The sequence below is a fragment of the Nocardiopsis halophila DSM 44494 genome (assembly GCF_000341245.1).
In the GTDB taxonomy this organism is placed as follows: domain Bacteria; phylum Actinomycetota; class Actinomycetes; order Streptosporangiales; family Streptosporangiaceae; genus Nocardiopsis_A; species Nocardiopsis_A halophila.
The window spans coordinates 1-57,671 of record NZ_ANAD01000192.1 but is presented as its reverse complement, the minus strand read 5'-3'; the positions used below and the strand labels follow the sequence as shown (position 1 = coordinate 57,671).

Here is a 57,671-nt window from a genome sequence, read left to right as displayed (position 1 = left end):
GTCCTCTCCGGCCTCGAACCCCTCCGCCGCCCGGCCCAGGTGCACCGGGATGCCCTCCGCCTCCTGGCGGAGCGCCGCGAACAGGTCGGCGCGGCCGATGCACACGCACGGAACGCCGATCCGGTCGACGATCTCCGGGAAGGGGAACTCCCGGACCAGCCGGCCGCGCCTGTCCTTGACCAGGTACCGGTCGAGGGTGCGACCGCGCTTCTCCAGCCCCAGGTCGATGCCGAGGGAGTCGAGTGCGGACAGCGCGTTGCTCATCACCGACAACCCGAACCCGGAGGCCCGGATCTCGGGCGCGCGCTCGTGGACCTCCACCTCCAGACCGACCCGGCGCAGCGCGATCGCGGCGGTGAGCCCGCCGATCCCGGCCCCGACGACGATCGCCTTCGGTGTCCGCATGTTCACCGCACCTCCCGCTCCGCGCCGGCTCCGCCGCCGAACGCCTCGTCCGCTTGATCCGCCTCGGCCGCCTCGGCCGCGCCGACGGCCGCCGCGGCCACGGCGGCCACGTACGGCTCCTCCATGATCGTCAGGTGGTCGCCCTCGGCCTCGACCACCGTGAGCCGCCCCGAGGTCCGCTGCCGCCAGCCGTTGGCGGGGTCCTCGTGCATGCTCCGGATCGCGGTGTGCATGGACAGCAGCACCTCCGGAAGCGGCTCGACCGCGTGGACCAGCACCATGTCCTGGTCGACCTCCTCGGGCCAGTAGTCGAAGGCCGAGCGCCAGTTCGCTTCGTAGAGGCGGAACAGCCGGCGCACGATGGCGTCGGTGCTGCCCGGCGGCAGCACCCCCTCGGCGACGGCGAGCGCGGTGATGTACTCGAACTTCTCGTCCAGCGTGGTCAGCTCGGCGGGGATGACCGCCTCCGGAGACTCGCCGCCGCGCTGGAGCCACAGCAGCTCCCAGAAGAACCACGCGATGAGCGCCTCGTCGTCGGTGCGCTCGCGGCGCTCCGGGTTGAGCGCTGTGGTGTCGAGGACCACCAGGGAGGCGATCTCCTCCCCCGCCGCGCGGAGCTGGCGGGCCATCTCGAAGGCAACGAAGCCTCCGAAGGACCAGCCGCCGATGTGGTACGGCCCGTGCGGCTGCACGCGGCGGACCGCCTCGATGTAGCCGGCCGCGATGGCCTCCATGCCCCGCACCGGCTCGGTCCCGGCGTCGGTCCCGAAGGCCTGCAGGGCGTACATCGGCCGGTCCGGCGGCAGGCGCTTGGCGAAGGGCACGTAGCACAGCACGTTCCCGCCCATGGGGTGGACGTAGAACAGCGGCGCCCGGTCACCACCGGTGCGGATGGGCACCAGCGGGTCGAAGCGCTCGGCCGCGCCGCCGCCGTGACCCGTGCCTTCGGCCTCGCTCACCCGCGCGGCCAGGTCGGCCACCGTGGGCGAGGCGATCAGCTCCGACAGCGGGATGACGGTCCCGAAGCGCTGCTCGACCAGCACCACCAGGCGCATCGCGGTGATCGAGGTCGCGCCCAGCTCGAAGAGGTCGTCGTGCACGCCGATCGCGGCCGTGTTGAGCAGTTCGCCGGCCATCTCCGCCAGCGCCCGTTCCCGTTCGTCCCGCGGTGCGGTCGCCTCCCCGCCGCCCGCCTTCGGGCCGTGCACCGGCAGGCGCGCCAGGGCGCCGTCGTCGCGCTTGCCGCTGGGGGTGGTCGGCATCGACGGAAGCCACGCGTAGTGGGTGGGGAGCAGGTGCTCCGGCAGCGCCGAGCGCAGTCTGCGCCGGAGCGTGTCGAGGTCGGCGGCGTCGCCGTCTCCGACCAGGTAGGCGGCGAGGAAGGAATCGCCGTTGCCGCGGTGGCGCGGCACCACGGCGACCTCGGCGGCCCGGACCCCGGCGGCCGCCGCGGCCTCGACGAGCGCCAGCTCGGCNCCCGCGGATCTTCCCCTGCCGGTCGGAGCGGCCCAGGCAGACCACCTCCCCGCCGGGCAGGACCATTCCGATGTCGCCGGTCCGGTACAGGCGCCCGCCCCGGCCGTCGTCGATGAACCGCTCGGCGGTCAGGTCCGGACGCCCGGCGTAGCCGGAGGCCAGGCACGCACCGCCGAGGTGGATCTCGCCCTTGCCGCCGACGGGGGCCTCGCGCCCGTCCGGGAGCAGCACCACCGCCCGCGTACCGGCCACGGCCCGTCCGATCGGGGGCAGCGCGGGGAAGCGCGCCGGGTCGCCGGACATGGCGTAGGAGGTGACGACATGGCTCTCTGTCGGGCCGTACTGGTTCTCCAGCACGGCGCCGTCGAGCGAGGCGCACAACCGCCGGATCTCCTCGGTGACCCGAAGCTGCTCTCCGGAGGAGACGACCGCCTTGAGCGCCCTGGGCACGATCCCCAGGGCGTCGGCGGCCTCGGCCAGCCGCTGCAGCGCGATGTAGGGCATGTAGATCCGCTCCACGCCGGTGCGGACCATTAGGCGGAGCAGGGCGGGCATGTCCCGCCGGAGCTCCTCGTCCACCACGACCAGGGTGCCGCCGCCGCAGAGCGTGGAGTACAGCTCCTGGAAGGAGACATCGAAGCTGAGCGGGGCGTACTGCAGGGTGCGCCTGCCCGCCGCCCCGGTCGCGGTGCCGTTCTGCCAGGCGATCAGGTTGGCCAGGGACCTGTGCGGCATGGACACCCCCTTGGGGGCGCCGGTCGAGCCCGAGGTGAACAGCAGGTAGGCCTCGTCGCCGGGGGCGACGGCCGGCAGCGGTCCGGTGCGCTCCGCTGCGCCGGGGGCGGCGCTGCCGTCGAGCAGCGACTCGGCGGGCAGCAGTCGGCTGGCGTCCTCCACGAGGTGCTCGTGCTCCCTGGAGGCCACGATCCGCACCGGGTCCGCGGCCTCGACCATCGCCCGCAGCCGCTCCTGCGGGTAGGAGGTGTCGAGCGGAACCACCGAGCACCCGGCCCGGGCGGCGCCGACCGTCACGGCCACCGTGGCGGGGGAGCGGTCCATGGCGATGCCGATCCGGTCCCCCTGCCGCGCGCCCACCGCCAGCAGCATCCGAGCGATCCCGGCGGTGCGCCGGTCCAGCTCGGCGTAGCTCCACTCGGTGCCGTCGGCGACCACGGCGGCGGCCTCGGGGGCGGACCGGGCCCGCTCGGCGAACACCGTCACGACGTCCGTGTGGCCGGCGACGGGGCGGGTGGGGGTCCCGGGCGCCAGGAAGGACGGGTCGGCGGGGGCGTCCGGTGCGGCGGTGATGCGGTCGAGCAGCGCCAGGAAGGTGCCGGCGAACAGGTCCGCCTGGCCCGGGGTGTACATCTCGCCGGAGAAGTCCATGCGCAGCGTGGTGCGGCCGTCCACGGGGTCGCCCATGGCGTTGACCAGGAGCGCGAAGTTGGTCTCCTCCCAGGCGGTGAACCCGCGGTCCTGCACGTCCGGGAGCCGGAAGACCGGGGCGAGCTGGCGGAACCGGATGTAGTTGAACGCGGTGTCCACCAGGGTGCGCCCGCCCAGGTCCTCCTGGATGACCGCGAGCGGGACGCGCCGGTGCGGATGGTCTTCGCGCTCCTGCCGCATCAGGTTGCGCGCGGCCTCCAGCCAGGTGCCCCCGGCGAAGGAGAACCGGACCGGGACGGTGTTGAGGAACAGGCCGCAGATCCGTTCGCCGTCCTCGACATCGGGGCGGCCGTGGGTGACCAGCCCGGTGGTGAGGTCGTTCTGGCCGGAGAACGTCCGCAGTGTGAGCGCGTGCGCGGCGAACAGCACGGATTTGGCGGGCACTCCGCGGTCCTCGGACAGCGCGCGCAGCCCGCGTTCGATCCCGTCGGGCAGCGGCACATGGCGCACGATGGTCCCGCCGCCGGCGGCGCCGTCACCCGGCTCGTGCGAACGGAAGCCCTCGATCTCCGGGGGAGCGGCGCCGTCCAGCTTCGTCCGCCAGTAGTCGCGGCTCTCCTGCTCGGCGATCGCGGCACGCTCGTCGGCCGTGTACAGGGCCGGGGACGGGAGGGGGCCGTCCTCCACCGGGCCGATCGGCATGCCCGACGTGTGGCAGTAGTCCTGGAGCAGCTCGCTCATGAGGTTCGCGACGCTGCCCCCGTCCAGCAGGGCGTGGTGGAAGCTGAAGACGATCTCCACCGTCTCTGGGAGGACGAACACCTCGAACCGGTAGAGCGGCGCCCGGTCGAAGCGGTAGGCGTGCACGCAGCGTTCGCGCATGTGCGCCGTGATCCGCTCTTCGGCCGCGTCGGCGGGGGCGCTCCGGAGGTCGTTCACCCCCAGGGCGCCCTCCGGGGCGGAGCGGTCCACGATCTGCAGCGGCTCGGAGAATCCGCCGAGGTCGAAAGAGGAGCGCAGCGCGGGATGCCGGGCGGCCAACCGTGCGAATGCTTCGCGGAAGGGCCCCTCCTCCCAAGGCAGCGCGAGGCTGTAGCGGAAAACGTCCTTGTAGACGGCCGAGTCCTTCCGCTCCCGGCTGTGGAAGAGCAATCCGAGCTGGAGGCGCCCGAGCGGGAAGGCGTCCGCCTTGCCCTCCAGGCGCGCCCGGTCCACCTGGGAGACGAGGGCGAACGGCTCCGCCCCGGCCCCGCGTCGGACGGTGCGGCTTCCGCTCTCGGCGTCCACGGTCTCGGCCAGCGCCGCGACGGTGGGGGAGCGGACGAAGTCGGACAGCGTGAATCCGACCCCGGCCCGCTCCGCTCGGGCACGCACGCGCAGCAGCGAGATGGAGTCCCCGCCCATGGCGAAGTAGTCGTCGTGCACGCCGATCTGGTCGGTGCCCAGGACGTCGCGGACGGCCTCCAGCAGGGCGGTCTCGGTGGGGGTGCGCGGCTCGCGGCCGGTGGATCCGGCAGCGGGCGGATCGGGCAGGCGGGATCGGTCCAGCTTGCCGTTGGGCGTGAGGGGCAGGGCGTCCATGCGCACGAAGCGCGACGGGACCATGTACTCGGGCAGCTCCGCGCCGAGGGTTCCGCGCAGCTCGGCCGCGGGGATCTCCTCCGCGGAGGTGTAGTACCCGACCAGGACCGTGCCGCCGGCCTCTCCGGCCCGGTCGATGACCGCGGCCTCGCGTACGCGGTCCACGGCCACCAGCGCGTTCTGCACTTCGCCGAGTTCTACGCGGTTGCCGCGGATCTTGACCTGGCTGTCGATCCGGCCCAGGTACTCGATGGAGCCGTCGGCGAGCAGCCGTGCCAGGTCACCGGTCCGGTACAGGCGGCCGCCGGGGGCGAAAGGGTCGTCGATGAACCGCTCGGCGGTGAGCTCCGGCCGGTTCAGGTACCCCAGGGCCACCTGGACGCCACCGATGCACAGCTCGCCAGGGGCGCCGACAGGCTGGGGGCCGCCGTGCGGCCCGAGGATGTACACGGAGGTGTTCTGCACCGGACGGCCGATGGGCACGCGCCGCACCGGGCCCCCCGATGCGGGAGGGCAGTCGTAGCGGGTGACGTCGACGGCGGCCTCGGTGGGCCCGTAGAGATTGACCAGCAGCGGTGCGGTGCCGCCCTCCTGCTCGGCGGCGAAGATCCGGTTGAAGGTGTTGACCCGCTCGGGGGGCAGGGCTTCGCCACTGCAGAAGACCTGGCGCATCCCGGCCGCGGCGTCGCGCTCCTGCCGGTCCCCCTCCAACAGGTCGAGGAAGGGGCCGAGCATCGAAGGGACGAAGTGCAGCGCGGTCACCCCGTTCTGCCGGACCGCGCGGGCGATCTCCCTCGGGTCCTTCTCGGCGCCGGGGGGCAGCAGCACCGCACGGGCCCCTTCGGCGCCCCACCAGAAGAGCTCCCATACCGATACATCGAACGAGACGGGGGTCTTCTGCAGGAGCGTGTCCCCGGGGCCGATCGGGTAGTGGCGCTGCATCCAGGCCAGCCGGTTGACCACGGAGTGGTGCTGGACGACGACCCCCTTGGGGCGGCCGGTGGAGCCCGACGTGTAGATGACGTAGGCGGGGTCGGCCGATCCGGCGAGCGGCGGGAGCGGGGACTCTGGACCGCGGAACAGGTCGGTGACGGCGTGCGCCGGGACGCCGTCCGGGATCGCGTCGGCGGGGGCACCCGGGCCGAGCAGGGCGGCGGCCGCACCGCAGTCCTGGAGCAGCATGGCGATCCTGGCCGGAGGGGAGGCGGGGTCGACGGGCACGTACGCGCCGCCGGCCTTGAGGATCCCCAGAAGGGCGGGCAGCAGTTCCGGGCCCCGCTCGGCGAGAACCGCCACGCGCGTGCCCGGCCCCACCCCTTCGCCGCGGAGCGCTCGGGCCACCTGGTTGGACCTTCGGTCGAGCTCGGAGTAGTCCATGGACCACCGCCCGGCCGCGTCGGCCACGGCAGGGTGCCCGGGGGTGCGGGCGGCCTGCTCGGCGAACAGTCCGTGCAGCGTCTTCTCCCCGGGGTAGCGCGCGGGCTCGCCCTGGTGACGCCGCACGACCTCCTCGTACTCTTCGTCGGTCAGCATGGAAAGCGCCGAGAGCGGAAGCTCGGCCATGTCGAGGCCCTTGCGCAGGAGCTCGGTCACGTGGCCGGCCACGGCCTCGGCGGTCAGGTGGCCGTCGAAGACGTCGCGGGCGTAGTCCAGGTCGATCCGCAGATCGTCCTCGTCCTCGAAGGCGTGCACCATGACGGAGATCGCCTTGTCGTCGTGCACCGGGGCCATGATCCGGGTCGCTCTGGCGACCCCGGGGATCTCCCTGGGGCGTGGGAAGCGCATGTAGGACAGCGTCACGTCGAACAGGCCGCCGGCCGTCCGGCCGGGGGCGGCGCGCAGGATCTCGCCCAGCGGCAGCGCCTGGTGCGCGCGCATCGTACGGACCCGCTCGCGGGTGTCGCGGGCCAGTTCCAGCAGGGGAGCCCCCGGGTCGACCGGGATGCGCAGCGGGAGGTTGTTGGCGAACTGGCCGATGACCCCGCGCTCGGCCTCCCCCGTGCGGTTGAGGAAGGGCACGCCCAGGATGACCTCCGGCGCGCGGTGGAGGCGCCCCAGGACCACGGCGAAGGCCGACGCCAGGTAGGCGAACGGAGAGGCGCCGGCCTCCAGGATCCGCCGGACCGTCTTGCCGTCGACGGTGAAGGAGGAGCGGCCCCTTTCCGGGGGACCGGCCGTGGAGCGCGTGAACAGCGCCGGAACGGCGTCCCGCAGATTCTCACGGTGGAACTTGAGATCGTCGTCGTTCTTCTCGGCCGCGCCGGCCGGCGTGAACGGTGCGCGCTCCGCGGGGGTGAAGGGCTCCCCGGCCGCCTGCGCCCGGTATTCATCGAGGATCTCCGAGGACAGGGAATTGAGCGCCCAGGCGTCGCAGACGATGTGGTGGACCTTGATGAACAGGTGCGCGGCGCCCGGGCCTTCGGAGAGCACCGCGGCGGAGGCGAGGGGGCCCTCCGTGACCGAGAGGGGTGCGTAGAGCTCGAGGTCGCACCACGCCCGCGCGGCCGCCGCCGGGTCCGGCTCGGCGGACAGGTCGACGGTACGGACCTCTCCGGGGGGCGTGGAGCCGGCGGTATCGGCGCCGACCAGGAGGCCTCCCGACGCATCCGGAGAGAAGCGCATGCGCAGGGCGCCGTGGCGCTGCAAGGCGCGGTGCACGCACGCGCGCAGTGCGGGCAGGTCGATCGCGCCCTCCAGGCGCTCGTGGATCGCCACATTGAACTGGGGGCCGCCCCCGGATCGGGACTCGGCCGCCCAAATGTCCCGCTGATAATCGCTGACCGGCATGAACGGTTCGGACTGCGTGTACACCGGATCCTCTCCCGTACACAAGAAACGTCATTCAGGAATTCGGGCTGGAGGTCGACCGCGGGCGCATTCGCCTGATTCGGTCGAAAGTCTGATTTCTTCGGAATCAGACTATTGTTCGCCATTGCTCCGGGGCCACTACCCAACCGGGTAGCTCGGAACGGCTGCCCGGTAGCCGAAAGGCGGGTGAACTGCGTCGGCCGGGAATTCGGTGACGAGGTGGATCCGCTGGGTGACCGGGGGGCGGGTACCCCTTCCCGGGCCGTCGGTCCGCGGTGGGCGGCCCACCAGGGGTGGTGCGCGGGGGTGGTGGTCCATGTCACAGGGCGGGGGGTTGTAGGGGAGTGGCGCGGGTGCCCATACTCTTGGGACGGACGTCCCAGTTTCTTGGCCCAGCGCGAGCACGAGGAGCCGACCGTGCCCAACCCCTATGCCCAGATATTCGCCGCCCCGGGAGCCAAGGGCTTCACCATCGCGGGCCTCCTCGGGCGCATGCCCGTGGCGATGACCAACATCGGCATCATCACGATGCTGTCGATCACCGAGGGCAACTACGCCCTCGCCGGTGCCGTCGCCGCGACGTTCACGCTGTCCATGGCCGTGATCACTCCGCAGGTCTCCCGGCTGACCGACCGCTTCGGCCAGCGCAGGATCCTGCCCCTGGCCGCCGGAGTGAGCGTGGCCAGCCTGTGCCTGATGCTGCTGTGCGTGCAGCTCGGGCTCCCGGCGTGGACCTACTTCGCCTTCGCCGTGCCTGCGGGCTGCATGCCGAGCATGTCCGCGATGGCCCGTGCGCGGTGGACCGAGCTCTACCGGAACTCACCCCGTCTCCACACGGCCTACTCGTTCGAGTCGGTCGCCGACGAGCTCACCTTCATCACCGGCCCGGCCCTGTCGGTCGTGCTGAGCACCATGGCCTTCGCCCAGGCCGGACCGCTGGCCTCCGCGGCCTTCCTGACGGTCGGAGTCCTGCTGTTCGTGGCCCAGCGCTCGACCGAGCCGCCCGTCCGCGGTGCCGACGCGACCACGCGGGGCGCGGGCGCGATCCGCAGCCTCCCGCTGGTCGTGCTGGCCCTGACACTGCTGGCCGGCGGCATCATCGTGGGCGCCGTCGACGTCGTCGCGGTCGCCTTCGCCGAGTCCCTCGGGGTGCCCAGCGCCACCGGCATCGTGCTGTCGGCCTACGCCCTGGGATCGGCGATCTCCGGACTGGCCTTCGGGGCCCTGAACCTGCCCTGGAGGCCTCAGCGCGCGCTCCTCGCCGCCGTCGCCGGGACCGGCCTGACCACTCTGCCCTTCCTGCTGGTGGGCGACATCTGGACGCTCTCGGCCGCCGTCTTCTTCGCCGGGGTCTTCTTCGCGCCCATGATGATCCTGGTCATGACGCTCATTGAGAAGGTGGTGCCCGCCGCGGTGCTGACCGAGGGCATGACATGGGCGCTGACCGGGCTGACCATCGGCACCGCGGCCGGTACCTTCTCCGCGGGCCTGGCGGTGGAGCAGGCCGGGACCACCGGGGGATTCCTCGTCACGGTCGCGGCCGGCGCGCTCATCGTCGCCATCGTCGTCGTGTCCCTGCCGATGCTCGGACGGGCGGTGCGGCGCTCCGACGCTGTGCGCGAGAAGGCGCGGCCTGAGGAGGGCGACCGCGCGCAGAGCCCCATCGGGTAGAACGGACCGAAAGCGCGGGGCCGCCGTCAGCGGTCCCGCCCGGCCCAGAGGAGGAGACGCTGAGCGAGGTCGAGCCCACCGCTGACGGGCGCAGGATCAAGGGACGGCGGCGCCGGCGGGCGCTGATCGAGGCCACTCTGCGGGTGATCGAGCGCGACGGGGTCGCCGGTGTGAGCCACCGGACGGTCTCGCGGGAGGCCGGCCTGCCCACATCCGCGACCACGTACTACTTCAGCGGGTTGGGCGACATCCTCACCGCAGCGCTCACCAGCGTGATGGAGGAGGACTCGGAACGGATGCGCCGCCTCTCGTCGGGTGGGGACCGCCGCCGCGACCTGGCCCTCCTGCTGTCCGAGGTGGCCGCCGACTCCGGGCGGCTGCTCGCCGAGTACGAGCTCTTCCTCCTCGCCGCGCGTCGACCGCACCTGCGCGAGGCCACCGACGGGNCGGTGCGGGCGTTCGCCCGCGTCTACACCGACGACCCCGTCCGTGAGACCGTCGTGGCCAGCGTCATCGACGGCCTCCTCCTGCACACCCTCCTCACCGACGTCAAACCGAGCGCCGACGAGATCGAGGCGGTGCTCGCCGACATCCTCCCCGCACCCCGGTAACGGATCCGGGCCACCCTCCCGCGAGCGGGCGGGCGCCCTGCCCCCGCGCCCGCCCCGTGCCGCGACGGAGCGGCCCGACGTCCTCTCACCTGATGATTGGGACAGGAGAAGCCTGGTGAATGCAGTGGCCGTTCGTGAGCGGGATCCGCTTTCCGTGACCGGGCGCCGGTTACGTGGGCGGGGCTCCGAGCTGAGCCAGGTGCTCGGGGCGCTCAGGAACGCCGAGGACAGAGTCGGCAGCGCCATCCATGTCGTGGGCCAAGCAGGGGCGGGGAAGACCCGGTTCCTGCAGGAATGCATGGAGATGGCCGCGGGCCTGGGGTGCGAGGTCAATGGCGCGGCGCTGTACACGGCGCCCTCTGGGGGGACCTGCGCCCGCGCGCGGGCGCACGCCGGCCCGACCCTTCTCGTGGTCGACGACATCGACCGGCTGAGCGGACTGGAGCTGAACAACCTGTCCATGGTCCGGGGCCGGACATGGGGCCCCGGCTACGTGTGGCTCATGTCGCGGCGTACCGGTCCCGAGGCACGGCGGTTGGAGGCGCGGCTGTCACTGCCCCAAGAGAAGCTCGTGCGCATACCGCTGGGCGGTCTCGGAGCGACCGAGGCCGCCCAGCTCGCCGTCGACATCGTCGAGGCGCCGCTCTCCCCGCCCTTAGCCGATCTGGTCGACCGTACCGGGGGACATCCCGGGCTCGTGGTGGAGCTGGTGACCGGGCTGTTGGAGGAGGGGATGGTGCGCATCTGCGACACGGGTGCGGTCCCCGTGGGGCGGGAGCTGCCCGAGCGGCTGCACTCCTGGATGGACTCCGTGCTGGCGGAGTGCACGTCGGAATGCCGCCAGTTCGTCCGCGTCCTGGCCACGTGCGGAGGCGACGGCGTCCCGGTCGAGCGGGCCGGGGCGCTCCTCGGCGCGGAGAGGCCCGCCGCCTTGCTCCCGCTGGTCGACGAGGCGCGCGCGAACGGGATCCTCACCCGTGGGCCGGAGCCGGCCTTTCAGAGCGCGATCACCCGTCGGCTCATCGCCGAATCGGTCCCCCTGGGGTTCCGCCGTGCGCTTCGCGAAGAGGCGGATGCCGCGCCGGCGGCGGACCGCTCCTCCGCCGGGCACCGCGGACGGAGGCTGACCGACAAGGAGCGGGAGATCGTCGGCCTCATCGCCGAAGGGCTGACCAGTCGCCAGGTCGCCCGGCGCATGCTCATCTCGCCGAACACCGTCGATTACCACGTGAAGAAGCTCTTCCGCGCGTACCGGGTCAGCTGCCGCGCCGAGCTGGTGCACGCCGTGCTGGGGCGGGGCGGCGCGGAGGAGCCCGGCCGGGAGGGACGGCGTCACGCCGACCCCTGAGACCCCTCCGCCATCCTCCGACGGATCCCCACCACGGTGAAACGGGAGGCCAGGAAGGCCCCGGTGCCGTCGGGGAGCGGCGCGGCCCTGTTCCCGCCCGCACCGTGCACATCGGAGAAGACCGACGACTGGGTCATGAACCATGGGCCGGCGAGGTTCACGGAGAGATTGACGCCGCAGTCCAGGGCGAAGCGCTCGGCCCGCCGCACGATGTCCTCCCGGGTGGTGTGCACGCCGGCGGTGAGCGCCCCCGTGGCCTCGGAGCCCTCCCGCATCGCGGCGAATGCCGCGTCGGCCGACGGCACGGGCACTGCGAAGGAGACGGGCCCGGGCACCTCGGTGCGCAGACGCGCCTCGCCGACGTCCGCCCGGACGACCACCGGCGGACGGACCCGGGCGGCCGGGTGGTCGGGGTGGGCGAGCTCCGCCCCCCGGTAGGCGACCTCGCCCATGCGGCCCTCCGCGGCCCGACGCCAGGCGTCGAGAGTGGGGCGGTCGCCGATGGCGCCGAGCAGGTCGGCCGCGGCCCGCCGGTCGGACAGGAGGAGGTCCAGCTCCGCCCCCAGGTCGGCGAGGAAGCGGTCGAACCCCTTGATCCCCTCGTCGGTAGCGATGCCCGAGACGGGGACGAAGAGGTTCTGCGGAGTGGTGCACAGGCGTCCGCTGTTGAGAGCAAGTGTGGCGGCGAGGTTGACCAGGAGGGCGCGGTAGTCCGCGACGGAGTCGATGAACAGGCCGTTGACCGCGCCCTTCCCGGCGAACACCCTCGCGTGCGGGAAGCTTTTCTCCAGGCGTTCGCCGAAGGCGGTGGAACCGGTGTAGTCGATGATGCGCACCTCGGGCCGGGCGGCGAGCGCCTCCGCGGCGGGGGCCCCCGGCCGCTCGGCGGCCAGGCAGACCGTGTCCGGCGGGAACCCGGCCTCGTGCAGCACCTCGCGCGCCGTCTGCACGGTCAGCGCGAGCGGCAGTACTGCACGCGGGTGCGGCTTCACCAGAACGGCGTTGCCCGCCGCGAGCGAGGCGAACAGCCCCGGATACGCGCTCCACGTGGGGACCACGCTGCCTCCGATGACCAGCCCGACGCCGAGCGGGCGCGGGACGAACACCTTCTCGTGCGTCTCGGACCCGGCCGGGACCGGCTTGCGCCAGAGCACGGAGGAGGGCATGCGCCGCTGCTCCCCGAGCACGCCGACCACCGCCTCCAGGCCGCGGTCCTGGGCGTGGGCGGCGCCTGCGTGGAAGGCCATGAGCGGCCCGTGTCCGCTGGTGTGCATCGAGGCGGCGGCGATCTCGTGCGACCGTGAGTTCAGCCGCGTCAGGATCTCGGCGCAGACCGAGGCCCGGGCGAGGGGAGAGGCCTCCGCCCACGGCCCCATGGCCCGGGCCATGGCGGGCAGGAGGAGGTCGGGGTCCGGGGCCGGATAGGAGATGCCCAGGTCGAACCCGTAAGGGGAGCGTTCTCCGCCCTCATCCGGTGCGGGACCGGTGGTGCCGGGGCCTCCGGGCTGGCTGAGGCGGAACGAGGTTCCCAGTCGGGCGCGGAACGCGCGTTCGCCCGCTTCGGCGGCGTCGGGCCCATAGGCGGAGGAGTCCTCCTCAAAGGCCGCCCAGTACCCCCGGGTCGCCATGGCCCCTGCGGCCTCGGTGAGGAGGCGGCGGTGCCGCGCGATGCAGGCGTCGGCGAAGGCGCCGTCCGGCCCGTGTCGGCCTCCGGGCACGGGGGCCCCGTCCGTATGCGCGGCTCGGGTGTCGGGCACGGGGGCCTCCGGGGATCTCGGGAGGGCGATCGGTGTCCTCATCCTAGGAAGGCGGCAGTGGCGACGGCCACTACCAGTTCGGGTAGCCTCCACCGCCCCGTCCGCCCTCCTCCGTGGGCCCCGGCTGAGGCCAGGCGCATACCGTTGTCGCATGCGCCTGACCTCATTCACCGACGTCGCACTGCGGATCGTGATGCGCCTGGCCGTGGCGGGGGAGGAGACGCTCACCACCCGCGATGTGGCCGGCATGGTCGCGGTGCCCTATACGCACGCGGCCAAGGCGGTGGCCCGGCTGTCCGAGATGGGGCTGGTCGAGGCCCGGCGGGGGCGGGGCGGGGGGCTGCGCCTGACCGGCGCGGGCCATACCGCCTCGGTCGGCGCGATCGTCCGGGCCCTGGAGGGCGAGGGCGACGTCGTGGGCTGCGAGGACGACCCGCCGTGCCCGCTGCGCTCGGCGTGCCGCCTGCGCTCGGCCCTGGCGCGGGCCCGGGAGGCGTTCATGGCGGCGCTGGACCCGGTCACCGTGGACGCCCTGGTCGCCGACCCGGCCGGTCCGGTCCTGGTCGGTCTTCCCGCGCGGCCCGAAGAGTAGCCCCGGGGAGCCCCGGGGCCCGAGGTGATCCGGGGCGGGCGACCCCGGTGCACGGGGGCGGGGAAGCGGTTGTAATTTGCATTTGAGATACCAATTCAACCCCGCCCTCTGGAGGACGGATGCTCTCCGCAGAGTCCGCAGCGGCCGTGCGCGCCACCCTGCCCGCGGTCGCCGGGTCCCTGGACGCGATCACCGCGCGGTTCTACGACACGATGCTCGGCGACCGGCCCGAGCTGCTGGACGGGCTGTTCAACCGGGGGAACCAGGCCGACGGCGGGCAGCGGCGCGCGCTCGCCGCCTCCGTCGCCGGGTTCGCGACCGCGCTGCTGGAGCGGCCGGACGAGCGCCCGGACACGATCCTGGAGCGCATCGCGCACAAGCACGCCGCCGTCGGCGTCACCGACGACCAGTACGTCGTCGTCCACAAGTACCTCTTCGCCGCGATCGCCGAGGAGCTCGGCGCCGCCCTGACCGCGGAGGCGGCGGCCGCCTGGGACGAGGTGTACTGGCTGATGGCGGGCGCGCTCATCGCCCGGGAGGCGCGCCTGTACGCCGGGGCCGGGGCCGAGGGCGGGGACACCTGGCGGCGGTGGGAGGTGGTGCGCCGGACCCCCGAGGCGCCCGGCGTCGTCTCTTTCACCCTCCGCCCCCGCGACGGCGGCCCGCTTCCCGGGGCGCGGCCCGGACAGTACGTCAGTGTGCGGGTGCGCATGCCCGACGGGGTGCACCAGCTGCGCCAGTACTCGCTGTCCGGGGCGCCCGGCGGGCGGACGCGCCGGATCACCGTCAAGGCCGAGCCCGGCGGCCCCGAGGGCGCGCCCCCGGCGGGGGAGGTGTCCAACCTGCTGCACGACACGGTGGAGGAGGGCACGGACCTCACCCTCTCGGCCCCCTTCGGCGATGTGCGGCTGGAGGACGGCGACGGCCCGCTGGTGCTGGTCTCGGCCGGGATCGGGTGCACGCCGATCGCCGCGATGCTGCACCACCTGGCCGCGACCGGGAGCCGGCGCCGGGTGCTGCTCCTGCACGCCGACCGCTCGCCCCGGGCGCACGCGCTGCGGGAGGAGACGGCGGAGCTGGTCGACGGGCTCCCCGGCGCCGAGCGGATCTTCTGGTACGAGGAGGGCGCCGACACCGGCGCACGCGAGCTGCCCGGGCGCATGGACCTGGACCGCGTCGACCTGCCCGCCGGCGCGGAGGTGTACATGTGCGGCCCGCTCCCGTTCATGCGCTCGGTCCGCACGGCCCTGATCGGGCGCGGCGTCCCCGCGCGGAGCATCCACTACGAGGTCTTCGGCCCCGACGCCTGGCTCCCCGGGGCCTGACCCCGGCCGGGCGCCGGAGGCCCCGGAACCGGGAAGGGAATTCGGCGGAGACACCGGAAGTCGTCCGTCCCGAAAACGGGGCGGACGGCCGTCCGAAACGCCGTTGTAGCGGGTCGTGGCGATTCCGTCAATTCAGAGGGCGTCCTCTTCCGGATAAGAGGTCGAATGGTTAATCTGTGCGGGAATCGACACATAAAGGAGCCGCATGACCTCCGTGCAGGGATTCCCGGACCTGTTGTCCCCGGAATTCGCCGAGGACCCCTACCCGGCCTACGGTGCCATGCTGGAGGAGGCGCCCCTCTTCTGGCACGAGCCCACCCAGAGCTACATCGTCTCCCGCTACGAGGACGTCGCCCGCGCCTTCAAGGACCCCGTCTTCACCACCGAGAACTACGGCTGGCAGCTGGAGCCGGTGCACGGGCGCACCATTCTGCAGATGAGCGGCCGCGAGCACGCCGTCCGCCGTGCGCTGGTGGCCCCCGCCTTCCGCGGCAAGGAGCTGGAGGCGCGCTTCCTTCCGGTCATCCGCCGCAACTCCGCCGAACTGGTCGACCGCTTCCGCGACAAGGGCGAGGCCGACCTGGTGCACGACTTCGCGCGCCGGTTCCCCATCAACGTGATCGTGGACATGCTCGGCCTGGACCGCGGCGACCACGACCGCTTCCAGGAGTGGTACTCCTCGATCATCGCGTTCCTGAGCAACCTCAGCCAGGATCCGGACATCGCCGCCGAGGGGATCCGGACACGCGACGAGCTCGCGGCCTACATGCTCCCCATCATCCGCGAGCGCCGCGCCGCCCCCGGCGACGACCTGCTCTCCCAGCTGTGCACCGCCGAGGTGGACGGCACCACCATGAGCGACGAGGACATCAAGGCCTTCGTCAGCCTGCTCCTGGCGGCCGGCGGCGAGACCACGGACAAGGCCATCGCCGCCATCTTCCGCAACCTGCTGGCCCACCCCGACCAGCTGGCGGCGGTGCGCGCCGACCGCTCGCTGATCACCCGGGCCTTCGCCGAGACGCTGCGCCACACCCCGCCGGTGCACATGATCATGCGCCAGCCGGCCGAGGACGTGGAACTGAGCACCGGGACCGTGCCCGCCGGCTCCACCCTCACCTGCCTGATCGGTGCGGCCAACCGCGACCCGAGGCGGTTCTCGCACCCGGACCGCTTCGACATCCACCGCGAGGACCTGCCCACCGACACCGCGTTCTCCGCCGCCGCCCACCACCTGTCCTTCGCGCTGGGCCGGCACTTCTGCGTGGGCGCTCTGCTGGCCAAGTCCGAGGTGGAGGTCGGGGTGAACGACCTGCTGGACGCCATGCCCGACGTGCGGGTCGCCGACGGCCACGAGCCCCGGGAGGAGGGGCTGTTCACCCGGGGCCCACTCACCCTGCCCGTGGTCTTCACGCCCGTGCGCTGAAACCCCGGCAGGCCGAGCCCCGCCGCGCCGTCCCGGCCCCGCGCGCAAGCGGGCCGGGACGGCGCGGCGCTCAGGCGCCCGAGACGTAGGCCGGGGTGAACCGCACCGGCAGCCGCTCCAGGCCGCGCATCCACACCGAGGGCCGCCATGCCAGGGACTCGGCCGGAACCGTGAGCTCGGTGTCGGGCAGCCGGTCCAGCAGCACCTCCACGGTGCTGCGGGCGATCACCTCGGCGACCTCCGGCGCCGGGTAGGGGCACCCGTGCTCGCCGTGCCCGAACGACAGGTGCGCCCGGTTGCCCTGCAGGTCCACGTCGGGCCCCAGGCTCCCGTTGGGGTCGGCGTTGGCCGCCGCCAGCCCCAGCACCAGCAGGTCGCCCGCGGCGATCCGGCGCCCGCCCAGCACCGTGTCCCGGGCGGCGAAGCGCCCGATGAAGTTCTGCGTGGGCGTGTCGTGCCAGAGCACCTCGTTGAGCGCCTGCCCCACGCTGGCCCGCCCGCCGGTCAGCGTCATCTCGAACCGCGGGTCGGTCAGCATCAGCCGCAGCGTGTTGCCGATCCAGTTGGCGGTGGGCTGCTGCGCGGCGGCGGTGACCACCAGCAGGTCCAGCACGATCTCGTCGTCGGACAGCCCGGCCGGGTGCGCCAGCAGCGCCGAGGGCACGTCCATGCCCGGCGCGCGCCGCTTCTCCTCCACCAGGCGGGCCATGGCCTCCTGCACCCGGGCGTAGGCCGGCATCGCCTCGGGGCCCACGTCCAGCGACAGCGCCACGTCCCGCACCAGGTCCGGGGTCTGCGACTCGGGCATGCCGAACATCCCGGCCACCGCCGCGATCGGGATGCGCATGGCGAACTGGGAGATCAGCTCGGCCTGCCCGCTCCCGGCGAACTCGTCGACCAGCCGGTCGGCGATCCGCTCGCACGCGCGCTGCAGGTCGAACTGGTCGACCTCGGACAGCGCGTCGCCGATGGCCCCGGCCCGGCGGCGGTGCTCGGAGCCCTCGGTGAACATCACCGAGGGGTTGTGCACCACGTAGGGCATCAGCGGCCAGTCCTCGGGCACCCGGTCCCACTGGTTCCACCGGCGGGTGTCCCGGGCGAACAGCTCGGAGTCCTCGGTCACCTGGTGCACCTCCCGGTACCCCAGCACGAGCCAGGCGGGCAGGTCGCCGTCGAGCAGCACGGGCACCACCGGTCCGTGCCGCGCGCGCATCTGGGCGTACAGAGCGGCGGAGTCCTGCTGGAAGCGCTCCCCGTAGAAGGGCACACGCTCCTCGGCGGCGGGGGCGTCGTTCGGTGAGGTGCGCTCGGTCACGATGCGGTCTCCCGGGCGGAGGGGGCGGAGGACAGCGCGTACAGGTGGTCGACCAGCGCGAGCAGCACCTGCTTGGAGGACTCGCGGTCGCGCGCGTCGCACTCGACGACCGGCACCCCCGCGGGCAGGTCCAGCGCCTCGCGCAGCTCGTCGAGGGTGTGCGCGACCGGCTCGAAGCGGTTCCGGGCGACGATGAACGGGATGCCGTGGTGCTCCAGGCGGTCGACGGCGTACCAGGAGTCCTCGATCCGGTGCGCGTCCACCAGCACCACCACCCCCAGCGTGCCGGCGAAGAGCTGGTCCCACAGGAACCAGAAGCGCTTCTGCCCGGGGGCGCCGAACAGGTAGAGCACCAGCTCCTCGTCCAGGCTGATCCGGCCGAAGTCGAAGGCGATGGTGGTCGTGGTCTTGTCGCGGGCGCCCGCGGTGTCGTCCACGCCGACCCCCGCCTGCGTCATCACCTCCTCGGTGCTGAGCGGGCGGATCTCGCTGACGGCGCGGACCATCGTGGTCTTTCCGACCCCGAAGCCGCCCACCACGACGATCTTCACCCCGTCGGAGGCGGTGGCCCGCAGCGGCGGCCGGGCGAGGCCCTCGGGGTCACAGGTTGCTGAGTCCAACGAGCACCTTCCTCAGGAAAGCGGGGTCGGGCAGCCGCGTACCGGTCGCGGCCGAAGAGGGGTGGCGGGCCGAGACCATGCCCCGGTCCAGCAGGTCGGCCAGCAGGATCTTGACCACGCTGACCGGGAGCGCCAGGTCGGCGGAGAGCTCCACCACCGAGGTCGGGCGGCGGGCGATCCGCAGGATGCGCGCGTGCTCGGACTGCATGCCGGGGGCGGCGTCGGACTCGCTCACCACGAGGGTGACCAGGTCCAGCCCGGTCTCCTCGGCGCGGCTGCGCCCGCCGGTGACGGTGTAGAGCCGGTCCGGGTCCTCCCCGTCGATCGCGCGCGGGCTCATACCGCGGGGCCGCCGGAGGCGGCGTGCCGGGGCGGGGAGGTGAAGAAGGCGCCGATCTGCTCGACGATCTCCTCCAGGTTGTGCCCGATCAGGCCGCTGTCGGCGTCCTCGGCGGCGATGAGCGCCACGTGCGCGCCGGGCCCGGCCTCCACGATGAACAGGATGCCGCCGTGGAACTCGGTCATCGAGCTGCGCACGCCTCCGGTCCCGTCGCCGAACTCGGCGGAGGCCCCGCCGGCCAGCGCCTGCACACCGGCGGCGATGGCGGCCAGCTGGTCGGCCTGGTCGGCGCCGAGCCCCGGGGTGTGGCAGAGCTTGAGTCCGTCGCGGGAGAGCACCAGGGCGTGCCGGGCGCCGGGTGTCTCACCGACGAGCCTCTCCAGCGTCCATTCGAGGGAGGAATCGGTGGCGTCCATGCGCTCACTCCTATCTGTCGTCCGGTCGGGCGGGGCGGGCGGAAGGCGTCCGGGGCGCCCGCCCCTAGCCGCTGCTGTCGGCGTCCTCCGGCGGAGGGGAGGAGCCCAGGGGGAGTGGGCCGGTGTCGCCGCGCCGGGGTGCCCGGGTGCGGCTCTGCTGGAAGGCGCCGAAACGGTTGCCCAGCCCGGGCCGGGCGCCCTGGTCGGCCTCGGCCGCCGGTTCGGCCGGCGGCCCGGCCGGGCCGCCCGGCGGCCCGGTCCGCGCCTGGGCCGCGATGTCGGGGTCCGAGCGCAGGCTGTCGCCCCGGGGCCGCTTGGGAAGCGGGCGCTTGGGGCCGGTGCGGTCCGGCTCCGCGGGGGCAGACCGGACGTGCGCACCGTCCCCGGCAGGGGGCGCGGCGGGCTCGGCGGGCTCGGGGCGCGGCGGGTCCGCGGGCCGCGGTGCGNGGGGGCAGGGGGGGGGCGCCGGCCGCCGGCTCGGCCGGGGCCGAGCGCTGGGGGAGGGCCTCGGAAGCGGGTCGCCCGGGGGCCTGGGCCGGGGCGCCGTTGCGCACCGGGGCGGGCAGCGGATCCTCCCGGGCGGAGGTGAGCAGGTGGTGGGGCAGCCGCAGCACCACGCCCACGCCGCCGCGCGAGGAGGGGCGGAAGAACACGTTCATCCGGTGCTTGCGGGCCAGCTGGCCGACGACCGCCAGGCCCAGCCGGGACCCCGACAGCCGTGTCAGGTCGAGCGGCTCGGTGCGCGAGACCGCCAGCTCGGCACGGGTCAGCGCCTGCGGGCGCATGCCCAGCCCGGCGTCCTCGACGGTGAACACCGCGCCGTTGTTCAGGTCCTCGACGTAGACGTGCACCTCCTCGGTCGGTGCCGAGAAGCGGGTGCCGTTGTCCATCAGCTCGGCCAGGGCGTGCATGACGTCCTCGGCGGCGTACCCGGCGACGGCCGAGCGGCTGCTGGAGTGCAGCCGCACCCGGCGGTAGGCGCTGATCCGGCCCATGGCGCCGCGCAGGATGCTCTCCATCCGGATCGGCTTGGTCCACCGCCGGCCGGTGCGGGCGCCGGTCAGCACCGCGATGCTGTCGGCGACCCGGCCGATCTGCGAGGTGTTGTGGTCCACGCCCATCAGGTCGCCGAGCATGTCGGGCGAGCAGCGGTCCTGCATGTCGCGCAGCTCGGCCAGGGTGCGGGTGCTCAGCGCCTGCACCCGACCGGCCGCGTTGGCGCAGGCGGCCAGGGCGGCGGCGCGCCGCCGCTCGCCCACCGCGATCTCGCGGACCAGCAGGTCGAGCAGGCGGCGGTGGTCCGCGTCCTCGGGGGCGGGCGTCTCGGAGAGCACGGTGGGGGCGGTCGCGCCCTCGCGGAGCCGGGCGACCGCGCCGGGCAGCACCCGCGTCGTCAGGTCGTCCAGGGCGCGGCGGCCGGCCTCCTCGTGCTCCCGGACGGCGTCCCGCTCCTCGCGGGCCGACCGCAGCTCCTCGTGCAGGCGGTCGCGTTCGGCGGCGCCGCGCTCGGCGCCGTCGGCGAAGCGCACCGCCAGGTAGCAGGCGGTGGCCGCGAAGGCGACGGTGGCCAGGGCTGCGACCGCGGTCAGGGCGTGGCCCCCGGGGAGCGCGTAGAGGACGGCGCCCCAGAGGATCACGCCGCCGGCGCCGGCGGCCAGGGCGGCGGCGGGGGCGCGCCAGGGGCCGGGTCCGCCCGCACGGGCATCGGGCGTCCGTTCCGACATTGATCACCTTCCACATGTCGCCGCGTGCGCGGCAGGGCGGGGGCGTCCGCGGACCCGCGGGGAGGGGCGCGGACGGTGGAGAGATCGGCCCTGCGCTGCGTTTTTCTTCGCGGCCGCAAACCACCGGTCCGATAGGTGTACGGCACACGGGCATGCTGATTCGGCATTTACCGGGCTTGTAGGCCGGTGACGCGGTGAGCATCCTATTACCCGATCCCCCGTCCCGGTGACAGCGCGGAGAAGATCGGGGCCGACCGTCCTCGCCCTGCGAAACAGTGACGAAACGGACGAATTTTCGTGCCGTTCCTGCGTACGCCGCGTTTTCGCGCAGAACCGCACGTGAGCCCGCCGGGGCCGGTGGAACCACCGGTCCTCCCGGTGCTCCCGCAGACGCTCCGTTCCGCCCCGCCGAAGCCCGGTCCGCGGCGGATCAGCCACCTCCGCCGCGTCCTCGGGGCGTCCACGGATCGAAGGGACGGCGAAGGGGGGAACGGCTCGCCATCCGGGGGATCGGGGCCCACACCACGGGAACGGCAGCGGCGGCCGCCCTGGTCGGAGCGGCCTCACCGGAGCCTTCGCCGCCGCGGCCACCTGCGTCCACTCCCGACCGCCATGGCCTTTCCCCGGAAATCCTCGGGACGTGGTGTTCGGGGCTTCCCCGGACCCGTTCGCCGCGGGAGGGGCGGCCCGGCCGCGCCCCGTCCCGGTAGGGCAAGCCCTACCCCGATCGCACGCCTGGTCGTAGTGCCCGCGGCGAGGGCGGCCGCTTGGGTGGAGGCATGCGCACACTCCTCCGCAGAACCGGAACCGCACTGGCCGTCGCGGCCGCGGGCGGCATGCTCGCCACGGGGTGCTCCCTGCTCGACGCCACCGACGCCCACCCCGAGTCGACCGCCTTCCCCTTCGACGGCGACGTGCTCGACGTCGTGGCCGGCGGCACCCCCACCGACCTGGTCGAGGCCGACCGCGAGGACGTCGGGGTCACCCGGTGGATCGCCACCCGGGGCGACCCCGATGTCACCTCCTCCTGGTCCCTGGAGGACGGCACCCTCCGGCTGGACAACTCCTGCAGCGGGATCTGCGTCTACGACGACCGCTTCCGGGTGGAGGTGCCCGCCGGCGTACGGGTGCTCCGCGACGGCGAACCGACCGACCTGGAGGGGGACTGACCCGGTGCTCGACCTCATCGACGTCACCAAGGCCTACCGGGGCGGCCACCGCGCGGTCGACGGCATCACCCTCGGCCTGCGCCCCGGCGTGCTCGGCCTGCTCGGTCCGAACGGGGCCGGCAAGAGCACACTGATGCGCATCGCTGCGACGGCCGCCCGGCCCACCTCCGGCCGGGTCCTGCTGGACGGCGCCGACGCCCTCGCCCGGCCGCGCCGCCTGCGCCGCACCCTGGGGTACCTGCCGCAGGACTTCGGGTTCTACCCCGAGCTCACCGGCCGCGAGTTCCTGTCCTACCTGGCCGCGGCCAAGGGGGTGGGCGCCCGAACCGCCCGCACCCGCATCGCCGAGCTGCTCGGACTGGTCGGCCTCGGGGCCGCCGCCGACCGGCGTCTCGGCGGGTACTCGGGCGGCATGCTGCGGCGGATCGGCATCGCCCAGGCGCTGGTCAACGACCCGCGGGTGATCATCCTCGACGAGCCCACCGTCGGGCTCGACCCCGAGGAGCGGGCGCGCTTCCACACGCTGCTCAGCGACCTGGCCGCCGAGCGGGCGGTGGTGCTGTCCACGCACATCGTGCCGGACGCCGAGGCGGTCGCCGCGGACGTCGCGGTGGTCGCCGAGGGGCGTCTGGTGCTCCAGGGACGCCCCGCCGACCTCGTGGCCGGGCTGGAGGGCCGGGTGTGGGAGGCGGTGGTCGACCCGGCGGCGCCGTCCGCGCTCGGCGAGTGGTCCACCGTGGTCCGCTCGGTCCGCGAAGGGGAGCTGCTGCGGGTGCGGGTCGTCGCCCCCGAACGGCCGCTGCCGGACGCGGTCCCGCTTCGGCCCGGCCTGGAGGACGCCTACCGCGCCGCCCTCGGAACGGGCCCCGCCGATCCCCGCCTCCCGGTGGGGGCACGGAGATGATCCTCCGACTCGCGGCGGGCGACCTGCGCGCACGGGTGCGCCGCCCCTCGTACGCGGCGACCCTGCTCGCCTCCGCCGGATTGGCCTACCTGGCCGTCCCCGCGGCCGACGGGCACTGGACCGTGATCGACGCCGGCGGCTACCGGGGCGTCTACGACATGGCGTACGTCGGCGCCGTGGTCGCCCTGGCCGGCGCCCTCTGGCTGGCCCTGGGCGGGTTCTACGCGGTCCGCGGCGCGGTCGCGCGCGACCGCACCACGGGTACGGGGCGCGTGCTGGCCGCCGCGCCGCTGCGGGCGCCCTCCTACCTGGCGGCGAAGTTCCTCAGCAGCCTCGCCGTCCTGGCCTCCATGGTCGCGGCGCTGGTCGGCGTGGCGCTGGTGATGTGGTGGGCACGGGGCGAGGACACTGCGGTCGACCCCGCCGGACTGCTGCTCCCCTTCCTGGTGGTCACCCTGCCGGTGATGGCCGCGGTCGCGGCGGCGGCGCTGCTCTTCGACACCGTCCCCGGCCTGCGCGGGGGACTCGGCAACCTGGCGTGGATCCCCCTGTGGGGCGCGTTCGTCTTCATGGGCAACAGCGGGAACGAGGCTTTCGCCGGGATCGGGACCCGGGCCTTCGCCTCCTCCTTCGGCTCAGGCGCCGAGCGCGTGGACGCGGTGACCGGCGAGTTCAGCCTCGGCTTCACCTATGTGGAGCGGCCGCTGACCCCGATGCCCTGGAACGGGCTGGACCTGGGCGGCGGCTTCCTCGCCGACCGCTTGGCGCTGGCCGCGGGCGCGGTCGCCGCGGTGCTGCTGTGCGCGCTGTGGTTCCGGCTCTCGGCCACCGACCCCTCCCGCGGCCCCCGTACCGCCCCGCGCCGGAGCGGGAGGGCGTGGACGGCGGACCCGGCGGCGCTGCTGCCGCCGCCTCGCACCCTGGTGGGGGCGGAGCTCCGGATCCTGGTGTCGGGGGTGTCGGCCTGGTGGTGGCTGGGGGCGGCGGGGCTGCTCCTGGCGGGCCTGGCGGTGCCGGCCGAGGCCGGCAGGGCGCTGCTGCCGGTCTGCTGGATCTGGCCCGTGCTGCTGTGGGCGAAGATCGGGACCTCGGCCATCGCCTCGGGCGTGGAGGGGCTGATGGAGGCCTATCCGCGCCCGGTCGCCCGGATACTGGCCGGGTGGGCGGCGGGGGTGGGCCTGGCGGCGCTCACCGGCGCCGGGCCGCTGGTGCGGTCAGTGGTCGAGGGAGACCTTCCGGGGGTGGCCGCCTGGTGCGCGGGGGCCGCGTTCATTCCGGCGCTGGCCGCGCTCCTGGGGACGACCGGCCGGACGCCCACGCTGTTCCAGGTGCTGTACCCGGTCCTGTGGTACATGGCGGTCAACGGCATCGAGGCGGCCGATTTCATGGGCACGCACACGCCGGGCCCCACGTCGAGCGTGGCCACGGCGGGAGCCGCGGCCCTCCTCCTGCTCGGCACGGTCACGGCCGACGGCCTGAGACGGTCACGCGCGTGAGTCACGTCCTCGGCGTCCCGTGTCCCGGCCCCCGTCGCCGGATCGCGGCCGACGCCCTAGGGTTGCCCCGATCGGCCCGGGGGCGGTCCCGGACGGTGACCGGAGAAGGGGAGTGGCGTCGGTGCTGGGCGGGATACCGGGTCTGCGGAGCGGTGCGGCGGTCCTCATGGCGGTGGCGGTCGCCGCGTCGGCGAGCGGCTCTGCGGGAGCGTCGGCCGACACCTCCGGCGCCGCTTCCGGCGAGGGCACCGAACCCCCGACGGCGCTGCCCGAGGCGGCGATGGTGACCGGCGGCGGAGAATGCCTGCCCCCTTCGGAGACGGTGATCGGCCGCGAGGTGTGGACCGAGGGAGCGCTCGGCCTCCCCGAGGCGCGCGGGTTCGCGGACGGCGCAGGGGTGACCGTCGCCGTCGTCGGCAGCGGAGTCGACGACACCGCCGCCGCCCTCGACGGCGCGGTGGAGGACGCCGGGCAGGACTGTGTCGGGTTCGGCACCTTCCTCGCCGGGATCGTCGCCGCACGCCCGCAGGACGACAGCGGTACGACCGGGGTCGCGCCGGCCGCCCGCGTGCTCGCCGTCGGGGTGACCGACGACCGGGGCGTGGCCGACGCGCAGGACCTGGCCGACGGCATCGGGCGCGCGGTCGACGGCGGCGCGGACGTGGTGCTGGTCGGCGCCCCGGTCCCGGCGGCCGGCGGCGGCACCGGCGTCGGGGCGGAGCTGCGCGCGGCCGCCGACGCGGACGCCCTGGTGGTCGCGCCCGCCACGGTCCCCACCGACGAGGCCCCCGTCGCCGCGCTCCCCGGCTCGGCCCCCGGGGTGCTGGCGGTCGCGGCGACCGGACCGGACGGCGCGCCCCTCGCGAACGGGCCCGCCGTGGACGCCGACGGGGAGCCCGTCGAGGTGGACCTGGCCGCCCCGGGCGGTGCCGCGATGAGCGTCGGCCCCGGCGGCGACGGCCACTTCACCTCCGGCGGGGACGCGGTCGCCGCCGCCTTCGTCGCGGGCGCGGCTGCGCTGCTGCGTTCGCACGAGCCCGGGCTGAGCGCCGCCGGGGCCGCCGAGCGGCTGACGTCGACCGCCTACCCCGCCCCCGGGGCGGCACCCTCGGAACTGCTGGGCGCGGGGACGATCGACCCGGTCGGCGCGCTCACCGCGGTCCCGGCGCCGCAGGAGGCGGGGGCGGCCACCGAACCTGCGGCCTTCTCGCCCGACCCCCCGACCCCTCCGACCGTCGGCCGCACCCTCGCCGTGGCGGGAGGAGCGGCACTGCTGATCCTGGTCTCGGCCCTCGGGGCCGCCGCCGTCCGGTACGGACGCGCCCGCGGTGCCTGAAGGCGGACACCACGCCGGCTACCGGCGGGCGGCCTCCTCGGTTTCGGGGTCCAGGGCCAGGTGCACCTGGACCGGGTCGCGGCGGTCCAGGCGCAGTGCCCGGCCCGGCGGGAGCGTCCGCGGGCGCAGTGAGCCGAACAGGACCCCCTCCGACGGCGGGCAGGACAGCACGATGCTCGGCGTGTTCGCGTCGATCAGCATCCGCAGTGCCGGTTCGCCCATCGCCCGGCTGAACCCGCCCGCCCCGCGGGCCAGGATCAGGTGCAGCCCGATGTCGGCTCCGAGCGGCAGCATGTCCAGCAGCGGGGCGAGCGGCCCCGGCCCGCCGGTGCCCAGCAGGTCGTAGTCGTCGATCACCACGAACAGCTCCGGCCCGGTCCACCAGGAGCGGGCGCGCAGTTCCTCCGGGGTGACCTCGGGCCCGGGCAGCCGCGGCTTCAGCGCCTGGGCCGCGGCGTTCATCATCTCCTGGGCGCTCGCCCCGGTGACCGCGTACCCCAGCCGCTGCTCCTCGGGGATGGCGTCGAACAGCCCGCGCCTGGGGTCGACCACCACCACGCGGGCCTCCTCGGCGGTGTACCGCTCCCGGATCGCCCGTGTGACCAGCCGCAGCAGGTTGGTCTTCCCGCTCTCGGTGTCGCCCACCGCCAGCATGTGCGGGGAGGTGGCGAAGTCGTGCCAGAACGGCTCCAGGCGCCGCTCCTCCAGCCCGAGCGGCACGCGCGGCCCCTCCTCGACCGCGGGCATCCCGGAGGCGGGCAGGTGCAGGGGCAGGGTGCGCACCGGCGGGGCGGGCGGACCGTCCCACGCGTCGGCGACCGCCCGAACCAGCCCCTCCAGGCCGGAGGCGACGGGGGCCTCCGCCGTGCCGGTCCCGCCGTCGTCGGCCGCGGCCCCGCCCGGCCGGTCGTCGGCCCCGTCCGCCAGCCGGGGGACCGCGGTGAGGAAGTGCTTGAGCTCGTCGGTCAGGCCCCGCCCCGGGACCCGCGGCACCGTCTCCGCCTTGCGCATGTTGATCGCCGAGTCCACCGCGTCGCCCAGCCGCAGCTCGAACCGGGTGCCCAGCAGGTCGCGCAGGCTGGACTGGACGTCGGCCCAGCGGGGGGACGCCACCACCAGGTGCACCCCGTAGCTGAGCCCCCGCTGGGCGATCTGCACGATGTCGGGGATCAGGTCCATCATGTCCTGGCGGACCGTCGCCCACCCGTCGATCACCAGGAACACGTCGCCGTACCGCTCGTCGGCGAACTCGCCCCGGGCGCGGCGGCGCCGGTAGTCGGCCATCGAGTCCACGCCGTGCTCGGCGAACACCCGCTCCCGCCGCCCCAGGAGCGCCGTCATCTCCGCCACGGTGCGGTTGATCCGCTCGCTGTCCAGCCGTCCGCACACCCCGCCCACGTGCGGCAGGTCCGCTGCCGCGCGCAGCGTGCCGCCGCCGAAGTCGAGGATGTAGAACTGCGCCTGGGCCGGGGTGTTGGTGAGCGCCAGGGCGGAGATCAGGGTGAGCAGCAGGGTGCTCTTGCCCGACTGCGGGCCGCCCACCACCGCGGTGTGCCCGCCCGCCCCGCGCAGGTCCGCCGTCAGCGGGGTGCGCAGCTGCTCGAAGGGCCGGTCCACCTCGCCCAGCGGCACGCTCAGCACCGGCTCCCGCGACCACGACGGGCCGCGCCCGCCGAGCCCCGCGGCGGCCAGCAGGTGCCCCAGGGCCGGGGGCGCGTCCAGCGGNCGCGCCCCCAGCCACACCCGGCGGGCGGGCGGCCCGGCGCCGCGCACCGCCTCCAGGGCGGTCTCCAGCAGGCTCTCCGCGGGCTCCTCCTCCGGCTCCTCGGGCTCCGGGGCGGCCACGGGCGCCGACGCGGCCACGTAGGCGGCCAGCAGCGGGGCGACCTCTCCGCCCGCCGCCGCGGTCCGCACCGGCCGCCGCCGCGCCCGGTAGGGGCCGGAGACGTAGGCCGCCTTGAAGCGCGCCAGCTCGTCGGTGTCGATCTTGAGGTAGCCGTTGCCCGGGGCCGGGGGGAGCTGGTGGGCGTCGGGCACGCCCAGCACCCCGCGGCTCTCCATCGCCGAGAAGGTGCGCAGCGCGATCCGGTAGGACAGGTGGCTCTCCAGCTGGTGCATGCGCCCCTCGTCCAGCCGCTGGGAGGCCAGCAGGAGGTGCACGCCGAGGCTGCGCCCCAGCCGCCCGATCATCACGAACAGGTCCATGAAGTCGCGGTGCGCCGCCAGCAGCTCGCTGAACTCGTCCACCACCACGAGCAGGGTCGGCATCGGCTCCATGCCCGGGTCGGAGCGGCGCGCCTTCTCGTACTCGTGCACGGAGCTGAAGTTCCCGGCGGCGCGCAGCCGCTCCTGGCGGCGGATCAGCTCGCCGTGCAGCGCGTCCTGCATCCGCTCCACCAGCGAGGTCTCGTCGGCGAGGTTGGTGATCAGCGCCGAGGTGTGGCTCAGCCGGTCCAGGCCGATGAACGTCGCCCCGCCCTTGAAGTCGACCAGGACGAAGTTGAGGGTCTCCGAGGAGTGCGTGAGCGCCAGCGCCAGCACCAGGGTGCGCAGCAGCTCGCTCTTGCCCGACCCGGTGGCGCCGATCAGCATCCCGTGCGGCCCCATCCCGCCCAGGGCCGACTCCTTCAGGTCCAGCTCCAGGGGCGCCCCGGACTCGGTCATCCCGACCGGCACCCGCAGCCGGTGCTCGGGGCGCTCCCCGCGCTCCCACTGCCGGTGCGGGTCCCAGGTGTGCAGGTTGGCGATGCCCAGCAGCGTGGTCAGGTCGAAGTCGGTGGTCAGCGGCTCCACCACGTCCGCGGACACGCTCATCCGGTACGGCGCCAGCAGCCGCGCCAGGGCGCGGGCGCGCGGCTCGCCGAGCCGGTCCGGGCGGCCCAGCGGGGCGAACACCTCCCGGCCGGACCGGTCCAGGTCGGCGACCTCCACCTCGTCCCGCCCCACCCGCAGCGACAGGGTGTGCGGGGCGCCGTCCCAGGGCCGTTCCGCCCCGACCTCGACGACCACGGCGTTGCGGTAGCCGCCGCCGGCCATCCGCGCGCCCTGCGGCACCCGGCCGCCGTCCACCAGCACCACGGTGAACGGCTCCTCCCGCCCGGGGGCGGCCTGCGGGTCGAAGCGGGGCCGGTCGGACAGGTCCGGGCCGATCAGCCGCTCCAGCTCCACCGCGTCCGGCGCGATCAGCCGGACCGGCCCGGCTCCGTCCCGCTCGGCGGGGTGCAGGCAGTGCGGAAGCCACTTGAGCCACTCCCAGCGGGCCGTCCGGCCGTCGCCGACGCACGCGGCGATGCGCAGCTCGTCGGGGGCGTGGAACACGGCGAGCTGGCCCACCACGGCGCGGGCCATGGCGCGCGCCGCCTCGGCGTCGCCGCGCAGCGCGATGTGCGCGTACCCCCGCAGGTGGATGGAGACCGGCAGGTCGGCGACGGTGGAGTAGGCGGCGATGAACCGGCGCAGCGCGTGCGCCGAGAGCGGCTCCAGGTCCTCCACCGGCTTGGTGGACAGCGGCGCGATGGAGGCGTTCAGCGGCTGCCGCCCCACGGCGAACCGCACCTCGCCGAAGTCGCCGTGGGCGGCGCGCCGCTCCCACAGCCGGGTGGTGCGCACCAGGGACCACAGCGCCTCGGGGTCGGGGCCGTTCCAGGCGCGCGCGTCGCGCTGGGCGGCGACCAGCTCGCGCACCCGCCCCCGCATCCGGCCCAGGTAGCGCAGGTAGTCGCGGCGCTCCCCGGCCAGCGCCCGGCGCCGTTCCAACCGGGTGCGCAGGTACTGCCCGCCGAGCATGGCGACCGCGCCGACCAGCATCATGCCGCCGGCGATGTAGGGCATGGCGCCGCCCAGGCCGCCGCCGCTTCCGGGGCGCAGGAACAGCATGACCATGGCGAGCGAGCTGAGCGCCATCGGCAGGTACATGAAGACCGCGCCCATGCCGCCCTGCTGCTCGGGCAGCGCGGGGGGCTCCTGGAGGGCGAGCTCCCCGGAGGGGAGCTCGGGGCCGGGCCGGCGGGCCGGCCGGCGGACGATGAGGGTGCTCACGGCTGCACGGACCCCCGGTTCTGTTCGATCGGACAAAAGTGCTGGCAATTGATGGCCGAACGGCCGATCAAGGGCCGCCCGCATTGCTCTACGATGGCCGTCCCCACTGGTGACCGGATATTAATCGAAGCGTCATCCCGGCAATTCTGCGAGTGGTGCTAACGTAGCGGAGCATTTGCCGCCCCGCGGCCGGGAGTCCGCTCATATGAGCGCTCGGAGGCCTTACGGGGTGGGGGTTATCGGTGCCCAGGAACGAAAACACCCGGGGGTAGTATGGCCGAGTCCGCCGCCGCGGAATTGTGTCGTCTCACCATTCGGGCGCCCGAGTCCTCCTTTGAAATCGCCGTGCCGTGTGACGTTCCCCTCGCTGAACTCGTCCCCACTTTCCTGCTCTATGCCGAGCGCGACGGCGAAGACCTGGACGAGAACGGGCTGGACCACTCCGGGNCCCGCCGCCGCTGGACGAGGACGGCACCTGCGAGTCCCTCGAGCTCTTCGACGGCGAGGTGCTCTACCTGCGCGAGCGCCGCGACCAGATGCCCCCGGTGCACTTCGACGACCTGGTCGACGGCGTGGCCACCGGCATGGCCGAGCGCCCGGACCGGTGGGGCGCGGCCGCGGCCCGCCGCTGGCTGACCGGCGCCGGTGCCGCCACCCTGGCCGCCGCCCTGGTCCCGGCCGCCCTGCTGGGCTTGACCGGCTTGGGCGCCGCCGTCGCCGGCGGGACCGCGGTGCTGATGCTGCTGGCCACCGCGGCGGCCGGGCGGGCGCTGGCCTCCGCCCAGGCGGCGGCCGCCACCGGCACCGCCGCGGTCCTGTTCATGGCCTTCGCCGGGGCCTGCGCGCCCGACGGCGACCCCGGCGCCGCGCTCACCGGGGCGCGGATGCTGGCCGGGGGCGCGGCCGGGACCGGTGCCGCGGTGCTGGCGGTGGCCGCGGCCGCCGGGTGCGTTCCCTTCTTCACCGGCGTCGGGGCGCTCGCCGCCTTCGGCGCCGCCGCCGGGGCGCTGCTGATGTTCTGGGGCGGGGTCCCGGCGCCGGGGGTGGCCGGGCTCTCGGCCGGGGCGGCGGTGCTGCTGGGCACCTTCGCGCCCGCCACGGCCTTCCGCATGGCCGGGATGCGCCTGCCGCCGCTGCCCTCCGGCGCCGACGAGCTGCAGGAGCACATCGACCCGCACCCGGCCCGCGAGGTGCTGGACCGCACCCGCCGCGCCGACTCCTTCCAGACCGCCCTGCTGGCCGCGGTCGGGGCGGTGTGCGCGGCGGCCCTGGCCGTGCTGGCCCTGCACCCCGGATGGCTGCCCACCGGCCTGGGCGCGGCCCTGTGCCTGGTGCTGGTGCTGCAGGCGCGCGGGCTCGGCGGCGCCTGGCAGCGGGCGTGCCTGCTCGTGCCCGGACACCTCGGCGCGCTCGCCCTGGCGCTGGGCGCGGCCGCGCTCGGCGGCACCGTCGCCCGCCTGGCGGTGTTCGGGATCCTGCTGGCCGGCGCGCTGGCGCTGGCGGTGGCCGGGTGGTCGGTGCCCGGCAACCGGGTGCTGCCGCACTGGGGGCGCGCCGGCGAGCTGCTGCACAGCGCCGCCGCGATCGCGCTGGTGGTCCTGGTCCCGGCCAACCTGGGCCTGTTCGGTCTGCTGCGCGGGATCGGCGGATGAGCGCGGACGGCGGGAGGCGGCGATGAGAACGCGGCGCGACCAGGTCCAGGCGCACGGCTTCCTGGTGGGGCGGCTGTCCACCGCGATGCTGGAGGCCGACCCGGACGCCCTCGAGGCCCCGATGAGCCGCACCCGCACCGGGGCGGCCATCGGCCTGGTGCTGGCGCTGCTGATCGGGGCCGGGTTCCTCGTCTTCGGGCTCATCTTCCCCGGCAACGCCACGTCGTGGCGCACCGAGGGCACGGTGGTCGCGGCCGAGGACGGCGGCGGCCGGTACGTCTACTCCGACGGCGCCCTGTGGCCGGTGGCCAACCAGGCCTCGGCGCTGCTGCTGGGCGAGCCGGTACAGGTGTCGGCCGCCTCCCTGGAGGGCACCCCGGTCGCCTCGCCCATCGGCATCGCCGGCGCGCCCGACGCGGTGCCGCCCGCGGACGCCGAGGACGAGGAGCCGTCGGTGTGGCAGGTGTGCGCGGTCCCGGTGGCCACCGGGCAGGACGAGGACCCGCGGGCGCTGACCGCGCTCACCCTGGGCGGCGACGAGGGGCGCCCGGTCGCCGCTGACCGGGCGGTGCTCGCCGCCGGCCCGGACGGCACCCGCCACCTGCTGTGGCGCGGCGAGCGCCTGCGCCTGGACGCCGAGCACGGCGCCCTGGAGGCCCTCGGGTACGGGACCTCCCCCGCCCACCCGGTGTCCGCGCGGTTCCTGACCGCGCTGCCCGAGGGCCCCGAGCTGGCCGCGCCCGGCGTGGAGGGAGCGGGCGGCGAGGGGCCGCGGATCGGGGGCGAAGCGCGCCGGATCGGCCAGGTGTTCACCGTCGACGGGCAGGGCGCCGAACAGTACTACGTCCTGGAGCGCGGGGGCCTGGCGCCCACCGGGGCGGTCCGCGCCCGGCTGCTGCTGGCCGACCCGCGCACCGAGGAGGCCTACCCCGGCGGCGACCCCGAGGCGGTCCCCCTGGACGCCGCCGACGTCCGCCCCCACCTGTCGGACGACGGCCCCGACGACGGGGGCCTGCCCGCCGAACCGCCCGAACTCGCCGAGAGCGGAGGGGCGGCGCTGTGCGCGGTGGACCGGGGCGAGGGCCCCGGACTCGCCCTGCGCGCCCCCTCCACGATCACCGCCCGCGCCGCTGAGCCCCCGCCCGGCGCCGCCCCCTCCTGCACCCCGCTCGACCTGATCGGGGTGCCGGCCGGGGAGGGCGGCCTGGTGCGCGCGGCCCGGGCCGGGGGGCGCGCCGACCGCGGCGCCTACTACCTGGTGACCGACGCCGGGGCCAAGTACCCCGTCCCGGACGCCGAGTCCGCCGAACGGCTCGGCCACCCGCCCGGCGGCGCGCGGGACGTGCCCGCCGCGGTGCTGGACATGCTGCCCACCGGCCCCGAACTGAGCACCTCGACGGCGGCGCGCCCCGCCGCCGACCCGGCGCCCCCGAAGGACCCGGACTGCCCGTCCGGCTGAGGGCGGACCCGCAGGAGATACGCGACACGGTTGAGGAGGAACACCCGATGAGCGAACGATTCGGCAGTACCGACCAGGCGATGCGCGAGGGCAAGGACGCGATGGAGATCGCGCACTCCACCTGCAACGGGGTCTACACCCAGGTGGACTCCACCCGGGACATGCTCGGCGGCAACTGGCAGGGCGGCGCGGCCGCCCGCTACGACACCGCGCTGGTGAAGTGGCTGGAGGAGCTCCGGCTGATCACCAACGACATGAACGACATGATCGGCATCCTCGGCGGCACCGAGCGCAGCTTCCACGAGATGGAGGACGCCAACATGGTCACCGCCGACTGGGCCGCCCAGCTCAACCCGAACCAGCGCGACACCGCCGGACGTTGAGGCCCCTCCCCTCGGAAGGGACCCCGCCCCCCCATGAACCCAGGGCCGCACGGCCCACCAGGAGAGGAGAGCCGAGCGTGAGCTTCGACGGTTTCGAGATCAGGAAGTCCGGCGCCCAGACCGCCGGACTCGACCTGCATCAGCAGACCAAGGTCATCGCCGACGCCATCGAGGACCTGGACCGGAAGGTGAAGCAGGTCAAGGACGGCTGGGTCGGTGAGGCCGCCGACCAGTACGACATCCGCATCGCCAACTGGCGCCAGAACGTCGAGGACATGCGCAACCTGCTGAACCAGGCGCAGGTGTCCCTGGACGACATCGTCGACCGGTACAACCGGGGCGACCTGCAGGAGGCCGGGAACTGGAGCCAGCGCCGCTGACCCCCGCGGGTGCGGCGCCGCGCGCATCGGCGGCCCCGCACCCGCCCCCGGGAACGGACCGGACGACCAGGGAGCAGGAGGCTGAGCGCGCGTGCCGGAAGACGACGACGACGGCGACACCATCAAGGTCACCCTCGACTACCTGCGGGGGCTGCGCACCGACGACATCGACACGATGCGGGAGCGGTTCTCCGAGAAGAAGACCGAGTTCGACCAGTACTACGCCGGCGAGGACGCCAAGACGCCCCGCTTCGGCAACCCGGACCTGCTGCGGTCGGCCGGGGTCCTGTCCGGGGAGGTCAAGCAGGCGTTGACCAAGGTCGGGGAGCTGCTCGACAAGTACGAGCAGGACCTGCTGGCCATCTCCCAGGGGATCGCCGACAGTGAGCTGATCTTCGACGACCTCGAGGACGACGCCGAGCTCACCGCCGAGCAGCTGAACAGGATCTTCGCCTCGTCCTCCGGATCCGGCGGCAGCGGCTCGGTCGGCTTCGGCGAAGGCGGCTCCGGAGACGGCGAGGGGTCCGGAGACGGCGAGTCCGGCGGAGACGAGCCTTCCTCCTCCACCGACGAAGACGAGGACGACGACGAGGACGACGACGAGAAGGACTGATCCGGGCCCGCGCCCCGCCCGTATCCGGCCGCGGCGCAGCCCGGCCGCCGCCCTGAACCGCCCGTACCGCAGGAGGCAGAGTGGACAACGAGAAGGATCTCAACCCCACCGGGGGGCAGGGGGCCTCTCTGCCCAACGAGGGCGCCGCGTCCAGCGATGAGCTGGACCACATCCTCAACGTCTTCGCCGACCCGGAGGGCAAAGGGTCCGTCCCGCCGATGGACAGCCCCCGGGTGATCTACGAGGCGGGGTGGATCGACCGCTACTTCTGGAACGAGGGCAACCCCCACTCCGCCGACGAGTGGTACGGGTTCTTCGGGGACGACCAGCTGTGGGGGGACTACAGCCAGGGGATCAACGACACCTACTCCGGGATCTTCCTGAACCCGGAGATCCTCGACGGCGCCGACACCCTGTGGGGCACCTTCGAGAACAAGCTCAGGACCGTGGTCACCAAAGGCCTGGGGGACCCCAATTTCGGCAGCGAGTCCTACTACCACGCGGGACTGAGCCGGATGGCGACCCGCCTGGAGGAGTACCAGACCTTCTTCCAGGACGAGTACGACAAGCTCTGGGCGCTGTACGAGAAGGTGAAGCCGGGCAACGAGTCCTTCGAGGGGGCGACCGCCGCGGCCCTGGCCCGGCACCTCAAGTCCAAGGCGCTGGAGCTCAAGGGGGTCGCCGACTACCTGGCCCCGGTGAAGGAGGCGGTGAACAGCGCCGCCGCGGCCGCCGACCCCACCTTCGCCGACCCCGTGGTCAAGGCCTACAACGAATGGGCGTCCGACCCCGGGCGCAGTCCGCGCCAGGTCGTCCGCACCTGGTGGGAGGAGAACCGGGACACGGTCACCAAGCAGGACGGGTTCGTCTACATCGGCGGCAAGCCCACCGACAGCCTGGAGACCTGGCGCGGCATCGAGCAGGAGATGAAGGACCTGTGGTGGTCCAAGATCGAGAACCTGCGGAACGCGGCGTCCGAGAACATCCCGGGGCTGTCGAAGAGCTATGCGAACGCCGCGGGCGACATCCTGCCGTACACGCCCATCACGACGGAGCGGCCCGGGGGCGGCGGGAGCGGCTCCGGCGACGGGAACGGCGGGTCCGGCGAGGGGCCCGGGGGCGATTTCGACTTCGACGAGCTCTGGGACGAGTACTTCGGAGACGGTGACTCCGACGGCGGTTCGGGCGACGGAGACGGCGGGTCCGGGGAGGGCTCGGGGGAAGGGCCGGGCGACGACTCCAAAGGGGGCTCCGGCGACGGGCCCGGGGGCGATTTCGACGTCGAGGAGTACCTGGACGAGCACTTCGGAAGCTCCGGCGACGGCTCCGGCTCGGGTGCGGGCCCCGGCGGTTCGGGCGACGGGCCCGGCGGCTCCGGGGAGGGCTCCGGGTCCGGCTCCGGAGAAGGAGCCGGCTCCGGATCAGGCCAGGTCGGCGGCGGCGGGCCGGGCGGTGAGTCCGAATACCCTCCCCCGGACTCCTCAGGCGGTTCCGGCTCCTTCCCTGAGCGGGAGGAACGGGTCTCGCTCACCGGTTCGTCCTCCGGCGACGGGGCGGACGGCTCCTCGGGGGACGGTGCGCCCGGCGGCTCGGGAGTCGTGCCTCCCCTGGGCACCGGGACGGGCGGGCTCGGCGGGCTCGGCGGGTCCGGAGGGGGCGGACGCGACCGCGGACGCGGGTCCGGTGAGCAGCCCGGAGGGGGAGTGGATCACCTGTCGTCGGAGAACCCGTGGGGTGACCGGAGCGGCGACTCCGGTACCGGGTCGCTGGGCGGCGGGTCTCTGACGTCTTCCACGGACGGCGCCGACGCCGGCGGCGGCACGGTCGACCTGCCGCCGCCCCCCGAGCGGACGGGGGTCCAGACCGGCGGCGAAGGACCGGCGGACCCGGACTCGGCCGGTGCGCAGAACGGAGGGGGGTCCACCGGGGGATCCGTCGAACTGGGGTCGTCGGCCGATGGTGGCGGTTTGCCGGGTGGTTCTGAGGAGATGCCCGGTTCTGGCGGGTCGGGTGGCTCTGGTGGCTCGTGGGACCTTGGGTCGTCGGCCGATGGTGGCGGTCTGCCGGGTGGTTCGGAGGAGATGCCCGGTTCTGGCGGGTCGGGTGGCTCGGGCGGTTCGTGGGACCTTGGGTCGTCGGCCGATGGTGGCGGTCTGCCGGGTGGTTCGGAGGAGATATCCGGCTCCGGTGACTCCGGGGCCTCGGGCGGTTCGTGGGACCTGGGCTCCTCCTCCGACGGTGGCCCGCTCTCCGGTGGGTCCTTGGACCCGCCCGGGTGGGGCTCCTCCGACGGCACCTCCGGCCCCGGGAGCTCATCAGGTGAACGTCCTCTGTCCGGTTCGGCCGACCTGACGGGAGGCGGCGGGGGAGAGCGCTCCGCCGGCGGCTCGGTCGACATGCCGGGGTCCGGCCTGCAGGGCTCCGGTCCGGCGGGCGTCGGGGCCGACGGCCTGGGCGGCACCGCCTCGTCCGGGCCGGGGGCGTCCGCCCTCGGCGGTGCGGGCGCACCCCAGGATCCCGCTTCGGGATACGGCGGCGGCGCGGCGGGCACGGGCGGCTCCGGGACGGTCGGCGCAGGTGGTTCCGGCGCAGGAGGAGCCGCCGGGGGCGGCGGATCCGGGAGCCCCATGATGCCGCCCATGATGCCCCCGATGGGCGGAGGAGCCGGCGCCGGCGGGCCCCAGCAGGAGCGCACCCGCAGCACCTGGCTCACCGAGGACGAGAACGTGTGGGGCACCGCCGACCGCGGCGGCCCCGCGGTGCTGGGCCGACCGGGCGTCGGTCCGGGGAAGGGAGCGACCGGCCTTGGACATGTCCCTGCCGGAGCGGATGGCGCGCGACCTCGAACGGCTTCGGCAGACCCAGCGGAGTCTGTCGGAGGCAAGCGCAAGCCTGGAATCGGCCAGCGCGGAGGCCGTGTCCAGGGACCGGATGGTCAGCGCGAGGGTGAACGCGAGAGGTGAGATCGCCGAGCTGCGGTTCCACACCTCCAAGTACCGCACCATGGCGCCCGCCGAGCTGTCCTCGGCCGTGCTGGAGGTGATCGGCCGGGCCCGGGAGGAGATGGAGCGCCAGGTGGCCGAGGCCTACGCGGACCTGGCGCCCGGCAGCTCCGAGGCGCGTGCGGAGGTGGTGAACGGCGGCGACCCCGCTCGGCTCCTGGCGGAGCTCGGCCTGCGCTCCCGTTCGCCTGAGGAGTCGTGAGCGCAGTGCGGCGAGTGGGCCGGAGACCGGGACGGATGCGCGGGCCGGGGGCACGGCCCGGAGGAGACGGGTAAGGAGGAACGGCGATGGCCGACCGGATCGCGGTCGACCCGGACGCGGTGGCCAAGCACGGCGGGGACCTGTACGCCCTCGGGGACGAGGTGCGCGAGATCCACCGCTGGTTGGCCGCCCGGACCGAGACGTTGGGCAGGCCGTGGGGCGAGGGCGACAAGATCGCCACCTCCTTCGAGGCCAGGTACCTGCCGGCCCGGCGCGGCCTGGACGCGTTCTTCCGCGCCCTGGCGCAGGCCTTCGACAAGACCGCCGAGGGCACCATCGAGACCGCGCGCCAGTTCGCGCTCAGTGAGCAGCACGGCATCGACCGGGCGAACGGACTGCTCGGCGCCGACGGCACCGGCCCGGGGGCGTCCGGCTCCGGGAGGCGGTAGCGGCCCATGGGCATGCAGCCCCCCGACGAGCTGCGCACCTTGTTCATGGTGCTGACCGGCTCGGAGTGGCCCGACGCCGACGAGGACCTGCTATGGGAGCTGGCCTCGGTCTACGGCACCACGGCGGACCGGCTCGACGTCGACCTGCCGCAGTTCGTGCTGCGCCTGAAGAACAAGGTCCGGGAGGAGTTCGACGCCACCGCGGCCGACTTCTTCGACGAGTCGGTGAACCAGTTCGTCGGCGGGGAGCGCAACTACCTGGGCGAGGGCGCGGCCGCCGCCCGGGGCCTGCGGGACTACGTGGACAACGCGGCCACGCAGGTGCAGTACGCCAAGTGGATGATCATCGGCCAGCTGATCCAGCTGGCCGCGGAGATCGCCTGGGCGATCGCGATGGCCCCGTTCTCCTTCGGTGCCTCACTGGCCAAGATCCCGCTCTTCCAGGCGATCACCCGCACGATCATCGGCAGGGTGCTGTTCCGGCTGATCACCGAGCTGGCGCAGCAGATGGCGATCAGCCAGATGTTCGCGCTGGCGCTGGACGCGATCATCCAGCGCATCCAGATCGACCAGGGCAACCGCGACACCTGGGACGACGAGCTGACCGAGGACGCCGCCAAAGGGGCGATGCTCGACGGGCTCTTCGGCACCGCGGCGGCGTTCGGTGGCAGCGCGCTGGCCAAGAAGTTCGACGAGCTCCTCGGCAACGCGGCGGGGCCGGCGATCATCAAGCACCTGGACGAGCTGTTCGACGGGCCCGGTGGTCCGGGCGGCCGGGGCGGCCCGAGTGGCCCCGGTGGTTCGGGTGGCCCGGGTGGCCCGGGCGGTTCGGAGTCGGGCGGCAAGGGCGTCGGTGACGCAGACGGCGACGGCGCCGCCGATGGTTCTGGAGCCGCAGGCGGTGCCGGCGGCGCGGGGCGGGGCACCGGGGAGAGCGGTTCGCCGGGCAAGGGCATGGCCGACGACATCGGTGACCTGTTCGGTGACGAGGCCGCCCACCTTTTGGCGCCCTACGGCAAGAGCCCCGGGCCCGGCTGGTCGCAACCGGGCGACCTGGACCGCTTCAAAGACCGGATGGGGCAGGCCTTCGCCGACGGTATGGGCGACACGCTCGGCCGGGAACAGGCCGAGCGGCTCGGACGGGACTACGGCGACGCGTTCGCGCGCAACTGGGGGTCGGAGAACCTGGGCAAGGCGCTGGACGACGTCCTGGCGGACGCCGGGCCGGGCCTGACGCCCCACGCGCGGGAGATCCTGGCCCGAGGACTGCCCGATGCCGTCGAGGACGGTCTGGCCGACGTGGGGTCCGCGTGGAGGACCGCGCTCTCGCAGTACGCGTCGCAGGCCATCGCCAACGCGGGGCAGGGCATGCTCGCCGAAGGCTTCTACAACCTGCTGTTCGGCGAGGACAACACGTTCTCGGTGACGTGGCTGTCGGCGGTCTCCGGTGCGGTCTCGGGCGCAGTCGAGCAGGGGCTGACCGAGGCGGGCATCGCGATGCTCGACAAGATCGGGGGACCCGGCCCGGACTTGCCCGGCCCTCCTACGGAAGTCGAGACCTCGGGAGGAGAGGACAAGCCCCCGGCTCCGTCGGACTCGGACGGATCGTCCACCGGATCCTCCGGGGAGGGAGAGGCCAGGAAAGGCGACCCGGAGAAGGGCGCCTCGGAGACGGACGGCCTGGGCCAGGAGGGGCCGGGCGAGGAGGGTCCAGAGCAGGAGGCGACCGGAGGCGGCGCTTCCGGGGACGAAGGCCGGGATGGACCGACGGGCGACCGAGACAGGAGCGGTGCGCCCGGCGGTGGCCCATCGGCGGACGATGCGGACACGTCCACCGCCGACGGCGGTGACCGGCCGGTTCCGGAACAGCAGGTGACCGGCGGCTCGCACGAGTCGGGGGGCCCTGAACAGGCCCGGACCCCGCCCGGCGGCGCAGAGCAGGGCGGGGCGGATTCCGGAAGCGCCGTCCCGCCGCCCCGGGAGGTGTCGACGTCCTCGGAGACCCCGGAACCCCCGGACGGATTCGGGACGCCCCCGCCACCCGGTGGTGACACGTGGTCCCAGGAGGCGGAAGGGGCGGAGGATTCCCGGGACGAGGAGGACTGGCCCGACGGTGGGCGGCCCGGTGACGACGCGCCGGCATCGGGGGAGCCGCCCCTCTCGGGGCAGCCGTCGGGGCGGTCGGAGGACTCGTCTGCGCCCGCCACGACGGAGGTGCCCGACGAAGGAGGTACCGGTGCTTCCGCGTCGGTCGGGACCGGCGGATCCGGGGGCTCCGGCACATCCGGCGGTCCGGGCGAGGAGAACGGAGCCGCCGGGAGCGGTGGGCTGCCGGAAGGTGATTCGCGGTCCGGCGAGGGGGACGGCCGCGGCGGCGACGGTACGGTCTCCGACACCGGAAGCACGGGGGAGGAGTCTCCTGGAACAGAGACAGAGGACGAGGTCGAGGTCTCTGACGGCTCCCGGCGTGGCGAGAGCGGAGGTCCCCCCGACGTCCCGCGGACGCCCGAGCACGACGATTCCGCGGACACGGCGCGGGCGTCGGACGGTGACGCCGCGTCCGGCCCCTCCGCGACCGGTGACTCTGCGGCCGACGGGCGGAACGACGCCCAGGCGCCCCCGGACACGGGCGGGAAGCCGGCGTCTTCCTCCCCGGACGCTGACGGTGTGCCCTCTGGTCCCTCTGGTACCGAGAGCGCCGACCGCTCCGCGGTCGGCGGCGGTCGGGAGAGCGGTGAAGACTCCGGGCAGCGGGAGCCCGTCCAGGAACACGGGGGAGGGGGGTTCCCGCCTACCGGCGCGGAGCCTCAGGTCATCGGCTCCCAGGATCCGCTGACCCCTCAGGGGTGGGAACAGGGGGCGGCAACCGAGGGCGGCACCGATGGTCCCCCGCAGCCGGTTCCGGCCCCGGTCCCCATGGGGGTCGGCGGAGGATCGGCTGTCCAGGGGCCGCAGCGGAACACGCCGGACGGCCAGGGCGCTGCGCCCTCGGCGCGGAGGCCGAGCCCCGAGGCGACGCCTCCGGCCGGGCAGCCCGCAGCGGCGGACCGGCGGACCGGAACGGACCGACGGAGCGACGACGGCTCGGAGCCTCGGCGTCCCGCTTCTGGGCCCCCGGCTCCTCCACGGACCGAGACAGGCCCCGAGGAGGACAAGGGGCCGAATCTGCCGCCGAGTGAGGATTCGGGAGACCTGCGCGACCGCACGGATGAACCTCTCACCGAGGTCCCGCCGCCGGGCCCGCCGGTTCCGACCCAGTCCCTTGACGACGGGGCGGACGGCGAGTGGATCGAGATGGACACCTTCGACGGGCCGCCCGGCGATGGCGCGGGGGAGCAGTCCGCGGACCCTTCCGGCACGGCCCCCTCCGGCGGCCCGCCGTCGCACGAGGACCGGGACTTCGACACCGACCAGAATCGGGATCGAGAGGAAGAGCGCAGGGAAGACGAGCGCCGGGACGAGAACGACCGGGACCGGGAGGCCCCAGAGGACCGGCGGCCCGTCGGCGACGACATGGCCCGGATGCTCGACGCCCTGGTGGGCGGGGGAACCGGCGGCGGTCGGTACGACGGCTCCCGCACCACGGTCGGCGACCCCGTCCCGGCCGTGGTGGACCGCGTCCGGCAATGGCTGGGCGACGACTGGCGGTTCACCGCCGTCGGTCTCGACCTGTTGCGCAACCGTCTCACCGACCATGACCTGACCGGCGGAGGCCGGAGGCCGGTGACCGTCGAGGTCCCCGTGGTGTCCGCCGACGGTGTCACCCGCGCCACGGCGGTCGTGGACGTGTCCCGTGCCTGGCGCTCCCTCGACGACCCGCCCCTGCGTCCCACGACCACCTACGAGAGCCGTGCCAAGACGAGCGGGAACGCCGTGCAGCAGTCCCGCAAGCAGTTCGGCATCACCGGCCCGTTCACGGTGATCGGCGAGGTCGCGAGCAGACTCGCCCTGCTCAACCTGCGGCTGAAGGCGGCCGTGGCGCAGCGGCAGCGCGGGACGCAGTACCAGACGGCCGCGGAGAGCAAGGTCAAGCGCGGCGTCGACGCCAAGGACGACGGCGAGGGGTACGCGGCCGACCTCCGCATCGACCTCGGCCTGCGCGACGGCCGGGAGGCGGACGGCGACCTCCTGCGCGAGGACACCGCGACCGTCCCCGGCGTCCACGAGGTCGCCCTGCCCGGGCGCAGGTCGCAGGCGCCCGAGCCCTGGATGCCGGACACCATCGGTGCGCCCGGCGGGCCGGTGCTGGCGCGGGCGCCGAGGTTCGGCCGCACGCTCGCCGTGCTCGACACCGGCGGAGTCGCCGACCGGATGACCGGCGGCGGGCGGGACCGGCCGTCCCTGGAGGAAGGGGAGCGTGCGCGCCTCAAGGCGCAGCTCGGCGGCAAGGAGCTCAAGGAGGCGATGGGACGGCTCGACCAGGGCGAGTCGCTCGCGCTGCCCTTCCGCCGCAAGGACACGGACAGCCTCACCGGGCCGGAGTGGATGGAGAGCACCGAGCTGCGGGGCGGTCCGGTCCACTATGAGCGGGTGGGGCCGGTCCTGGGCGACACCTCCTTCAGCGACACCGACAAGACCTCGGCGTCGGCGACGACCACCGCGAACCGCACCGGCAGGCTCGACCTCGAGGTCGAGGGCGGGCTGATGGCGACCGCGGACCCCACGCCGGGAGCCGCCGTCCGGGCCGGCGCCGGAGGGAAGGTCGGCCACCAGCGGACCAATAAGCAGGGCCGGGGGACCGACCACGGTGCGGAGCGGGCCCGGGGCGCCTCGGCGGAGGACCATTCGGCGCTGTACCGGGTGACACGGCAGTACACCGTGACCACCACCGAGGGCGGGCGGGAGACGGTCACCATGGTCTCCCTGGACCTGCTCTCCGCCGAGGACGCGGCGGCACTGACCGGCCCTGAATGGACGCCCCCCGCAGGGACGGACGGCGGCACGACCGGGACCGGTGGCCCTGACCGGGACGGCGGTGGCCCCGGGGGCCGGGACGGCCGAGGGGAACGCGAGGACACCGGTCCGTCCCCCGGCGGGCTCGGCGTGGGCAGGGCCCGGATCGACGGGTTCGGCGAGGCCCACCCCGTTGGGTTGCGCTGGGGCAACGGCGACCTGCGCCGCGGGGACGACGGAGCGACCCCCGCCCAGGAGGTCGCGCGGGGCATCCACGCGATGGTGCACCGGGTGCGGCCGGACCTGGTGCTGCCGCCGGACGGCGACGGGAACCGGCCCAACGCCTGGAACCGGCTGTGGCACAAGCGCGACACCCGGATGCAGAACACGCTGCGGCTCTACCGGCAGGTCGAGCGCGCGGCGCTGGACGCGGACGCGCTGGCGGGCGAGGGCGTCGGGATCGACCTGCGGCCGTCGGGGGGCAGGAACCTCTTCCGCGTCGGCCCGGGGCCGACGCGGCAGGCGCTGCACGCCTTCGGACTGATGGCCGAGCGGAGCTCGCAGGACGGGGCCGGCCACTTCAGCCTGCGTGTGCGCGCCGACTTCACCGACGGTGTGCACCGCGGCACGCGCGCTGAGGGGACGCTCTCCTCGACACTGGCCGGGCACGCCTCGCTCTCCGACGGCACCGAACACGGGCGCAAGATCACCGGTGAGGCGAGCGCCAAAGCCCAGTACCGGCACGGGGAGACCCCGGCAGGCCTGCCCTGGTTCATCGCCGAGGGCGGGGCGGGCAACGCGGCCGAGGCGGGGTGGACCGGATCGGTCCTGGACACCGGCAAGGGCGCGATCCACGGGGGCGCCTCCTACTCGGGCCCCGTCGACAGCTGGTCGTACACCGCGGGGTTCCAGGTCGAGATGGCCGGCGGCGATCCGCAGCCCGTGCGGATGGGCGGCGACGGCCCCGTGCTCCTGGTGGAGACCCCGGTCGGCCGCCCGCTCCCGGGCGAGGCGACGGACAGCGGCGCGGGCGACCGCACGGCCCCCGACCCCTCGCACGCGGACCGGCGTGCGCGGACGATGGAGGAGGGCCTGCGCGGGCTGATGGACCTCCCGGGGCAGGAGAGGGAGGCGCGGGACGAGCGCGCCGAGGCCGACCGGATCGCGGACGAGGTCGACGGCCTTGAGACGCGGGCCGACCGGGTCAGAACGGACCGCGAGGAGGCGCGTCGGGAGTTCGGCGCGGCGCAGGAGGCGGTGGACGCCGCCCAGCACCGGGTCGCCGAGGCCCAGGAACGGGCCGAGCGCGCCGAAGAGGCCGTCGGGAGGGCGAAGCAGGACGTCGAGGCGGCGGCGGAAGACGTGCGGCGGGCGCGGCGGACGGCGAATGCACCCGGCCGCGGGGCCGACGCGGATGGCGGCGGTCCGGTGGCCCGTCCGGAGAGAGAAGCCGAGCAGGCTGGACAGGAGAGCGAGCAGCCCGGGGGAGATCTCCGGGGCCGGGGCGGGCAGGACGTCGGGGCGGCGGAAGAGGGCCGTCAGTCGCAGCGGACGCCGGATGCGGCGGAGCGGGTGTCCGATGCGGACGGCGGCAGACCTGTCGCGCGCGCGGAGGAGAGGCTGCGCGGTGCCGAGAAGCGGCTCGGTCGGGCGGAGGCCGAGGCCGAGCAGGCGGGGAAGGACGGTGAGGAGGCCGGGAGGGACCTCCGCGAGGCGACGGAAGGGCGCGACGCGGCCGAGCGCGACCGGGACCGGGCCGAGCAGGACGTCCGCGACGCCGAGCAGCGGGTACGGGACCGCGCGGAGGAGCGCGACCGGGCCCGCGGCCGTGCCGACCGGGCTGAGGAGCGGCTCGGGCGGACCCGCAGGGCCGTCCGCGACGCCGGGTTCGAGGGCGTGAGCGAGGCGGATGCGCGGCAGCGCACTGCGCGGGCCCGGTCCGAGGCGGACGACGCCGCGTTCCGTGGCCGCCGCGACGAGGACGTCCGGCAGGGTGCCGCGAAGGGGGACGTCCTCACCGACCTGCCGCACGCCTCGCGTTCGGCCCGGAGCGACGGCGACGGGCTCCTCGACGCCGCCCGCAGGACGCTGTCGCGCGCGACCGGCTACGCCAGGGCGCTGTGGTCCGGTTCCGCGGTCGATGGACAGATCACCGTGCTCACCTCGCCCAGGTCGCTCGCGGCCGAGTCCGACGCGTTGCGCAACGGCGGCGTGCCGATCCGCCAGCAGTACGAGGACGCCGTCACCCGCCGCTCCGACGTGGACGCGCGGCTCACGGCGGAGGACCGGGGGATGGCGGCCTCGGAGGCGTTCCGCGACGGCGGCCTCGACCTGACGGTCAAAGCGGAGAACGAGCGCACGGTCGGGTCAGGGCGGTCCTTCTCCAACAGGCTGGGCCTCACCCTCGGCTTCCGGGGCTCACCCGACCGGGACGCCGCCCACTACAACCGCCTCGGCGGGGTGCTCGGGGCGATGTGGAGCTGGACCCGGTCCGACTCCCGGGCCCAGACCGAGACCTTCACCGAGGAAGACCAGTTCTCCCTGCCCGGCAGCACCGTCGGGGTCGTCAGGGATGTCGCCTACACCTTCGCGGCCCGGGCACGGGTGCGTCCCAACCTCATCGCGAGCCTGCCGCTGCCGTGGTCGAGGGACCTGGCCCAGGAGGACCGGCACCAGCAGGACGGGCGGAACGACCGCGGTGACCGCGACGGCGGCGGAGACCGCGACGACCGCGGCGGTGGGCGCGGCCCTGGAAGCCGGGACGGCCGTGGTTCTCAGGACGGCCAGGATGCCCGGGAGGGCGGGGACGACCGGGAGAGCCGGGACGGGCACGACGACCGGCGCGGGCAGGAGGACGACGGGACCGTCGCCGGCAAGGAGGAGACCCGCTACCGAGTGGTCGACCTGGCCGCGAAGGGCCTTCTGCGCGGGACCGAAGGGCTGGGCGCCCGGCTCCGCGCCGCACGGGCCCTGCCCGAGGTGCTCACCTCCCGGACACCGGGGCCGGGCGCCTCGCGCGGCCTCACCCTGGGCGGTCTGGACGTCGACCGCGCCGTCGCCGGAATCAAGGACAGGGTGGAGGACGCGGGATACGTCCTCACCGACCAGAGCGAGCACGACGTCCGCATCGCGCTCTCGCCCAACTCTTCCCGCGGGCAGCGGCGGGCCCTGTTCAGCGAGGGGGTGCCGGTGCGGGTCCGCCTGCGCCACAAGGGGGCGATGGGGAACCAGCGGTTCTCCGACGGCGGCTGGCTGCGGATCCGGCTGGAACGGGGGCCGGGCTCCTCGCAGGGAGAGGTCGAAGCGCAGATGTCCTCCTCGCGCACCGACACCGACAGCGACGAGACGAGCCGTGCGCAGGCCGGGGGGAACAGGGCCGGGGTGACGGCCAAGCTCGACGGAGCCGTGCTGCCGGTCGGGGCGAAGGAGGGGGAGGACCCCTCCCTGCCGCCGACCCGGATGCACCTGCTCAACGCCCAGGGCCCGGTGCAGGTGGGGGAGGCGGGCGTCGACCGGACCCACGGGAGCGCCGACTCCACCACCGACAACCGGGCCCGCACGGTGAAGGAGCCGGGGGTCTCCGCGGACGCCCCGGTTCGCCTGCGGTTCACCCTCACCCACGAGGGGGCGGTGAACAACGCCAAGGCACCGATCACCGACGGCGGCACCGGGATCGCCGTCGGACGGGTGAAGGAGATCGTCCCGGTCAGCGCGATGGCCCCGGGCGGCGGGCCGGCCTCCGGGCCGGGCACCGTGCGCGAGCACGGCCGCAGGGACGCCCACCAGGCGCGGGTGGAGCAGGTCGGCGCCGCCTGGCGGGNGCCCCCCCCCCCCCCCGCCAGCCGCAGGTGCCGATGCCGGAGTCCATCGGCCCGGGCATCGCCGACGCCCTCGTGGTCTCCACCGCCCTGGCGAAGGGGTGGACCCCCGGGCCCGGCCGGCCGGACCCGGGCGCCGCGGAGGCCTACCTCGGGGGGAAGGGCGGGCTCGGCGTGCGCGCGGGGGTGCTGCGCGCCGCCGCGGGGGAGCAGGTGCTCCGGTCGGTCTTCGCCCGGTCGCAGGGCGGACCGCCCCCGGCCGGGGGCGGCGGGCGCGAGGGGAGCGACGGGCGAGGCGGTGACGGCGCCCCGCTCCTCGGCGGCGGGGACGGCCCCTTCGCCGTCCCCGGGACGGACGCGCGCCTGTACACGTCGCTGCGGCCCGGGGAGGGCCGCATCATCGACGTCGACGAGGACGCCTCCACCGACCACTACACGCAGAAGACGCACCGCGAGGAGCGGTCCGGGACGCACGACGGGGGACAGAGCCAGCCGGTCTCCGGCGACCTCTACTTCGTGGGCGGCCTCGACGGCGGCGACCGGGGCGGGTTCGCCCCGAGCGCGGTCTACGGGTCCCAGAGCGCGGCGGGCAACGCCGCGCCGCCCGTCGGCGCCGGCACGAGCAAGGACGACGCCACCGTCCTGCACACCGACCACGGCGCGCCGGAGGACAAGGGCCGCCGGTTCCTGGTGCGGATGCCGATGGACGCGCTGGTGGTCGCCCACGATTCCGCAGGCCGGGGCGGCCCCTTCGGCCGGACCCGCACCCACCCCCGCGGCGCCACCGCCTCGACCGAGGTCGAGGTGTGGCTCACCCGCGAGCAGGCGGAGCGGTACGGGCTGCTCGGCGACGGGTCGGCGGGGCGCTGGGACACCGTCGCCGAGGCCAAGAGCGAGGCGGCGGAGAAGGAGAAGGCGCTCTTCGACGCGCTCGACCGCCACCTCGGCCTGGACCGCGACCCCCGGAGCGGGCAGGACCGCGCCCAGGGCGCTCACGCGCGCGAGGCCATGGACCTGCTCGGGCTCGACCCGGCCCTGGACCCCGCCGGCTGGGACGGCCGGGTGCGCGACGCCGTCGCCGCGATCCGGCGGCACCTGGGCACCGGTCCCGCCCCCGACCGGGGGTGGGACCGCGGGGACGACACCGTGCAGGCCGACCACGAGCAGGCCGAGGGCGCCCTGAACCTGCTGCAGGAGCGGGAGGCGGCCGGCGCCCCCGTCTTCTCTCCCGAGGTCCTGGCTGCCCTTCGCGACCTGGTCGAGCGCCGCGGCGAACTGCACACGGCCCTGACCGCCCAGCGCGAGGCGCTGGACGGTCTGGCCCGGGCCCTGGCCGCGGCCTGGGGCGGCCCTCCGGCGCACGCGCCGTCCCTGCAGGCGGCCTTCGAGCAGGCGCTGAACCCGGCAGGAGGGGGGCAGCGCGTGCGCTGACCGACGACACCTCCCCGTCCACCTCACTCCCGACCCCACCGAGAGAGGAACCCCCACATGGCAGCAGAATCCGCGAAGGCCCCGAGGCCCGGAGCCCTGGCGAGCTCCGCCGACCCGGTGCCGAGCGCCGCGCCGGGGGCGGCGGACCCGGCGTCCGCCCCGCCCCCGCCGTCCCCCACGGGCCGGGCCGCCGAGGCCGCGGCCGAACCCCCCGCGGGCGGCGCCCTGTCCGGGCTGACCGCCGCCATCGGCCGGTTCGGCGCCCCCACCGCGACCGAGGGCAAGAGCGCGGCGGTCGCGCACCGGCCGGGCAAGCCCACCCTGGCGCTGGCCGCCATCGCCGGGCTGCTGCTGGTCGCCGCGCCGTTCGGGGCCTCCGAGGCGGGGCTGCGGCTGGCCGGCGGCGGAGAGGCCGGGGCCGGCGGCGCCGACCCGGCCGTCGGCACGGCGGACGCACAGGCGCAGGCGCCCGCCGCGGGCGGCGCCCCGGTCGTCCCCGGCGAGGGCGGCGGCGGAGGCGGTGCCGGGGGCGGGGGCGGCGGGCAGGACCCGGGCGGGTTCGTGCCCGACGTGCTGCCGCAGGCGCCCGGCGCGGTCGACGGCGAGGACCGCGACGGCGAGGGCGGCGGCTCCGGCGGCGACGGGAGCGACGGGAGCGACGGCTCCGATGGCGGCAGCGGCGGCGGGACGGCCGACGGCGGTTCCGGCGACGGCGGCGACGGAGGCGCGGGCGGCGCCGGGCCGGACGCCGAGACGGAGATGGGCTCCCTGCTCGACGGGGTTCCCCTGCTCGGTTCGGACGACTCGGAAAAGGCCGGGGAGTCCGGGGAGACCGAGGAGTCGGAGGGCCGTGAGGACGCTGAGAGCGCCGAAGGAGCCAGGGGCACCGAGGGCGGCGAGGGCTCCGGGGAGAGCGGGAGGTCCGGGGGGTCCGATGAGGACCGGGGCTCGGACTCCGGCGAGGACGCGGGCGGCGACCGCGGGAACGGCGGTGGCTCCGGGGCGTCCGACGCCCCCGAACGCGAGGACGGTTCCGGCGGCGGTCCGGAGGCCGCGGGCGACGGCGGCGGCGATGGCGCGGGCGACGGCGGCGGCCAGGACCAGGACGCCGCCCCGCTGACGACGCGCGCGGACGAGGGCGCGGGCGGCGGCCAGAAGCGCGCGTACTCCGCCGTGGCCGGTCCGGACTGCACCGACCCCGGTGCCTCCTACGCCGTGCACGGCCAGGGCGTCACGCGCGCCGGCTCCGGCCACTACACCGGTTCGGGGTGCGCGGGCGGCTACGACGCCCTCCCCGTGAGCGGCGACTCCAACGCCTACACCGACACCGCCGCGACCTGGACCTTCACCCCCGGCTTCGAGGACGCCACCTGCTCGCTGAAGATGCTGGTCATCGCCGGCGACTCGCCGCTGTGGGGCAGCGGCGAGCCCGCCAACGTCGAGCTGTTCGACGGCGAGCGGGCCGAGGGCCCGAACCGCGGCGTCTACAAGATCGAGCGGCCCGACCCCGGCAACTACTGGGCGGTCACCGAGTTCTCGGACGTGCACGGGTCCTTCACCGTCCGGTTGACCAATGCCGGCGCCGCGCCCCAGGGCGCCCCGCACCCGACGCTGCCCGCCTCGGTGGTCGAGGCCGAGTGCCGCTGACCCGCCGCCCCGGCGCGGCAGGGAGAGCGGCTGAGAGAAAGGAACGGACAGTTCGATGACCCCTCACGTGCGCACCGTCGACCCGTCGGGCGGCGCGGAGTTCCGGACCATCGGCGAGGCGGTGGCCGCGGCCGGCGACGGCGCGGTGCTCTCCCTGGCCCCGGGCCGCTACGCCGAGCGGCTGGTCCTGACCCGCGTGGTCACCCTGATGGCGGCCGAGGAGCCCGGGTCGGTGGAGATCCTCTGCGCGGAGGGGAGCGCGGTCACCTCCGTCGCCGAGGCGGTCAAGCTCACCGGGCTGGTCCTGCGCGGGCGCGACCCCGAGGCGCCGGTGGTGGACGCCGCCGCCGGGCAGGTGGAGCTGGCCGAGTGCCGGGTGGACGGCGCCGCCTGGGCGGCGGTGCTGGCCCGCGACGACGGCGCGCTCGCGCTCCGCGACTGCCGGGTGACCTGCTCCGAAGGGGCGGGGATCGTGGTGACCTCGGCGCAGACCAGCGTCATCGAGGACTGCGTCGTGGAGGACGTGGGCACCAGCGGCCTGGTCATCAACGAGCGCGGGGCGCCCCGGGTGCGGCGCTGCACCATCCGCGACGCCGGCGGCAACGGCGTGTACGCGGCCGGCGGCGGCGCGGGCCGTGTGGAGGACTGCGAGGTCACCGGCACCGCCAAGCCCGCGGTGGCGGTGGACGGGGACGCCGCCCCGGAGCTGGTCCGGCTGCGGGTGCGCGACGTCCGCGACGACGGGGTGGTGCTCTCCTCCCGTTCGGCGGTGCGGCTGGAGGAGGTGGAGGTGCACGGCGCGGCCGGCCGCGGCCTGGTGCTGCGGGGCGGCACCGGCCCGCGCGCCGACCGGGTCACCGTCGTGCGCAGCGGCCGCGAGGGCGTGCTCGCCGAGGAGAAGGCGCGCGGCCTGCTCACCGGGGTCGAGGTGCGCGACGCCGGGGGTGTGGCGGTGCGCGTCACCGGCCGCTCCGCCACCGCGTTCACCGGGCTGGGCGTGCACGGCGGCGCGGCCGAGGGGGTGGTGGTCGCCGATGACTCCACCGCCGAGTTCGACCGCCTCACCGTGGACGGCACCGACGGCGCCGGCGTGGTGGTGCTGTCCGGGTCCTCCCCCTTCCTGCGGAGGGTCCGGGTGCGGCGGGTCCGCGGGCACGGCGTCCGCTTCGACGGCGGCGGGGGCCGCCTGGAGGACCTGGAGGCGACGGGGGTGCGGCGCTCCGGGGTGCACGCCTCGGGCGACGCGCGCCCCTCCCTCACCGGCCTGCGGGTGGTCGACGCCAAGGAGAACGGGGTGAGCGCCGCGGCCGGTGCCGTGCTGGACCTGCGCGACGGCGAGGTGGCCGGGTGCGGCGGGGACGGGCTGGCGGTGCACGCCGGCGGCGAGGTGAACGCGACGCGCATGCGCTCGCACGGCAACGGCCGCAACGGGGCGCTGGTGGCGGCGGGCGGCCGCGCGGTGCTGCGCTCCTGCGAGCTGTTCGGCAACCGGGCCGACGGGGTGCTCGTCGGTACCGGTGAGGACGTGCTGGTGGACGGGTGCTCGGTGCGCGACAACGGCCGCGCCGGGCTGAGGCAGACCGTCGCCGGGGCGAACGTCACCGCGGAGTCGCTGGTCAGCGAGGGCAACGCCGACGAGGACCGGTACGGGCCGGACGCGGTCCCCGAGGGCGCCGGGGGGCCGGGCGTGCCCGGTGCGGCCGGCGGCGACGGCGGCGCCGACGGGGCGGACGGCGACGCCGAGGACCGGGACGCGGGGCCGCTGGCCGAGCTGGAGGCGCTGATCGGCCTGGAGAGCGTCAAGCGCGAGGTCACCACCCTGGTCAACCGGAACCGGATGGCCCGCCACCGGGCCGAGATGGGGCTGCCGTCCCCGCCGGTCGCCCGGCACCTGGTGTTCTCCGGCCCTCCGGGCACCGGCAAGACCACGGTCGCGCGGCTGTACGGGCGGCTGCTGGCCGATCTGGACGTGCTGCGCTACGGCCACGTCGTGGAGGCGGCCCGCGCCGACCTGGTCGGCCAGTACGTGGGCGCCACCGCGATCAAGACCACCGAGGTGTTCGAGAAGGCGCGCGGCGGGGTGCTGTTCGTCGACGAGGCCTACACGCTCTCGGCCGAGGACGGGGGCGGGTTCGGCCGGGAGGCGATCGACACCCTGGTGAAGCTGATGGAGGACCACCGCGACGACGTGGTGGTGATCGTCGCCGGGTACGGCCCGGAGATGGAGGGGTTCCTGGCCTCCAACCCCGGGCTGGCCTCCCGGTTCGCCCGCACCGTCGCGTTCCCCAACTACCGCTCCGAGGAGCTGGTGGCGATCGTGGAGGCCCAGAGCGCCGCGCACAGCTACACGCTGGACGAGGGGCTGCGCGCGGCCCTGCTGCGGCACTTCGAGCGCATGCACAAGGGGCCCGCCTTCGGCAACGGGCGCGAGGCCCGCAAGGTGTTCGAGCAGATGGTGGACCGGCAGGCGCACCGGCTGGGGGAGAACCCCCCGGCCGACCCGGCGGAGCTCACCCTGCTGCTGCCCGAGGACCTGGACGGCGGCGCGGCGGCGGGGCCGGAGGGCGGGGCAGATGCGGTCGCCGCGCTGCGCGCCGAGCTGGACGCGCTGACCGGGCTGGCCGAGGTCAAGGAGGTCGTCAACGACCTGGTGAACGTGCTCGTCACCGCGGCGCGGCGCCGGGACCTGGGGATGCCGGTGCCCACGCTCAGCCACCACCTGGTGTTCTCCGGCCCGCCCGGCACCGGTAAGACGACGGTGGCCCGCATCTACGGGAGGCTGCTCAGCGCACTGGGCGTGCTGCCCGGCGGGCAGACCGTGGAGGCGGCCCGCGCCGACCTGGTCGGGCGGTACGTGGGGCACACCGCCCAGCTCACCGCGGAGGTGTTCGAGAAGGCGCGCGGCGGGGTGCTGTTCATCGACGAGGCCTACACGCTCACCCCGGCCGGCGGGGGCAACGACTTCGGCCAGGAGGCGGTGGACACCCTGGTGAAGCTGATGGAGGACCACCGCGACGAGGTGGCGGTGATCGTCGCCGGCTACGACACGGAGATGGAGCGGTTCCTGGCCTCCAACCCCGGGCTGGCCTCCCGCTTCGCCCAGCGGGTGCCGTTCACCGACTACAGCGGCGGCGAGCTGGTGTCCATCGTGCGGGGCATGGCCGAGACGGGCGGGTACAGGATCCCGGACGCGACGGCCGAGCGGTTGCTGGCGCACTTCGACGCGGTCCCCAGGGGCGAGGCGTTCGGCAACGCCCGCTACGCGCGCCAGGTGATGGAGAAGATGATCACCCGGCAGGCGGGGCGGCTCGTCGCGGTGGCCGAGCCGAGCCGGGAGGACCTGGTGGTGCTGGCCCCCGACGACGTCCCCTGAGCGGACCGGGCGCCCGGAGCGGGGCGGGGAGGCGCGGCCGACCCGCCCCGCTCGGTCAGGGCTTGCGCGCGACCCCGCCGTACTGGTCCATGCCGCGGCGGTTGCCGACCTCGATGGGGTCCGGCCGCCACAGCGGGCACGGGACGACGCCCGGCTCCAGCAGCTCCAGCCCCTCGAAGCGGGCGGCGATGTCCTCCGGGCTGCGCAGGAAGTAGGGGAGGCCGCCCTGGGAGTTTCCCTCCTCGATGGCCGCGTTGTAGGCGTCGCTGGTGTTCGTGCCGTCGTACATCGCCAGGTAGCTGCCGGAGGGCAGGGCGTCCAGCAGGTGGCGGAGGATCGGCATGATGTCGTCGGCGGGGACGTGCCCGAGGATGCCCAGGAGCATGAGGGCGACGGGCCGGTCGAAGTCCAGGGTCCTCGCCGCCTGGCGCAGGATCGTGTCGGGGTCGCGCAGGTCGGCGTCGATGTAGTCGGTCGCGCCCTCGGGGGAGCCGACGAGCAGGGCGCGCGCGTGGGTCAGCACGAGCGGGTCGTTGTCGACGTAGACCACCCGGGACTCGGGGGCGATCGACTGGGCGACCTCGTGGGTGTTGTCGACCGTGGGCATCCCGGTGCCGATGTCGAGGAACTGGCGGATGCCCGCCTCGCCCGCCAGGTGGCTCACCACGCGGATGAGGAACTGCCGGCTGGTCCGGGCGAGGTCCACGATCTGCGGGAAGGACGCGATGACCTGGTCGCCGACCTCGCGGTCGATGGGGTAGTTGTCCTTGCCGCCCATCCAGTAGTTCCAGATGCGGGCCGAGTGGGGCACCGTCGTGTCGATCTGCGGCTGCGGGGCCTGCGGGGCGCCGTCGTTCGCCGGGGAGGAGGACGAACCGTCTGTCATGGGGGGTACCTGTCTAGCTCGGTGAGGTGGGGAGGGGACCGGCCCGCCGCCGTGGACCCGGGGCCGTGCTCCGGCCCCTGCGCACCGGCGGACGCGCCCGTGGCCGGGATCCGCTCTCCGAGGTTAGGCGAGACCGCCCCCGCCCCGCATACCCGCGGGCCAGGGGCCCACGGCCGGCAGGTGCTCCCGCTTGCTCAGCGGAGCAGGACCTCGTAGCCGCTGCGGAGCAGGTCCGGTGCCGAGCCGCGGTGGACGGCGGACAGGCGCGACCACAGGGCCCTTCCGGCACCGTTCCTGTAGCGCACGAAGGTCGCGAACGTCGCCTCGTCGCCGTCGACGGCCATGATCAGTTGGTCGCTCATCATCCAGCCGGGCGCCTCCAGCCGGACCCACCCGTCGCCGCGGCCGGAGATCCGCCACCCGGCCACGCGGTCGGGGGAGGGGCCCGGGCGCAGGCGCAGCCCGAGCACGCCCTGCCACAGGACCTGAGCCGAGGAGCCGAGCACCTCCTCGAACATGGCCCTCAGCCACTCCTCGGGCGTTCCGACCGTGCCCCGGTCCATCGTCAGGGTGAACAGGTCGGCGTAGTCGTAACGGGTGAACGAGGTCAGGGCGGCGACCTCCTCCGGCGGCGTCCGGCGCTCGGTGACGACCGGCTCCGCGGTCGGTCCTCCAGCCGGTTCCGCGTCGGCCGCGCCGGTGCGGTGCGGGGCGGGCTCTGCCGTCATGTCCGACTCCCTTCGGGCGGGTCCGGCGCGGTGGCGGGACCGTTTCCCGGAAAGTAACATACAGACATGTACGTATGTAATCGGGGAGGGTGACGTGGCCACGGCACGGGAGGGGGACCGCCGCACGCAGGCCGACCGGCGTGCGCGGACCAGGAGCGCACTGCTGGAGTCGGCGGCCCGGGGGCTGTCCGCCCACGGCTACGCCCAGCTGGCCCTGGAGCGGGTGGCGAAGGAGGCGGGCTACACCCGCGGCGCGCTGTACCACCAGTTCGCCAACAAGGAGGAGCTGGCACTGGCGGTGGTGGAGTGGGTCGGCCGGACCTGGCGAGCCGAGGTCGGCGGCCCCGCGGCGGCGCACGAGGACCCGGTCGAGGCGCTGTGCGCACTGGCGCGGGCGCACGCCGTCTACTGCCGCCGGGACATCGCCGGCGTCATGATGACGCTGCAGATCGAGTTCTCCGGCCGCGACCACCCGGTCGCCGAGGCGCTGGAGCGGAACGTGCGCCCGCTCCTCGTCGAGTGGGGCGGGCGGATCGCCGAGGCACGGGCGCGCGGCGCCCTCCCGCCGGGGCCGCCGCCCGAGGAGATGGCCGAGGCCTACTTCGGGACCCTGCAGGGGGTCACGATCGCCGTCGCGGGACGCGCGCCGTACGACGCCGACCTCACCGAAGGGGCGGTCCGCGGCGTCCTCGGCCTGCCGCCCGCGTCCTCCGCGCCGTTCACAGCGTCCGCACCGTCCACCCCGTCCGCACCGACGGCACGGGCGGCACAGAAGGCACCGACCGGTGACCGCGACCAGGAGGACACGAAATGAGGCTGGACACCGCCGAGCACACCTCGCGCCCGTGGGCGATCCACCGGATCGCGCCCGACTTCACCGTCGAGGACCTGTGGGCGCTCCCGACGCCGGGCGGCCCGGACGAGTTCCCCCGCTTGTTGGAGACGCTGACCGCGGGCTCCTTCCCCGACGACGCGCCGCGCATCGTCCGGTTCCTGTGGAACGCGCGGTGGCGGCTGGGCGCGGTGCTGGGGTGGGACCGCGAGAAGGACGGCCTCGGCACCCGGGTGGCCTCGCTGCGCGACCGGCTCCCGGAGGAGTTGCGCGACGGGCCGACCGGCCCGAGCCTGCAGCGGTTCGACCCGCTGTACCTGGGAGAGAACGAGTGGGCCGCCGAGATGGCCAACCGCACGGTGCACACGGTCATGCACCTGTCCTGGGTGCCCGACGACACGGGCGGCCACCACGGGCGGATGGCGGTCCTGGTCAAGCCGAACGGGTGGTTCGGCGCCGTCTATATGGCCGCGATCAAGCCGTTCCGGCACCTGCTCGTCTACCCGGCCCTGATGCGCAGCTTCGACCGGAGGTGGCGCGCGAGCGCCTGAGCACCGGCACGGCACCGGCACCGGCGCCGGAGCGGACCCGGGACCGGGGCGGGCGGTCATGCCGGCCACAGCCACCGCAACCGCGGAGGGTGCGAGGGCGCGCGCAGGGAACCCCGCCCGGGCGTGCGCCCGCCGCCCGGTACCTGGGCCTGGGCGGTGCGGCGGACCTCGTCGGGCACGGCCCCTTCAGCGGTATCGACCAGGTAGTCGTGGGGGCGCCAGAGCCGGCCGTCCAGGTCGCCGGGCACGAGCAGGCCGCTCGCGCCCAGCCTGACCCGCCGGGCCCAGGCGAGCGCCTCGGCGAAGCCTTCCGGCCGGAGGGCCTCGCGGCCCCGGAGGCGGACGGTGTGGGCCCGTTTCAGCAGCGCCGTGGAGAAGGGGGCGGGCGCGCCGGCGCGGACCAGGTCGACCGCTGCGGCGACGAGGGCGTGGCCGCGTGGGCGGCCGTGGTTGGCGGAGCACCGGTCCGCATCGCGCCACAGGCCGTGCAGGAAGGGGCCGGCCGCCAGGTATTCGGCGACCCCGTGCACACCTCTGCGGGCACAGCGCGCGGCGGACGCCAGGCGGGGGTCGCCGTGCGCGGCGGCGCGCTCGACCTCCCCGGGGGACCAGGGGCGCTCCAGCGTGACCGGGTCGAGGCGCCGGAGAAGGCCGGTCGTGCGGTAGGCGTCGAGGTGTTCGGTGCGCAGTGTGGCGGCCAGGACGGCGCGTTCACGGGTGAAGAGGTCCAACGCGGTCCCGGTCAGGCGTGCTGCATCGCCGTCCAGGAAGCCGTCGATGCCGTCCAGCCACACCACGACGCCGGGTCCGCAGTGACCGGGGGATGCGGCGATGCGCTCCGCCAGCACGTTCAGGGGTGTTCCCCTGGGAGGGGCCACCAGCAGGCGGCGGGGCGCGACCGCGGCCAGGGCGTGCAGCAGGGCGCGGGTCTTTCCGGCCGCGGAGTCGCCCGTCACCAGGACCATGCCGCCGCCGGAGTCCGCCGCGCCGACCGCTCGCCGGATGTCGCCGTCGCGGTCGCGGTCGACATAGGGAGCGAGCCGGGAGCCGTCCGCGGCGGCCGGGGCGGGGTGGACGCCCAGCGCCCGGGGGTCGGCCAGGGAGACGGGGACCGCGGTGGCCAACGCGGCCTCGACCCCGTGTGCGGCGCCGCGGACCCGTCCCGGTTCCGCGCCGACGTAGACGTCCCCGGTCGTCCCGGCCTGGAGCACCGTGCGCGCGGAGGTGTCGGCCGATCGGTTCCGCACTTCAGCGAGGGGCCGCCCGGGGTGCCGTCCCGCCGGGCGCCGGGCCGATCTCCAGGTGAGCCCTCCCCCGTCCCCCTGCGGCAGCATGCCGTCGGCCCTCCGGGCCTCGGGGGCGTGCGGTCCGCTCGCGACGGTTCCGGGGGACGCCTCGAGCACGTCGCCGTCCTCGCCGTCGGCGGCGGGGCATCGGCCGGGTGCGGGATCCCGGGGGTGCTGATGGGGCATGAGGGCGGGCTTCGTCTCCGTGGTGCGGATTCTGGCGGGATGCTCGATGCACGCGATTATGCACGTGCATAATCGCGTGCATCAATACCTGTCCGGTTACGCGGCCGGAGTCGGCCGGGGCCCGGCCCGCCCCTGGTCTCCGACCTGGGGAACGGTGGC

General features: G+C 75.0%; 34 protein-coding genes and 3 pseudogenes (1 of these 37 running past the window's edge). 24 read left to right on the top strand and 13 right to left on the bottom strand.

Annotated features, from left to right (window positions below; genetic code table 11):
• From D450_RS0121845 to D450_RS30900, 3 genes and pseudogenes are all read right to left on the bottom strand, one after another.
• Positions 1-405 carry the beginning of an FAD-dependent monooxygenase gene (locus D450_RS0121845; RefSeq protein ID WP_026128702.1) on the bottom strand. The gene continues 777 nt to the left of window position 1, outside the view, so only the first 405 of its 1,182 coding nucleotides appear in the window; the start codon lies at positions 403-405; its stop codon lies beyond the left edge, outside the window.
• A 2-nt stretch (positions 406-407) separates the two neighbouring features.
• Entirely contained in the window at positions 408-1,541 is a 1,134-nt protein-coding gene (locus tag D450_RS34865; protein ID WP_241483240.1) for a thioesterase domain-containing protein, read from the bottom strand.
• Between the two features lie 394 nt (positions 1,542-1,935).
• A pseudogene (locus tag D450_RS30900) lies at positions 1,936-7,635 on the bottom strand (amino acid adenylation domain-containing protein); the annotation flags it as partial.
• A gap of 438 nt (positions 7,636-8,073) precedes the next feature.
• On the opposite strand from D450_RS30900, the gene D450_RS0121835 reads away from it, so the two are divergent.
• The 3 genes from D450_RS0121835 to D450_RS0121825 all read left to right on the top strand — a co-directional run bounded on the left by D450_RS0121835 (position 8,074) and on the right by D450_RS0121825 (position 11,286).
• On the top strand, positions 8,074-9,327 hold the full coding sequence (locus D450_RS0121835; RefSeq protein ID WP_026128701.1) for an MFS transporter: 1,254 nt from the start codon (positions 8,074-8,076) through the stop codon (positions 9,325-9,327).
• 275 nt (positions 9,328-9,602) lie between these two features.
• Positions 9,603-9,938 (top strand): TetR/AcrR family transcriptional regulator, encoded by a 336-nt coding sequence (locus D450_RS0121830; protein WP_449289479.1) that lies wholly within the window; start codon positions 9,603-9,605, stop codon positions 9,936-9,938.
• A 298-nt stretch (positions 9,939-10,236) separates the two neighbouring features.
• Positions 10,237-11,286 carry a helix-turn-helix transcriptional regulator gene (locus tag D450_RS0121825; protein WP_152520886.1) on the top strand — a complete coding sequence of 350 codons (1,050 nt, stop codon included), beginning with the start codon at positions 10,237-10,239 and terminating at the stop codon, positions 11,284-11,286.
• Here the strand turns inward: D450_RS0121825 and D450_RS0121820 are convergent.
• Entirely contained in the window at positions 11,271-13,043 is a 1,773-nt protein-coding gene (locus D450_RS0121820) for an aldehyde dehydrogenase family protein (protein ID WP_206539661.1), read from the bottom strand. The two genes, D450_RS0121825 and D450_RS0121820, sit on opposite strands and share 16 nt — an antisense overlap.
• Positions 13,044-13,194: 151 nt before the next feature.
• Between D450_RS0121820 and D450_RS0121815 the strand changes: the two genes are divergently transcribed.
• The 3 genes from D450_RS0121815 (at position 13,195) to D450_RS0121805 (ending at position 16,383) form a co-directional block, all read left to right on the top strand.
• Entirely contained in the window at positions 13,195-13,635 is a 441-nt protein-coding gene (locus D450_RS0121815) for an RrF2 family transcriptional regulator (RefSeq protein WP_017540768.1), read from the top strand.
• 119 nt (positions 13,636-13,754) lie between these two features.
• Positions 13,755-14,960 carry a globin domain-containing protein gene (locus tag D450_RS0121810; protein ID WP_017540767.1) on the top strand — a complete coding sequence of 402 codons (1,206 nt, stop codon included), beginning with the start codon at positions 13,755-13,757 and terminating at the stop codon, positions 14,958-14,960.
• 205 nt (positions 14,961-15,165) lie between these two features.
• Complete coding sequence (locus tag D450_RS0121805) at positions 15,166-16,383, top strand: cytochrome P450 (RefSeq protein WP_017540766.1); 1,218 nt, start codon at positions 15,166-15,168, stop codon at positions 16,381-16,383.
• 70 nt (positions 16,384-16,453) lie between these two features.
• Here D450_RS0121805 and D450_RS0121800 read toward each other — a convergent pair whose 3' ends face one another.
• The 5 genes and pseudogenes from D450_RS0121800 to D450_RS34860 form a co-directional block, all read right to left on the bottom strand.
• Positions 16,454-17,698, bottom strand: coding sequence for a cytochrome P450 (locus D450_RS0121800; RefSeq protein WP_017540765.1), 1,245 nt, complete (start codon positions 17,696-17,698; stop codon positions 16,454-16,456).
• Complete coding sequence (locus D450_RS0121795; RefSeq protein WP_017540764.1) at positions 17,695-18,318, bottom strand: GTP-binding protein; 624 nt, start codon at positions 18,316-18,318, stop codon at positions 17,695-17,697. Before D450_RS0121795 ends, D450_RS0121800 begins: the two co-directional genes overlap by 4 nt.
• Positions 18,299-18,658 (bottom strand): DUF742 domain-containing protein, encoded by a 360-nt coding sequence (locus D450_RS0121790; protein ID WP_017540763.1) that lies wholly within the window; start codon positions 18,656-18,658, stop codon positions 18,299-18,301. Before D450_RS0121790 ends, D450_RS0121795 begins: the two co-directional genes overlap by 20 nt.
• Positions 18,655-19,074 (bottom strand): roadblock/LC7 domain-containing protein, encoded by a 420-nt coding sequence (locus tag D450_RS0121785; protein WP_017558255.1) that lies wholly within the window; start codon positions 19,072-19,074, stop codon positions 18,655-18,657. The genes D450_RS0121790 and D450_RS0121785 overlap by 4 nt, the downstream gene beginning before the upstream one ends.
• Positions 19,075-19,730: 656 nt before the next feature.
• Positions 19,731-19,964: pseudogene (locus D450_RS34860) on the bottom strand (ATP-binding protein); the annotation flags it as partial.
• Positions 19,965-21,577: 1,613 nt separating this feature from the next.
• Here D450_RS34860 and D450_RS0121775 point away from each other — a divergent pair.
• From D450_RS0121775 to D450_RS0121760, 4 genes are all read left to right on the top strand, one after another.
• The gene (locus D450_RS0121775; RefSeq protein WP_017540761.1) at positions 21,578-21,967 is read left to right on the top strand and encodes a hypothetical protein; all 390 of its coding nucleotides are present in this window, start codon (positions 21,578-21,580) and stop codon (positions 21,965-21,967) included.
• A gap of 4 nt (positions 21,968-21,971) precedes the next feature.
• Complete coding sequence (locus D450_RS0121770; RefSeq protein WP_017540760.1) at positions 21,972-22,871, top strand: ATP-binding cassette domain-containing protein; 900 nt, start codon at positions 21,972-21,974, stop codon at positions 22,869-22,871.
• On the top strand, positions 22,868-24,367 hold the full coding sequence (locus D450_RS0121765; protein WP_017540759.1) for a hypothetical protein: 1,500 nt from the start codon (positions 22,868-22,870) through the stop codon (positions 24,365-24,367). The genes D450_RS0121770 and D450_RS0121765 overlap by 4 nt, the downstream gene beginning before the upstream one ends.
• 166 nt (positions 24,368-24,533) lie before the next feature.
• Entirely contained in the window at positions 24,534-25,703 is a 1,170-nt protein-coding gene (locus D450_RS0121760) for a S8 family serine peptidase (protein WP_017540758.1), read from the top strand.
• Positions 25,704-25,721: 18 nt separating this feature from the next.
• Here D450_RS0121760 and D450_RS0121755 read toward each other — a convergent pair whose 3' ends face one another.
• Entirely contained in the window at positions 25,722-29,741 is a 4,020-nt protein-coding gene (locus D450_RS0121755) for a type VII secretion protein EccC (protein ID WP_017540757.1), read from the bottom strand.
• A 273-nt stretch (positions 29,742-30,014) separates the two neighbouring features.
• On the opposite strand from D450_RS0121755, the pseudogene eccD reads away from it, so the two are divergent.
• The 12 genes and pseudogenes from eccD to D450_RS0121695 all read left to right on the top strand — a co-directional run bounded on the left by eccD (position 30,015) and on the right by D450_RS0121695 (position 53,043).
• Positions 30,015-31,393 (top strand): annotated as a pseudogene (gene eccD, locus D450_RS30890) (type VII secretion integral membrane protein EccD).
• A 22-nt stretch (positions 31,394-31,415) separates the two neighbouring features.
• Positions 31,416-32,852 carry a type VII secretion protein EccB gene (gene eccB, locus D450_RS0121745; RefSeq protein WP_017540755.1) on the top strand — a complete coding sequence of 479 codons (1,437 nt, stop codon included), beginning with the start codon at positions 31,416-31,418 and terminating at the stop codon, positions 32,850-32,852.
• Between the two features lie 47 nt (positions 32,853-32,899).
• On the top strand, positions 32,900-33,235 hold the full coding sequence (locus tag D450_RS0121740) for a WXG100 family type VII secretion target (protein WP_017540754.1): 336 nt from the start codon (positions 32,900-32,902) through the stop codon (positions 33,233-33,235).
• Between the two features lie 77 nt (positions 33,236-33,312).
• Positions 33,313-33,615: a WXG100 family type VII secretion target gene (locus tag D450_RS0121735; protein WP_017540753.1), complete on the top strand. Its 303-nt coding sequence runs from the start codon at positions 33,313-33,315 to the stop codon at positions 33,613-33,615.
• 91 nt (positions 33,616-33,706) lie between these two features.
• Positions 33,707-34,228: a hypothetical protein gene (locus D450_RS0121730; protein WP_017540752.1), complete on the top strand. Its 522-nt coding sequence runs from the start codon at positions 33,707-33,709 to the stop codon at positions 34,226-34,228.
• Between the two features lie 80 nt (positions 34,229-34,308).
• Positions 34,309-37,191, top strand: a complete 2,883-nt coding sequence (locus tag D450_RS35285; protein WP_026128698.1) for a hypothetical protein — start codon at positions 34,309-34,311, stop codon at positions 37,189-37,191.
• Positions 37,100-37,432, top strand: coding sequence for a YbaB/EbfC family nucleoid-associated protein (locus D450_RS0121720; protein ID WP_275041908.1), 333 nt, complete (start codon positions 37,100-37,102; stop codon positions 37,430-37,432). Before D450_RS35285 ends, D450_RS0121720 begins: the two co-directional genes overlap by 92 nt.
• A gap of 86 nt (positions 37,433-37,518) precedes the next feature.
• On the top strand, positions 37,519-37,881 hold the full coding sequence (locus tag D450_RS0121715) for a hypothetical protein (RefSeq protein WP_017540750.1): 363 nt from the start codon (positions 37,519-37,521) through the stop codon (positions 37,879-37,881).
• Between the two features lie 6 nt (positions 37,882-37,887).
• Positions 37,888-47,775, top strand: a complete 9,888-nt coding sequence (locus D450_RS35665; RefSeq protein ID WP_026128697.1) for a WXG100-like domain-containing protein — start codon at positions 37,888-37,890, stop codon at positions 47,773-47,775.
• Entirely contained in the window at positions 47,739-48,023 is a 285-nt protein-coding gene (locus D450_RS33750; RefSeq protein WP_161631157.1) for a hypothetical protein, read from the top strand. The genes D450_RS35665 and D450_RS33750 overlap by 37 nt, the downstream gene beginning before the upstream one ends.
• A gap of 57 nt (positions 48,024-48,080) precedes the next feature.
• Complete coding sequence (locus D450_RS0121700; protein WP_017540748.1) at positions 48,081-49,670, top strand: hypothetical protein; 1,590 nt, start codon at positions 48,081-48,083, stop codon at positions 49,668-49,670.
• A 55-nt stretch (positions 49,671-49,725) separates the two neighbouring features.
• Positions 49,726-53,043 carry a right-handed parallel beta-helix repeat-containing protein gene (locus D450_RS0121695; protein ID WP_017540747.1) on the top strand — a complete coding sequence of 1,106 codons (3,318 nt, stop codon included), beginning with the start codon at positions 49,726-49,728 and terminating at the stop codon, positions 53,041-53,043.
• Between the two features lie 55 nt (positions 53,044-53,098).
• On the opposite strand, the gene D450_RS0121690 is transcribed toward D450_RS0121695, so the two are convergent.
• Both D450_RS0121690 and D450_RS0121685 read right to left on the bottom strand, forming a co-directional pair.
• Positions 53,099-53,929: an SAM-dependent methyltransferase gene (locus D450_RS0121690; RefSeq protein ID WP_017540746.1), complete on the bottom strand. Its 831-nt coding sequence runs from the start codon at positions 53,927-53,929 to the stop codon at positions 53,099-53,101.
• Positions 53,930-54,123: 194 nt separating this feature from the next.
• A complete protein-coding gene (locus D450_RS0121685; RefSeq protein WP_017540745.1) occupies positions 54,124-54,657 on the bottom strand; it encodes a hypothetical protein in 534 nt (177 codons plus the stop codon).
• A gap of 94 nt (positions 54,658-54,751) precedes the next feature.
• Between D450_RS0121685 and D450_RS0121680 the strand changes: the two genes are divergently transcribed.
• On the top strand, positions 54,752-55,471 hold the full coding sequence (locus D450_RS0121680; RefSeq protein WP_017540744.1) for a TetR/AcrR family transcriptional regulator: 720 nt from the start codon (positions 54,752-54,754) through the stop codon (positions 55,469-55,471).
• Positions 55,468-56,040: a DUF2867 domain-containing protein gene (locus D450_RS0121675; protein ID WP_017540743.1), complete on the top strand. Its 573-nt coding sequence runs from the start codon at positions 55,468-55,470 to the stop codon at positions 56,038-56,040. The genes D450_RS0121680 and D450_RS0121675 overlap by 4 nt, the downstream gene beginning before the upstream one ends.
• A 56-nt stretch (positions 56,041-56,096) precedes the next feature.
• On the opposite strand, the gene D450_RS31930 is transcribed toward D450_RS0121675, so the two are convergent.
• Positions 56,097-57,443, bottom strand: a complete 1,347-nt coding sequence (locus D450_RS31930) for a hypothetical protein (protein ID WP_152520885.1) — start codon at positions 57,441-57,443, stop codon at positions 56,097-56,099.
• Between the last annotated feature and the right edge of the window lie 228 nt (positions 57,444-57,671).

Coding starts and splice junctions, on each gene's coding strand:
- D450_RS0121690 (WP_017540746.1), bottom strand. CDS start 53,929: ATGACAGACGGTTCGTCCTCCTCCCCGGCGAACGACGGCGCCCCGCAG.
- D450_RS0121810 (WP_017540767.1), top strand. CDS start 13,755: ATGCTCTCCGCAGAGTCCGCAGCGGCCGTGCGCGCCACCCTGCCCGCG.
- D450_RS34865 (WP_241483240.1), bottom strand. CDS start 1,541: ATGGCCGGCGAACTGCTCAACACGGCCGCGATCGGCGTGCACGACGAC.
- D450_RS0121825 (WP_152520886.1), top strand. CDS start 10,237: ATGGAGATGGCCGCGGGCCTGGGGTGCGAGGTCAATGGCGCGGCGCTG.
- D450_RS0121695 (WP_017540747.1), top strand. CDS start 49,726: ATGACCCCTCACGTGCGCACCGTCGACCCGTCGGGCGGCGCGGAGTTC.
- D450_RS0121715 (WP_017540750.1), top strand. CDS start 37,519: ATGGCCGACCGGATCGCGGTCGACCCGGACGCGGTGGCCAAGCACGGC.
- D450_RS0121700 (WP_017540748.1), top strand. CDS start 48,081: ATGGCAGCAGAATCCGCGAAGGCCCCGAGGCCCGGAGCCCTGGCGAGC.
- D450_RS0121765 (WP_017540759.1), top strand. CDS start 22,868: ATGATCCTCCGACTCGCGGCGGGCGACCTGCGCGCACGGGTGCGCCGC.
- D450_RS0121775 (WP_017540761.1), top strand. CDS start 21,578: ATGCGCACACTCCTCCGCAGAACCGGAACCGCACTGGCCGTCGCGGCC.
- D450_RS0121790 (WP_017540763.1), bottom strand. CDS start 18,658: ATGAGCCCGCGCGCGATCGACGGGGAGGACCCGGACCGGCTCTACACC.
- D450_RS0121815 (WP_017540768.1), top strand. CDS start 13,195: ATGCGCCTGACCTCATTCACCGACGTCGCACTGCGGATCGTGATGCGC.
- D450_RS0121760 (WP_017540758.1), top strand. CDS start 24,534: ATGGCGGTGGCGGTCGCCGCGTCGGCGAGCGGCTCTGCGGGAGCGTCG.
- D450_RS0121685 (WP_017540745.1), bottom strand. CDS start 54,657: ATGACGGCAGAGCCCGCCCCGCACCGCACCGGCGCGGCCGACGCGGAA.
- D450_RS0121785 (WP_017558255.1), bottom strand. CDS start 19,074: ATGGACGCCACCGATTCCTCCCTCGAATGGACGCTGGAGAGGCTCGTC.
- eccB (WP_017540755.1), top strand. CDS start 31,416: ATGAGAACGCGGCGCGACCAGGTCCAGGCGCACGGCTTCCTGGTGGGG.
- D450_RS0121740 (WP_017540754.1), top strand. CDS start 32,900: ATGAGCGAACGATTCGGCAGTACCGACCAGGCGATGCGCGAGGGCAAG.
- D450_RS0121675 (WP_017540743.1), top strand. CDS start 55,468: ATGAGGCTGGACACCGCCGAGCACACCTCGCGCCCGTGGGCGATCCAC.
- D450_RS0121805 (WP_017540766.1), top strand. CDS start 15,166: ATGACCTCCGTGCAGGGATTCCCGGACCTGTTGTCCCCGGAATTCGCC.